The organism is Bradyrhizobium genosp. P (genome assembly GCF_049949265.1).
In the GTDB taxonomy this organism is placed as follows: Bacteria; Pseudomonadota; Alphaproteobacteria; order Rhizobiales; family Xanthobacteraceae; genus Bradyrhizobium.
The window spans coordinates 2,478,737-2,536,407 of sequence record NZ_CP188195.1; the positions used below are offsets into that span (position 1 = coordinate 2,478,737).

Below are 57,671 nucleotides of genomic sequence, written 5' to 3' on the forward strand. Positions count from 1 at the left end.
GTGATCAACGCGCCTCCTCGAATTGAATGTCCACGCTCCGGCCAATCGGCTTCTCAAAGGAAGTGCGAGCTTCGCATCGAAAGCCTAAAATGCCGAAGGGCGGCTGAGAGGACTTCCCTCTCGGCGTGGGGGGCTCGGACCGGCTCAGGGTTGCAAGCTCCGGCTCATCTCAGATCGATTGCAAGGAGGAGCCTCCTCCCTAAGCTGCCATCTGCACCGGGAGGGCAGAATAACCGTGCACGAAGTTAGATGCGACTCGTTCCGGCTCGCCGACGACCTTGATGTCCATGCGCCTATTCAGCATTTCCTCCCAAAGGATCTTCAGCTGCATTTCCGCAAGGTGTCTTCCGACGCAGCGGTGGATTCCGAATCCGAACGAGAGATGTTGCCGTGCGTTCTTCCGATCGATGACGAAGCTGTCGGCCTGGTTGATGACCTCATCGTCCCGGTTCCCAGAAATGTACCACATGACGACTTTATCGCCTTGTCTGATTTGCTTATTACCTATCACGATATCGACCACGGCGGTGCGGCGCATGTGTGCGATCGGCGTCTGGTAGCGTATGATCTCGGAGACGGCGCTCGACACTAGCATAGGATTCTCGCGCAGCTTCCATAGCTCGGACGGATTCTGGTTCATGAACAATACGCTTCCACTCATCGAATTGCGCGTTGTGTCGTTCCCCCCCACGATCAGCAGGATGAGGTTTCCTAGGAACTCACGCGGCTCCATATTCCGAGTCGCCGGTGAGTGCGCCATCATCGAAATCAAGTCGGCGCAGGGCTCGGCGTTTTTGCGCTCGTTCCAAAGTCGTGTGAAATAGTCCAAGCACCCGGACAGGACTGCCCGTCGCTTCTCCCAGGTGTCGATCTCGTGGCCCGTTCGCGGAGTTGTGGCGGCAATGTCCGACCAATATGTCAGCAGCCGCCGATCCTCAAATGGAAAATCAAACAGCGTAGCCAACATTTGCGTCGTCAACTCGATCGAGACCTTGTCGACCCAGTCGAAGGTTTCATTGCGCGGCAAGCCATCCAGAATGTTCTTGATCCGCCGACGGATCAAGCCCTCGAGCTTGGCCAGATTCTCCGGTGCCACTATCGGACTGATCGTGTTGCGCTGCTCGCCATGTTTCGGAGGGCTCATCTTAATGAAACTCGGAGTCCAATACTCCTCCGGCAAGTCGACGATCGTGACGCCTTGCTCTGACGAGAACCCTCCATGATTTATGTCAACTGCAATGATGTCGTGGTATTTTGTTATGGACCAATACGGACCGTAGGGGCTATCTCTACAGTAGTGGACGGGATCTTCCCTTCGTAGCCGCTCGAAGTAAGCCCATATGCTGTCATCCTGAAAGCGCTTGACCTCGCTGACGTCCAGATCGCTCAGCAGGACATCATATGCCCCCTCGCGCACGTGACCTGCCAATAATGTATTCATGGTCGCCCTCCGGCCTTAACCTCTCATTTTGCTTCGGCTCGCCTGGGCGAATTCCCACGACCGCTCTGACAGCTTCTCACCATTTTGTACCGACCGATCATTCCCCGCCTGCTGCAGCGCTTTCGGTTACGAGCGATTTCTCCGGTCGAATGGTCGAAGAATATCGCAAGCCGCAGCGCAGCTCCCCTATCAGGATTGGGAGGAGCGTGAGCTTGCGTTCACTTTCATAATCGTTCGTCGCACAACTAGCTCAGCTGGTTGCAGGTTCATCGCGAGCGACCGCTCAATTCTGGTGACGGCTTGGCCGCTCAGGTTGCGGCGCCTGTGGGCTGACTAACCTCGATCCCGTCGCTGATCGTCAGACCGAGTACGAGTTTTGACAACGGATTGTGGCCATCGAGGCGACGCCAGCTATTCTCCGCGGCCTCAAGCCGTTTGAGCACGAAGGTCGTTGGATCATCTTCCTCGATGGCGCAAGGATCGACTGGAAACCCGTGCCGCTGTACGAAGTTCCGAGCCCGGATTTTGTCGCCCATCAGTTCGATGCTTTCGGGGCAGGTCCGATGAACGTGATGCCGGCGCTCGTAACGGCCCTGGCGAACTCCGCGTTCTCCGACAGAAATCCATAACCTGGATGCCGTGCACCAGCGTTCGCTTTTCGGGCGGCGGCGATAATCTGCGGGATGTCGAGATAGGCAGCAATCGGCGTGCGTCCGCCGATCGCGATGGCCGCATCGGCCATGGAGACGGCAAGCGTGCCGGCATCAATGTCGTGGTAGACGATCGCAGAACGAAGCCCCAGCTTGCGAAGGGTCTTGATGATACGAACGGCGATCTCCCCCTATTGGCGATCAGAACGGTATCAAAAGGCAGTTCGTGCATTGGGATATCTTCAGCTGCTTGGTATGCCCGACCACAGACGTTTAGCTTGAGCGGGACGATCGTCCTGTCAGCCCCGCGTCACATATCACAACCGTTGATCGGATCGGTCTAAGGCGGCGCCACGCACACGTGTCGCGGCACGAATATGATCAAGCGAAACCAGCTGTCGCGCATACCTCACCTTGGGCCCCCATTTCCTGTGGCGGCATCCCGAACTGAGACGACTTGGCGACATTGCGCGCTCAAGCGCTGGATATTGGCTTTGAGACAGGCCGCGACGGCGTCCTCATCAGGTATGTGGGCGCCGCAGAGGCGAAGCGCATCCGGTGTGCACGCCTGCCGCGCCTCCGCTGGGACCGGCCGATCTCGCGCAGCTACACTTCCGCAGAACAGAGCAGGCGTCATCGCAACGCTAAAAAGAGCTATCGTATAGCGATGCGCTGTGGGGCGCGACCCGTTGGTTCGCTGCTTGTGGTTCACGGCTATCCTCTGTCGGTGTGATCTACGATATTGTTCATGCTGTTGGAAACGACACCAGCGCGCAAGAGACGCCGACGTCGTTCTTAACCGCACGAGCGGTTGGCGTGCTTTCGATGTCGCGTCCTTGCATCGGACGTCGTGCGATGGGCGAGCTTGCGTTCAAGCCCCGCTGTGATGCGAGAATGCCGCGGTCCGATCTCAGATGCCCGATTCACCCGAGCGGCCGCCGGACCGGCGGCCCGCGCATGGTGACCGCTTGGCCGCGTGGGGAGTGCACGGGCATCAAAACAGAATGTCGCGATGCAGGTTCGAATGTCTGTGAGGTTCACTATTCTCTTCATGCGTCAGGAAGCTACCGACGGTCGGACGTGGTCCGCCGCCTTACCTCTATGATGATACAAACTCACGTTACGTACGAATCAAGCCCCTTGAGAGCCGCTCGTGAGAATAGGTCGAGACCGTCACGCTGCCCAGAAGGGTCTGTGCCGAACAAAAGGTGCCCGCCCAATGCTCGAGGCGGTCCGCACTCGCCGTTACCGCGAGCTCATGGGATATGCAGAGCGAGAGCGCCCTTGCAGGCGACAGGCGAATTAAGGCGTCTTGGGTCGCGCCATACGCCTCAATGGCAAAATGTGCCCGGGATCACAGCGAGGCCTGGACAGGGTGCAGGCCAATCTCCTCGCGCGCTGCTCGATGCGCGCCTACCGCCCGGACCCGGTGCCGCCGTGCACGGTGGAAACGCTTGTCGCAGCCGCGCAGTCAGGCCTCATCATGCTCCAACCTCGAAAGGATGGGAGCATGATCCACTTCGGTGCGTCGTTCCGGGGGCGCACGCGCGGCTATCTTCGAAAACACGAACGTCTCACGGCTCCAGTGCGATCTGCAAACCCTCGTGACCTCCAACGTGAACGTAACGCGGTCCGATTGGCCGACCTCGACCGCTGGCGACGGTGACAATGTCTTCCAGCGGAGCGGCCCGTGCATCCGATTCAGGGCGGGACAAGATCAGATCGGCGTGGAACAGACCTTCCGATTCCAGTCCGGTCGCATCGACGCCAAGAGCTGCCAACGTGGCCAAACTCCTTTCAAATTCTTCAGCATCGCGAAATCGACGCTGAATAAATGTCGCGCCAGTAAGACGTTCTGTCACAAGACCACGCTTCGCGAACGTCGCAGCCAAGGAATCAAACGGAAACATCCGTAGCACGAAAGAGATGATCCATGGACGCTTCTCTATCGCATCGAGAATTGTGCTGAACGTCTTCTCGGTGACGTAGCCGATGCAGCCCGTTGACATGATGACATCGGTGGAGCAAAGAATACGCGCGCTTTCTGTCGAAAGCGGTTCCTTTTCAAGGTCGGCGACAATACCTTGCTCAAGGAGACCAACGCCCGTTGCATAGCTGACGGCCGGTGCTGATACATCGAGACCGATAAACCGCGCAAGTCCAACATCAGGCCAAGCCGAATAAAAATTGCGATCGAGACGCACCAGTGTTTCGGAACTGATCGCCCTCATCTCGCGTCGGGCATAGCGGTGACGCAAGCCGCCGAAGGTCAGTGGAAACCGATGCACCGCCGCGTTGATGCCATATGAACAGCCGACATCAAGCACGATCGGCTTAACGCTGGTTGCCGAGGCTTTCGCGGCCAGAATCTGACGCACGACCGGCTCAGCCACATCCGGGATCATGTAATCTAAGTCTCCCAGGACGGAGAAATACGCTCTTGGATCATCCGAAGCATAAATGTCATCGAAGACAGCTTTATCCTGATTGATACTCGAAAAATCTGTTCGCAACCCAACGTCTCCACATTTCGATTTGCACGCAAGCCCAAGGCTCCTGCCTCGACCAGTACTCTCTGATTGCAGATGTTGGCCGATATATGAACCTCACAGTGCTTTGCGCTCTGCCTAACCCAAATTTCTTGAAGGATGAGCCAGTCATTCTCCTTCCGTAAGGCCTGCAGCTTGTCGCATTGATGCTGACGCTGGACATTGAGGCGGGTTGAAGACGTAGAGCGACGGCCAATCCGTGCCGACACGCTTAGTAGTGAATGCGCTGGTTCATCAGTATCTTATTCCAGCCGTTCAGCTGGATTCCAAGATCCGCGCTGATGAGCAGGGGAGGGTGATCGATGCATTCAGTGCCATTCGACCTCTTCATCCAGGTGCGGGTTGCCTTTGGTGCAATCGGCTGATTGAGCCAACTCTCTTGGCCAAAGAGGCCAAGACAGATGCCGAGCGAAAGGCGCAGGCTTATGGCGTTGAGGAGCCGAACCCTGGCGTTATCAGTCTTAATGCGGTCTCCGCGGGGCACGCGGTGAATGATTTTCTAATGGATTATCTGGGTCTACGCGGTGATCGCTCCTTGCACTACCAGCACATCAATGCCCTGTGGGAGGCTGCAGTTGGTCGAACCGCGTAAAGACGCGGATTGTCCGGAATGTTCGAAAGGCGGGATGCGATTTGCGAGAAGCGATGGCGTAAATTTGCCATGTACAGAAGGCTAGCACCACCCGTTAACACCAATTGACGTCTTCCCGAATTGTAACGCGCGAATGGCTCGTATGCTTGAGTCACGTGGTGATCACCAACGAATTGGTGATCACCATGCGATTCTGTGCGTCCCGCGCTTGAGACAAGCCTTCAATTTCCGCGAGGTTCGAGCGGTTTCACTTGAACATACCCAACCGATACGACGCGCACGCTTAAAGTCGTGGCGCAACACCTGGCCTGCACGAGAAGGGAGGCGCGCAGCTCGGTGTGGGGGCAAAGAGCCCCGGCCTTGGGCCGGGGCTCTCGATCCGCCGCTCTAACGCGATGGAGTCAGTATTTGAAAACTACGGGGCCCCAGAACTTGTAGTTGAGCCGCGCGGTTAGCAGGTCGAAATCCTGGTGGACGCGATCGCTAGCGACCGCACCCGCGGGGCTGGCGAAGTTCACGTTACCGTCCTGCCGGAATAGATGGTCGTACTCGATGCCGACCGACCAATTCGGCGCGAAGCCGAATTCGATGCCCGTGCCGACGACGCCGCCCCAACGGATCTTGTCAGTGCTCGCTAGCTGCGCGCCGGCGAGGGAGTTGACCTGATAGGTGTTATCGGTCACCGCGGCACCGCCTTTGGCGTAGAGCAATACGTTGCTGATAGCGTAGCCGACTTGGCCTGTAAGCAGGCCGAACGATCCCGTCTTGGTCTGATTGATGTCGGCCGGGAAGGCGGCGCTGACGTTGGAACCGCTGAAATCGGCCCAGTTGCCTTGGCCTTCGACACCGAAAACCACCTGGCCCGTCTGCCAGCGATAGCCGAGCTGGCCACCAACGGTTCCGCCGCTCGCGTCATGAGAGCCCTCGGGCGTGACGCCTGCAAAATCCCAGGAGCTATGGGTCGAACCCCAGCCGCCATTGGCTCCAAGATAGAAACCGCTCCAGTCATAGATTGTGGCGGCGACCGGTGCTGGCGGTGCCTTGGTGTAGATGGGCTGCTGAGCGAGATCGGCGGCGAATACGGGCGCTGCCCCGATAAACGCGACGATGCTGGCAGTCACAAGCAACAACTTCTTCATTTCGAATACGCTCCTTCACATGTTCCCCTGCGCCGCACACGTCTTAACAGTGCTGTCCCGAATTGCTGTAGCTGTCGCGCAACATTCCCGCTTCCAGAAGCTCTTGAATCTAACGCCGCGTCAGGTTGCGCGCTCGCAAATCATGATCAAACCGGCACAACACGCATTGGTCAAACGTGTATCGAACCCAGGGGCGTGCGCGTCAATTCCAACATGCAAGTGAAGCAGCCGTTGAACGCGAACGAGGGCAATCGCGACAGGCGCGTGCACTGAAGCAGCGAGGATCGCAGGGAATCAAGCGAACGCTATCATGTCGTCCCATTTCCTCTGATCGTCACGACCCGGAAACCGGAAACACCCACCCTCTAGTCCCTCATGACGGATCACGTCACGGTCCGTGACTGGGCCGAAGGTTTAAACGATCAAGACCGCACTGGCATCAAACGCGGCACGCACGTCGCTGGTCTATCTCGTTCACAACATCATCAGGAAAGACCGCTTCGAACATAGTTGCCCAATAATGGCGGGTTCTCCACACTATGTTTCGTTCGAGACACAGTGTGCGCGCGACGACCACGCCGCCAAACATTCACGATGAGCCGTTGCCATCGAAGACGCAGCATGTTTGGCCCGTCTCTTGCTTCGATTGCGCTTAAAGGATTTGGCTCGACTTGATAGGAGGCGGTGAATGCCGGCCTGGTGGATCTTACAAGGGGTCGCGCTTTGATACTGCGCCGTCCTGATGTGCGACCAATCTTGATGAGGCGAACGCAACGGAGGTGGATCTGGTGCGAAGGAGGGAGCCGATTTCATTTAGAACAAGGAGGCGGCCTGCGAAGACTACTCGCGTCTATTAGGCCCATACGAACGGCACCTGGTGTCGTTCTCCACGACCAGGCCGACCACAATCTCAACAGAAAGAAGCAGTGAAGTACCTGGAGGACAGCAAGGACCGGGACATCGAGACCCGGCTTTCTCGTCTCGGCCGCGCGTCCGCCGATCATTCCGGGATGGTCAACATGCCCGTCTACCGGGGCTCCACAATTGTTTCGGAAATCCTGGAGGAATACGAATCGCGCAGGCAGAGCGATCCGACGGCCAACTACGGCCGCTTTGGCTCGCCTCTGTCCCGCGCACTCGAGCTTGCCGTTTGCGAACTGGAGGGCGGCTATCGCTCGCTCCTGTTTCCGTCGGGGGGGCTCTCTGCCTGCACGCATTCGCTTCTCGGCGTTCTGAGCGCGGGCGACCACGTTCTGATCAGCGACGGCGTCTAGGCTCGCGTACCTGGAAGTGAGCACGCGCGTCGCCCCGCCCATTCATGCCCGCGACGGATCTTCGCGGCAGCCTTCAGGGCGGCACGTGTTTGCTGAAGCCTTCTGAGGGGAAGGGCTCTCCAGTGGCTATGCCTCGCCGGCCCGACGCGCCTATTTTCCCCGGCAAGGGGCGTCGGGCTTTTTTGTGCTGCTCAGCCGAGAGACGCACAATGAGCTGTATCAACCAGCATGTGACATCCTTGGCCGTGTTGAACATCGACACACGTCGTGTTGGGTTCGTAGGATTTGGGACATTGTCAATGATCGTCGCGAAACCTCTCGGCCAATTTCCGTGGCACATCATTTGCAACAATCATCGTGGGCATGGACATAGGCTCCCCCAGCGCCACGTCGATGCCCCAACCTCGCCAGGTTGGGCCCGACGCACCTCCAGCCTGCCCCGAGGGCGTCGGGCTTTTTTATGTTGAGGCACTGCGATCGTTTTCATCCTTGCCATCGACCGCCCATATCGCTCTTAGGACCAGGGCGCGGCTCGCGCCGAGCAACGCGCAGCTCAGGATCTATCTTCCAATAGCGGGGCTGAATGTCTCAAGACGGTAGTCGTGGTCGCGGAGCGAAGATGAACGCCGACAAGCCCGAGGCGGGTGAGGCGGCCCATTCGACGATCGGGGTTCCGCAAAAGAGGTCGTGCGCAACTGTCGTCGGCAGATTTGCGTCATTCTCCGGGTACTTGACTAATCCAAGAGCCGGCACAGGCTTACCGCTGCAGCAAGACTCGCGGCGATGAACGCTTCCGGACCGTCAGCGCAGTAGGCGATAAGCATGGCCCACAAGCTCCCCGAAAACGCGATGCCCCAAATCATTTGTATCTGATCTTGACGCGGGCGAGCTCGGCGAGCCGCGTCGTCGGCGCATTGAACGCAGCACGCGCCCGTGGCCGCTTGAAGTCGCCCATCAAAGAGCTCCGGCAAGCCAGCAGATGCCCACCCAGAGAAGCGCGGCCAGGAAGATGGTAGAAAGCGACAAAAGTTGTTGGGTGGCCGACGCCAGGCGAAGATCACAACGCGCTGCTCGCATCGCGTCCTGCGCGTTGATCGGAGGTCGTCTTGGTTCGCGCCAGTGCATTATCAGTACTCATCTATGCCATAGTGGATCGAGGCGAGCGTCGGGACCCGCGCGAAATCGAATGTCATCATGAGCAGGCGAAACGGCCCCACGCCGCAAATTGATGATCGCAACGGCCAACGCACGGCCGACCTCATCGACAGCCGATTGGGACGTTAAGTCAGACCAAGCCCTGGGCGATCTCGGATTGGTCGAGGCAGGTATCGGTTCGATCGTGATTGCAACGACTGTCGAGTGCATCTCGGACGATTGCCAAGCCGCGATTCGTCGGCGTGTTGATCAGCGTAGGTCGAGCAAGTGTCATGATCGGCTGTGTGCGCGGTTGGCACCCGGCTCAACGCACTCAGACGCTGGACCTGGTCGGTCCACGTCTCCCGCGGTGCTTCAAGATGGAGAGAACTCGCCGACCGTACGGGTCGCCGACTCATCGCTTCGCCTCAAGATGAGCGCTCCGCATGAGCCTCAATTCGAGGTCTCGGAACAGGGTGTAATTCCGCCGAATCCATTGGTGCAGCTCCGCAGTCGAATCCTTCTCCTTGCGCAAATACCCGGTAAAGGAAAACGTCAGGCGATCGATATAGGCCTTCAGAAATTGGGGCAGTGCGAAGATGCGCAGCACGGGAGCGTGGTCCATTGCTTCGGGCAATTCGTTGCGCAGCACGAACTGATTATGGACGGTGATCAGCGCAGGTGCACGGACCTGGTGCCGTAACACCTCATAGCTGCGTGAGGAGACGCGATCGGCGCTCCCGACAAATAAGATGATTGGTGTGACATGGTTGCGTACCGCCTCCATCACGAACTCAATCTCCATGCACATTTTGAAGAACTCGTCGAATGCGTGGAAACCAAGATCAACCACCTTCGCGACCCCGTCGTCCAGGATAAGCCGGTCCATCAACTGCATCTTGCCCCAGGTGTCGGTCACATCTGCCGTCTCGGTAATGTTGGGCAGGTAATCGACCAGCGACGGCTCCCTCAAATTGATATCGAAGGAGAGCACGGATCCGTTCTTGAGCAGCAAGAACTCGCTCAAAAGCCGCGCGGTCAGGGTCTTGCCGACCTGTAGGCCGGGAGAGCAGATGATGTAGACCGGCGTAGGTGGCATCCCCAGCGACATCACACGAGCTTCGTATATTCGCCAAGGTGCATGCCAAAAGGACTACGTTTCACTGCTGCGGGGTACTGATGTGGCGCCAGTCAGATCGGTCAAGTCAATGCGGTCATACTCGGACCAGACATTGGCGAGCCAGTGCCGGACATAGCCCCGCAGCACAAAGGAGTAGTTCGCGATCTCATCGAGCGGTCCTTTGTTTGCGACGAAATTGACGAACGAAACAGAAGCGACCTCGACCTGCTCATAGGCCATCTCGTTGAGTTTCGGGATCGTCAGTTCGGTGGCGCCCTTGATGCGGTGAAAATACGAGTCGTAGGTCGACTGATCCCACTGAAAGAACTGGGTATCATTGATGAAATTCTTGACGAGGAAGTATTTCGCGCCGTTCATGAAATTGGCAGTTTCGGCGATCTCGTCCAGAGAGGCGATCGAAGGGCCGAGGATATGGAAGACGGCAAAGGTGATCTGGCCGGACTTTACTGAATCCAAGAACCCGATGTCGCGCAATGAGTTTAGAGCGACCGATAGCAAACCTGCGCGGACGTCGATCACGGTGACCGACAGCCCAGCGTTCAGGGTGTCGAAGATCCTCATCTGGTCTGTCGTCGTGGTCATATCGACGATCTCAGTGATGTTGGAGTGAAAGCGCTTCAGCGTACCTCGCGGTGACTCCGTGTCAAAGGCGCGGGTCTGCACCTTGTTCACGTTGAAATAGTCCAGAAGCGTCCGACATACGGTCGTCTTGCCGACCCCACCCTTGTCCGCGCCCACCACAATCACAACCGGCTTCGCCATGGAATTCCCTTTAAGACACGCGCTACGCCAACCGCGAGGCGCGATCGACAGTCTTTGCTTTGGACGTGAACATGGCAGAAAGAAGAGGCAGTCGAAGTTTTGCAAATTTATGCGAACGATGTCTGACGTGGCGGCGCTCTACGTCAGGTTTGCGGCCATCTAACAGCTCAGAGAATCCGGACTGCGGTCCGCATCTTCGACCTGACGTCGCGTCAGGTTTTTAGCTCCGAACGCCAAGCACATTCGGCGTCTATCGCGTATAGGCAATAACGAGCCGACGGTGCGGCGTCACACGCCGCCTGCTCGCTTGCAGGCGAGGGCGCGCCACGCAGAGACATCTTGGGCAAAACGTGAGCGGGCCTTGAAAGCCAGATAACTGGACCAGCGGCAGGACCAGCTTAGCCGAAAGACGGCATCGTGCGCTGTGCCTCGGTTGAATCAGGAGAGAGATTTTTCGATTGAGGTGTTGTCTTGATGGAAGTGTGGACAGCTTCGCGGTTGAGCGACATCGCGCAGCCAAGTGTGCAGCATGAGCGTCGACATAAGCCATCGGGCGGGTTATGCCGTGAGCGCACATCATGCTAGGGCCGTCGCGAGGCGGGCGTCGCCGCGGGACGGTTCGCTGTTTTGTCGGTCATAACTTGGCCGTCAATTCGCGAGATGACGTTTGCGTACGGGCCAAGATGAGAAAAGGAAGAGGGTGATCCAGGCTGAAATGGATGTAGTCGAGCACATGCTCGCCTCGCCAACCAGACGCGCGCTGCAAAGTCGGGTTGCGCCTAGTAACGAGCAGGTTGCGCATCATTTCGAACGCGCCTGCAAGAGAAATGGACTCCTCGTTACGCCGGCGTCCGACATTCGAATCTTCAAGCGCCTCGCGCACGAGGTTCCGAAGGCAGAGTCGATTCTGGAATTGATCGCTCCGCGTACCGGTGAGTTGCAATGAATGAGCCAATAGAGTTGATTTGATTTTGCGAGCGGAGTCACTTTCCGTGCACGCAAAAGCCCTCGGCGTACGTCGGATGTAAACGGCGCCGAGGGTGTTGTTCGCGGGTTGTGTTGTGGCGCACTCCCGTTTGGCGCGTCGTAGTGTTCCAGAACGACGGGACGCTGGGTCGTGCCACAATCCCCGTCGTCACACTTTGCGTGTCTGGTACAACGCGACCGAGCCTGGTGGCAGCAACCATGTGTCACGTTGGGTCCACCGCGTGGCACACGATCGCGCCTTGATAAGCCAATCGAGGAGTAGTGCCGCCCCAGGCAATTGGAAATGACGTCTTGCCCTCTCGTTTATTCCTGCTTGAGGAGATCGGGCAAGGCTCAGATCCTCGAGCGCATAAGACGTTGATTGTTGCGACCGTCAATAGCCAGCGCGTCACGCCAAATTGTCGAAAACCGCGCGGATCGGCGGCAGCTCGTTTCTCGAGCGGTGAGCACCGGTCTATCATACCGATCTTGAAGGAGGCGGCCATTCAGCCGCCCGGGGTCGTCCAGCATCCGTTCAAGGTGAGGTAGCCGACGATCCGCACGTCGACCAGCCAACGGACGAGTATACGGCGCCATCGAGGGAAAGCGTGTTCGCTGATCGCAACGCAGAGCGTTGGTGGCGGACGGGCATGTTCGATGGTTGTTGGCCGGAACTGAAACGGTGCCCGCTCTGACGGTCGGCCGCGCTCAGCAGCTCTCGACCATACGCTTCGCCACGCATGGCATTACAGGGGCGCCCCTTGCGCGCCTGCCTTGTGCCGCAGACGGGTGGCGGCAGTTTTGTTGATCTGCATCGCCAAATGTCGCTTCTGTAGCAAAGCGCATTGTCGCGTTCGGACGCATGTCGGATTTGCTTCGGTTCTCTGACCTGGCGAACGACCGACACGTGGCTCAACAGACTGTTTTCAGACGTGAATTCATGACCGGCGCGAATTGGTACGACAATTGCTGGTCCTCAGGCCAGCTCGGAAGTTCTGGAGGCCCGCATGAACGGTTTCGTCTGGATCAAGCAAATTTGCGACTTCGCACGGGTACGCGTCCGAGGTCCTGGCCCGGCGTACCACGGTGTTGCCGACCATTGTAGACCCTACGATTGGATCGCGGTGCGATCAGTGGCGGATGTAACGGAGCACGTGTGGCAACGAGCTGACACTATCGGCCATTGTCGCTCGAGACGCCGTAAAGTTCTTGGGCGAGGCTCGGATCTTCCGCAACGGCCATCGCGTGTAGCTTACCGACCGCGTCTTCGCCAGTACCAAACAGTGAGAGCGGAAGCGTGTCGCTCTACCAGGGATTCTGGTCTCCGAGACGCAAACAAGAATCTCGAAGCTCCGGCATCCCTGCGGCACCAGCTGTTACAGGGTCGCAATGACTTAGAAGGCAATCATGCTCAAGTCAGAACGGTGCGCTCCGACAGCGCGCTGGCGGCCGCTTTCCCTGCTCTCGATAGTCAGCCCCACGCGATGCGACGAGCCGCGGGAGGCCACCTCGTGCCGGACAGGATGCCGCACCGTGCGCCTCGTCAGCGCTCCGCCTCCAGCCACGTGAACAAGCTGTCCACACGACCGTCACGATGTGATCGCGCGCCTGCGGCGCCGATACATCTCCGCTGCCATATCGACGCATCCCTGCTTCGAGCTGCCCATTCCTTCTGAGCGCCCGCTCAAGGAGGTCAACGAATGCGGGAACTGCGTGCCGCAAGGGTCGAGCTCGCATTGCAAAGACGCGAAGCCTGGCGGTGAAGGCGATTGAACGACGCTCTGCCGTCAACAAGCTCCGCGCAACGACGCACGACGGCACTTGGGGCGCGCGGCCTGATGAGGCGCTACATGGATCTTTTCAGTTTCATCGAATCCGCCAGGGGAACGCACTCCATCGAGGCCGTTTTCGACCTTCTCGTAAGCTGTGCGAGCGAGGAAGGCTTCAGTGAGGTCGCTTATGGCGCCCTCACTTTCGCGGAGGCAAGTGGCCTACCGGAATATCTGCCCTCTGCGGTAACCGTGACCTTCCCGACCGACTGGTGCCGCCGGTATGTTGAGCGCAAGTACCGGATCATCGATCCGGTGGTACGGCGGGCACCAATGCTTTCGCGGCCCTTCCTGTGGGACCAACTTGCCAAGAAATGTCAATTGCAACCCGGCGAGCAGCGCGTACTCGCAGAGGCCAAAGAGGCAGGTCTGAAGCACGGGATGAGCGTGCCGTTGTACGGACCGTTGGGCCAAGTGGCTGTAGCGTCCTTTGCATCGCCGTTCGACGATGCCGATCCTCAGTGCCAGATGAGTCATCTCACCGTACTAGCCTGGCACTTCCACATCGCCTTGGCAGAGATCTCGCGCCCCTCGGATAGCGGCTGCAATAGCGACGTCGCACTGTCTGAGCGAGAAAAAGATTGCTTGCGATGGGTGGGCGAGGGCAAATCCTCTTGGGAAATAGGCAAGATACTCGAGGTGAGCGAGAATACCGTCAACTTCCATCTCAAGAACGCGATACGAAAGCTGGGGACGTCGAACCGGACCCATGGAATTGTCAAGGCTATCCGCCACAACCTCATTTGAATTCCCCGCCCGTCAGCGCTACACCGACCCGATCGCCTGGTGATGGACGATCGTTTCAGCCGCGATGTGGACCCTACGAAACAGGACGGTGTTTCGAGCCGGACGCAGTCGTGGAGAGCGTTGCCGGCAGACAGCCGCTTTGGCAGCATAGGGTACGAAGGGCGGCTAGACATCCACTGCCGCCCGCCAAAAACTGAGCGGACGCCAAGTGTTTCAGTCAGCACCGGCTTAAGTCCGCGGGTGCAGTCACGGATCGGCCCTGATCGTGCCGGCGCGGACAATGCGTCTGGGAGGCGGCGCACAATGCTGTCATTTCTGAGGTGGCGGCAAGGTCATTCCCACGTTGGTCCAGCTGCCAAAAATCGGTCCTGACAGATCCTTCTGCAGACCGGTCAGCACGGCAACGGGACCGGCGTAACCGTGGCGATAAACGATGACCACAGACCGGTCGTCGCTAGAGGTAAACCGGAAGCTCCCGGTAAAATGTCGGCTTAGCAACACCGCAATGTTTGTGCTCCGACACAATGGGCAGCTGATCGGTGGTGGACCTGCGGCATCGCGGTCAGAAATCGATGCAGTCGATTCGACGAGCCCAGATCGCTTGGAGTAATTGTCGAGTTCCTCCAGCTCGGGAGCGCTGATCGTCCCGACGTCGGCCTTCAAGTTGAGGTCATACATCCGATCGATCTCCGCGTCGCGCTGCTGACGCACCCGCATCCCCGCACAATGCGCAGCTTGTTCTTGCCGTTGCTGCTCGGTGAGCTGGGTCACGCGCGAGCTGTCGCCATTATCCGCGGCTCGCTTAATCTCATCTGTCAGAAGACCTTGACGGGAATTAATCCGCCGATCCCCATCCTGGCGTTGCATCATCTCTTCGAGCAACTCCGGAGCGAGATTGTTCATCTGCTGGACTTTGCTCTCGCTAACATACGTCTCGTTGCCTTGGGCATCGACATAGATGAGGCTGGAATAGACCGGTGACGCTTCAATCGTCCACACGGGAGGATACGGCCCGTCAACGAACCCGAACACGGTGTCATTTAGCGTCCCGCCGCCGACGTAATAGTGAGCCGGTGTCTCCCGATACTCGAGTTGGCGATGTGGTGCCAAGTCGTTCGAGCCACGATGATCGATGACGTCTTCAATGAACAGCACGCCAGGCGTACCCGGATGTGCGTCAATGTATCTTTTAGCTTGTTCATAACGAAAAGCGCGACGCTGCGTTGTTTGTGGCGCAGGTCCATATACGTCCGCAAGAAACGTGACGGTCGGGTCAATGGACCCTGACTCTGCAATATCAGTCGGAAGTGGGCTAGCTTCCTCTGGCGTTCCAAATGGCCTCCTTGCGGACGTTGCTGAGGGTGATCGATCAGCAGCCTCATTTGGCGCGGCATCTTTCTTCACCGCGGCAAGCAGGTGCGCCGAAGCCGCTCCCGAGAGGGCGCCAGAACTTGGTTGTTGAGCATTGGCTTGAGCTTGACCGAGAGCGAGCATGCTACAAGCTGCAAGTATCTTCCGCATTGGAGAGCCTCCGTTTTGGTGTGGTGCAGCCCAGGCCAACAAGCGCGCAAAACCGCACCAGTTGACCAGCTGGATCGATTGTCGAGAGTACCAAGCAAGTCCTGTTCGGGTACGAAAATCACGAGCGGTGCGCTCGTCCCCATGCCATGTGCATCACTGCTTGGAGCGGCTGAACGAACCCATCGAGCCGTGATTAGTTGCGGTCAATTCATTCGGCCTGTTCGACGACATTGTCTTGCCAACGGTAGACGATGAAGCCGGGAGCCGAATTGTCTCCCTTGGCGTCGAACCGGACGACCCCGATCACCGTGTCAATCGCCTGCGAACGAAGCGCAGCTGCCACTTTCGGTGAATCAAAAGTGCCGGCGCGCTTTGCGGCTTGCGCCCATGCCTGGACAGCTGCATAGGCGTAAAGCGAGTAACCTTCCGCAGACCGGTTGGACGCCCTGAGCCTTGCCACGACGCTCGCCGCGTCAGCATTCTTGGTCGGATCCGGCATAAAGGTGAACAGTGTTCCGTTTGCGGCGTTGCCCGCGATCGTCGAGAAATCGTGGGTCATCAGCGGATCATTGGCCATCACGGTTAGACCTGCACCTGCTTCTGAGGCCTGACGTACGATCAGCCCGATCTCATTGTAGTAGCCACCGATGTAAGCAAGTTTGATTCCGTCTGCTTTCATTCTCGAAACCAGAGCCATGTAATCCTTCTCCCCGGCCACATAACTTTGTCGCTTCACATCGCGCCTCCCGACCTCTCGAAGATGCGTCGCAACGACATCGGCAATGCCTTTGCCAGCGGTGCTCTTGTCGTCGAGTACGGCAATCTTGCTGTTGGGGAAATGCCGGCGGATATATTCGGCTGCTACGACACCTTGCTGGTCGTCGCGCCCACAGATGCGAAACACGGATTTGATGCCACGCTCGGTTAGCGCGGGATTGGTGGATCCGGGCGATATCTGAACAAGTTGCGCCTCGTCGTAAACATTAGAAGCCGGTATCGACGATGAAGAGCAAAAGTGGCCAACGACCAACTTGACCTGATCTGATGCAAGCCGATTGGCGACTACGACGGCCTGCTTGGGATCGCACGCGTCGTCGGCGACGCTCAACACGACCTTCATTCCTGGAAGGAGGCCTGACGCATTCAAATCATCGACGGCGGCAGCAGCACCGTCTCTCATCTGCGCTCCAAGCGCAGCATTGCTTCCGGTCATCGGTGCTGCCACAGCAATATTGATGTCGGCCGCAGATGCAGCGGACATCAAAGCAAGGAGTGGAATAGCAGCCAGAGAAATGGCGCCATGGATTGACATTTTGAGCTCCCCATGCGGGCTTGAGTTTGCGGCCGGTTTTGCCTGGATTTAGTTATTTTTGCTGAGGCGTCGCACAATGACAGCGGTGGGACCGGCGGCCCTTACTGTGAGCCGTGCTCCGCCCGGTGCTCGCGCGCGTGCCGTGAGCTCTTTTTCTTTGCCAGGCACTCGGGCAGGGTCAGAGGAAAGATGGCTCGGACCACATTCGCGGTCGGCGCAAACGAATTCGCGCTGATCAGACTCTGGTGGCGTCATAACGATCCTTCATTGCATGCCGAACGCCGAGAACGGGCACCATGGAAAACCAGGCGTGCGCGGCTAGGCAACCCTCGCTCGCGAGAGCGTTCCCCGCGTTGATCCGGCGTCATCCAGGTTCAATTATACAATCTGACGTCACGTCCGATTCAAGCCTGTTCGAGATACGCATCTCTCGAATGGTCGTGAGTGGTTCTCGTGGAAGGGACGACAGCGCTAGATTGGTGGGAAGGCGCGAAGAGCCCGAGCCAAAAAACGCAGCATTCGCGGCTTGCGGCCGCCGATCGCTTGAATGAACGGAGGCACCTAAATCGGCGGCTGCGTTAGTGCCTATCCTGCAATGCGGCCATGGCAAGATCGAGATACTGCATCAAGCCGTGGTTCCAGCCGGCCAGGTTGCGTGGCGTGCTCAGTCGCGCAAGAACCTTCAGCATGGTTGAGGCCGCCGGATCAGTCCCTGCAATTTCTGTGATGAGTGAGCGCGCCTTGAGTGCCACGGCAGCGGCCCGCTCGCTGCAAGGGTGCTCGCCGCGATCGAGACAATGGCGTAACTCATCCCGGATCTTTCGCCAGCGCTCTTCTCGATCAACGCCGAGCGCGCACGTGCATCGCGGAGCCTGGGGGCGTGCTTCAGCGCGCGAAGCCGCACTCAGAGCAGCAGGCAGCTCATGCACACTGACTTGCGTGTCAGAGTCCGTCGTCATGTTCCGCAAACGATCCCGCAACTGGGTCGTGCGCGTGACCTGAAGTTCAATTTGCACCAAGTGCTTGCGCAGGAGGTCAGTAAGTGAAGTCGTGCCTCCCATTGCTGTGCGAATATCATTCAGCGAGAAGCCAAGCTCGCGCAGCGCGCGAATTTGCGACACTCGTTGAATGCTTTCGCGTTCGTACATTCGGTGACCGCCGTCCGTGCGTTCGGACGCACTGAGCAGACCCGTATGCTCGTAGTGATGCAGAGTGCGTACCGTTACCCCGGTAGCCTCCGCGAGTTCTCCAATGCGCCATCGACGCCTTCGTGGTGTAGCTTTGATCATGATGTTCAATTGGCAAGCCTACAACCTGACGTCACGTGAGAATCAAGCTACTTGAATCAGCTGGTTGAACAGTCGTCCATTCTGACGCAAGCAGGCGGGCGCTCCTCAGATCGCCGCTCAACCGAGTGGGCAGATGGAAGGGCGTCGAGCAAGAGCATAAGGGACGCCAAACCGGATTGGCTTGCTGCTGTACGCTCCAGAACAAGTTTGGCAATTGCGATCCGGTTTTCAGGCGTTCGCATACATGCCGGCAGTGACGCGATGGCTCTATCAAAGGTCGCGCCGAGGACCGTGAGATCTTCCGGATCGTAGATACCACTATACTGCAGCAACATTCGGCTCCGTGTTTGTGATCGTGTTAGGTGGGCGAGGCGCTTGACTGCGCCGTTGGGCGAAAAGACGACAGATCGGCGGCGTTCATCGAGGGAGGCGCGATAAGCGCTCAAGTGACGCGGTTGTGCAACAGCGACCGACTTTGCGTTGCCTGAAATCCAGGCAGCCGAAGCCAAGCGAATCTGGACAATCGAATGCTCTGCGGAATCCACAGCTGACTGGTGCGCGAAACTGACGGCGAACTGTTTGAGACAGGGCATCGCGGCGCCTGAACGATCACCGCGAGGACCGGCGGAGATGCGGCAGGAATAGAGATGGCGCGGTGATGGCAAGTGAGAACGACGCATGAGAGCGGCTCGCTTGCGGTGCGTCATTGAGGGAGAGCAGGCGCTCTTTTGCGCGAGGGGCCAAGGACTTTCGAACTGTCATTCCCGTGCCCGTGCGGATACCGGAGCCGGATTACCGTCTGATATCTGCGCGGTGGTGAGTTCAGGGAGGACACCGGCTGGCGCAGGCGCGAGGCGGTTTCGCATGGTCTGGAACGAGTTCAACTTGCATGTTCGTGCACCCCTTGGCGTGTTCGACATGTGGATCGGCCGCAAATTGCGCCTTGCCCATCGCGTCAACTGATTCGCAATTTCGTCATCGATCGACACCGATCAGGACTGCCACAGACCAATGACATGTTGGCTCCATTACCAGGGACGATTGCAAGCGACACATTGCGTGTCGATGAATACGGCGGGATTGCGCGGCTATCACCAAAGTGAGGCGTCGTCAAATTTTCGCGGCGACAGAGTGATGATGATCCAACAGACTTGGCGCGGTCAGTAGCCCGGGTGTGTTGTATCTGCTCAGCCCTTCGCTCTTGGCTCGGCGTCCTACGCCGGCTCTGATGGCGGGGCCGAACATTGAACGCGAACATGCAACAAAAGAACGTTTGGTTCCGTCTGCCGCCATTCACTAGCAGGTCGCTTTCAGTTCACATCTGAATTTTGCAATAGTGTTCCATTCACTTGGAAGGCGAATACTCAACCAAGGCCTTGCGGGTTGCTGCAGTCGCGCGCGTCGTAGGCATGCGCGAGGCCTGCTCCAACATGATTGTCCGCATCCAGATGCTTGCCGGATCGGTATTGTGAAGGGCCGGCCATTGGACGGCCTCGATGAAGGACGAAATTGGCAGCGGAAGTTCGACGATCCGCAGGGGCATCGTCTTTCCGAAATGCCTGGCCAGCAACAGCGGCATCGTGCCTATACGATCAGTGCCCAAGAGCATGGGCGGAATCATGCTAAAGCTCTGCACGACAACCTCGAGGCGTCGCTTGAGACCGTGCTCAATCAAGAACCATTCCTCGATCGAAGGCCTTCGCGTACGCCCGAATTTGGCCGCTACGTGTCCCATCGACATGTATTTCTCGAACGTCAGCTTGCGTAAGAGCTGCTTGTTGCTCCGGCACCCCACGCATACAAGTTTCTCCTCGAACAGCGTCGCTCTCGGATGGGAGCGCGACATGTACATTTCCGGCAAGACAAGGAAGTCAATCTCACCGCGCTGGAGAAGCTCATCGGGGTCGTCGGCGAGGGGCAAAAATTCGAACGCGACGCCGGGAGCCTCTCGTGCGACCCTCTCCACGATGGCTTGAAAAAACACGACCATGACGAAGTCGGAAACGCCGATCCTGAACCGGCGATCCGATAGAGCTGGATTGAACTCTTCCCGCGAAATAATAGAGAGCTGGATGTGCAGCAGGGCCTCGCGAATTGGGCCGGCGAGCCCCTCTGCACGCGGCGTTGGGACAAGTTCCCGGCCCCTCATCGCAAATAAATCGTCGCGAAAGTAGGCGCGCAATCGGCCAACCGCCGCGCTCATGGCCGGCTGGCTCAAGTTGATTCTGCGCGCAGCCGCCGTGAGGGTACGCTCCGTCATCAGAGCGTCGAGCGCGACAAGAAGGTTCAGATCAAGCCCTTTGAAACGCATGGTGAGAAGTATCCAACCCGTGGATGTCTACCATAGAAACAATCGATTTTACCAATTTGGTGCGGTGCGAGATACCAAAAACGTCGGATCGGAGTCAGGCGTACCACAATGAATATTAATCGTTGCCCCATCCCCGAGCGGAATTCTCTGGCGTCCTGTAAGCGGCGCATGTCCATCGCGACCACGCCGCTCCTCGGTCCGGGTAAGCCGCATTGCGCCGGCACGAGGCGGCAAGTGCGCCTAGCCCGGCGCAGGCGCTTCGTGCCGACAAACCTTCGTATAGCTTTTCGAAACGTTACTCTATCGCCCAGCGACCTACTTACGGCTGCCGCGGGACGGCTCTCGTGCCTTGAGTTTTGGAGCAACCAGAAGTTGCCGAGCGCAGATGTCAAGCGCCTCGGCGACGCGTCGAAATGGATCGCGGCTCGAAGGCGATCTGCCCAAAGTGCCGCTGAAATATCTGCGCGATCTCATGCGAATGGCGTCGCGCCTCAATGTCATCTCCAAGTCGCCTTCATCGTGAACGCGGCTCCTCCGAACGGTGAGCACTGGATCCGGGAAATGCGCGCCGACGTGTCCCGCGGGCTCATGAATGCTCCCGGCGAGAATGAGTGACTCGCGTGCATAAAATGCCACATCAGATATCGAGCGTCGCAACGGGGGCCGCCATGAACATTGCCATACCCAACGATACAGGAGTGTTCTCCACGCACTCCAAAGTGCGGTGGAGGGTGTGCTGGGAAAACGAGTTGCAACTTGCTGAACACATCGAACTGTCCGAGTTCTTTCGCAAGACGTACGGGCCGACCGGTGAATTCAATGCAAAACCGTTCGAAGGCGGACGAAGCTGGGCCGGCGCGAGGCCTGAGATTCGTGCCATCGGCTACGATGCACACGGCATAGCAGCTCATATCAGCGCACTGCGCCGCTTCATCAAAGTCGGAGAGGTCGACCTGCTCGTGGCCGAGCTGGGATTGTACGGCGTACGTCCGGATCTGGAGGGGCTGGGGATCACGCACTCAATGCGGGTGATGTATCCGGTGCTGCAGCAGCTCGGGGTTCCGTTTGGTTTTGGTGCTGTTCGGCCGGCGTTGCAGAAGCATGTGACGAAGCTGCTCGGTCGTCAGGGGCTTGCCACTATTTTGCCGGGAGTGCGCGTGCGCTCAACACGGCCGGACGTGCATCTGGACTTGCCGCCGACCCGTACCGACGACGATTTGGTGGTTCTGGTCTTCCCAATCGGACGTCCGATGAGCGAATGGCCGGCCGGGACCATGATCGATCGGAACGGGCCAGAGCTGTGACCTACCTCGGCCGCTTGTCGGAAGCGCGAAGCGAGCACGTTAGCGCCACCGGAGATCGTAACGTTTACCTGACCTTTGACGATGGTCCGGATCCACGTTGGACAGCTTCTATCCTTGATGTTCTTGCGGAGCACGGGGTGCCGGCGACTTTCTTCGTCATCGGGGCGTGCGCGGCAGCACATCCGAAGCTGATCCAACGAATAATCGCAGAAGGGCATGAAGTCGGAAACCACACGATGACCCATCCCGATCTCTCCAGATGCGAACCAGCTGAGGTGCAATATGAGATTCATTCGGCGAGCGAGGTCATCAGGACGGTGTGTCCCGAGGCGTTACTGCGGCACATGCGTGCTCCGTATGGCATTTGGACCGACCAGGTACTCACGACGTCAACCAAAGCCGGACTGGTCCCCTTGCACTGGTCAGTAGACCCGAGAGACTGGTCTCGTCCCGGGATTGAGGCGATTGTTGACGCAGTGCTGGCGTCGGTCCGGCCGGGTGCTGTTGTGCTCTTGCACGACGGATGTTTTCCCGTCGAGCGCGAACAAGCCATCGATTGCGGTCGCGATCAGACCCTCGAGGCGCTTTCCCGGCTTATTCCAGCATTGGGCGAGCAAGGGTTCGCCATCCGCTCGCTTCCTCAATCTCATTGAAAAAGAGCCGCCCCCATGAATCTGCTTGCCACAACAAGCGTTGTCGCCGTGTCGTCCTACGCCCTGCTGTCCGCCATCTACAGGAGCGTGCAGACGCTCAATGCGCTCCGAACACAGGTCCCGTCCCCGACTGACTGTGCATCAGAAGCTGGCCCGTTGCCGAGCGTCGATGTGATTGTGCCCTGCTTCAACGAGGACCCGCGCACGCTTTCGGCGTGCCTGGAGTCGATCGCAAGCCAAGATTACGAAGGGCAAGTGCGGGTATACGTGGTTGATGACGGATCGGAAAATCGGAAATCACTGCGACCTGTACAGGACGCCTACACAGATGATCCGCGATTCAATTTCGTGTGGCTGGGAAAGAATGTCGGCAAGCGCAAAGCGCAAATTGCAGCGATGCACCGTTCATCCGGCGATTTGGTTCTCAACATCGATTCTGATACCACAATCGCCGTCGACGTGGTGACAAAGCTTGTACGGAAGATGCAAAATCCAGCGGTTGGCGCTGTTATGGGGCAGCTCACAGCCAGTAATCGAACCGGCACTTGGCTGACCAGGCTGATAGATATGGAGTACTGGCTGGCTTGTAATGAAGAGCGTTTGGCGGAATCTCGCTTCGGAGCCGTCTTGTGTTGCTGTGGCCCGTGCGCCATGTATCGCCGATCGGCGCTCGATTTGGTCCTCCACGAGTACGAGACGCAGTATTTTCGAGGAAAGCCAAGCGACTTCGGCGAGGATCGCCATCTCACGATCTTGATGCTCGCGGCCGGATTTCGAACTGAGTACGTTCCTGACGCGATGGCAGCAACAGTCGTTCCGGACAGGCTGGTGCCATACCTGCGGCAACAATTGCGGTGGGCACGGAGTACCTTCCGGGATACGGCGCTTGCGCTACCCCTCCTGGCAAGCCTCGACTTCTACATCACGCTGGACATTGTCGGGCAGAACCTCCTTCCGCTCCTGCTCGGCGTTTCAATACTGATGGCGCTTGCGCAAATCGCACTTACGAGCGATTTACCGTGGGCGACAGTACTGATCATCACGTCAATGACCATGGTTCGCTGCAGCTTGGCAGCACTTCGTGCCCGACAGCTTCGCTTTATCGCTTTCGCTCTACACAAACCTATCAGCATGTTTCTGTTACTTCCTGTGAAGGTATATGCGTTGTGTACATTGAGCAACAGCGACTGGTTGTCGCGCAAGTCCGCCAATATGCCGGATTCAGGTGACGGTCAGGCCAGCACGCCGAGGCAGAGCGCCAGGTTAGATGCCACAGGCCATTCGGGTATTGCACCGTCTATCGGCGAAACGGCTACACGTGCACATGCTTTTGATGTTGACGGTACCTGACAGGCCTGGAGGCGACGCGTAACTGCGCGCGTCAAAGAGGTGAGAAGCTCGTGAGCCTAGACAAGAACTATCAGTTGCTAGAGCGAGAATTGGTCGCCGATGACCCGTGGCGTCTGGACGCGAATCCGTTCGAGCGGGAGCGCTACACGCAAATGCTTCGGATGTCGCTCTCCCGCCAAAGCATCACAAGCGCGTTGGAAGTCGGGTGCGCTGCCGGCGCATTCACCGAGATGCTCGCGCCTCACTGCAAACGGCTCACGGTAGTCGGCGTCGTGCCGCAGACTATTAGCCGCGCACGTCGCCGGACGGAGAGATGGTCACACATAGGCTGGAAAGTCGCCGACCTCCAACACTTTTCACCGCCAGAGCGGTTCGACCTTATCGTTGTAGCAGAAGTTCTCTATTACCTCAGCGACACGCTGGAGATGCGCACAGCGGTCGACAACTTGGTAGGAATGCTCGCGCCAGACGGGCTTCTGGTTTTCGGATCGGCGCGCGACCACATCTGCCGACGCTGGGGGCACGTGGCCGGTGCAGAGACGGTCATCGCCATGTTGAACGAAGCGTTGATCGAAGTCGTGCGTGTCCACTGCCAAGGTGAATCGGTTAACGAAGATTGCTTGATCGCCGGCTTTCGGAGGCCGGCTGCATAAGCAATCCGTTGTGCAGGCTGACATATCACTATGTCAGAGTTGCCGTATCGCAGACGGATCGCATTGCGATTGTTGAAGGCGGGGTCAGCGAGCTGGTCCCACCGACAAGTTGTAGCAGAAGGAATAGAAAAAATGCTCGGCGGCGTCGAAGCAGCGCCAATCTCAAGGCGAACGATCGCGATGGAGCCGGCGCCGATCACGCCGGCTGACAGGGGGGCCGAGCGCGTGTCGAACGTGGCGATCGATTTCACGGCCGTGAAAAAATCCTATGGCGAGAAGGTGGTCGTCGACCAGCTGTCGTTCACGGTGGCGTCGGGAGAGTGCTTTGGCCTGTTGGGACCGAACGGTGCGGGCAAGAGCACGATTGCGCGTATGGTTCTCGGGATGTCCACGCCCGAGGCTGGCAAGATAACTGTGCTCGGCGAGAAAGTGCCGGCACGCGCTCGATTGGCGCGCAAGCGCATCGGCGTCGTTCCGCAATTTGACAATCTTGATCTCGAGTTCACCGTACGCGAAAACCTGCTGGTGTTCGGGCGCTATTTCGGGATGACAGCAAAGGATGTCGAGAAGATCACGCCGTCCCTTCTCGAGTTCGCCCGCCTTGAGAGCAAGGCAGATGCGCGGGTGACCGAACTGTCCGGTGGCATGAAGCGGCGTCTTACGCTGGCCCGGGCGCTCATCAACGATCCAGAGATCCTTATCTTGGATGAGCCGACCACCGGGCTCGATCCGCATGCGCGGCATTTGATTTGGGAGCGGCTGCGCGCGCTGCTGTCGCGCGGCAAGACCATCCTTTTGACGACGCACTTCATGGAGGAGGCGGAGAGATTGTGCGATCGCCTGTGCGTCCTCGAGGCAGGACGCAAGATCGCCGAAGGGCCGCCACACACATTGATCGACGAACAGATCGGTTGCCCGGTCATTGAGGTCTACGGTGGTGATACGAACGAGCTCTGCGCACTCATCAAGCCGCTCGCTCAACGCACCGAAATTAGCGGCGAGACGCTCTTTTGCTATGCGCCGGATCCAGAGCAGGTGCTCATGCGGCTGCGTGGGCGGACCGGCCTTCGTCTGCTTCAGCGGCCGCCGAACCTTGAGGATGTCTTCTTACGGTTGACCGGACGGGAGATGAGGGACTAGCGATGTGGGAGCAGTATGCCGCGGCTCTGCCCGCCAATGCGTGGAACTGGAGCGCCGTATGGCGCCGGAATTATATGGCTTGGCGCAAAGCGGCGCTGGCATCGCTTCTTGGAAACCTCGCTGAGCCCATGAGCGCCTTGTTCGGTCTCGGCTTCGGCTTGGGACTGATGATCGGCCAGGTCGATGGCATTTCATACGTCGCCTTTCTGGCAGCTGGAATGGCCGCGACAAGCGCGATGATTTCCGCGACCTTCGAAACCGTCTATGGGGCCTTCGCTCGGATGCACGCCCAGCGCACCTGGGATGCGATTCTCTGCACGGAGCTCACACTTGGCGACGTCGTTCTCGGTGAATTGGCGTGGGCAGCGACAAAAGCCGTTCTGGCAGGGACGGGAATTACGATTGTAGCCGCCGCGCTGGGCTATGCGGCGTGGCCGTCTATCCCTTATGCGCTGCCAGCCATTGCGCTCACAGGTGTTGCCTTCGCCAGCCTCGCCATGGTCGTGATAGCGCTCGCGCCCAGTTACGACTACTTCGTGTTTTATCAGACCCTCTTTCTCACACCCATGATGTACTTGTGCGGCGCGATCTTTCCCGTAGCTCAACTGCCCATCGCGCTGCAGCGCGTAGCAGAGGCGTTGCCGCTGGCACATTCGATTGACCTCATTCGGCCGGCAATGCTGGATCGGGACGCCAGCAGCGTCGGCCTGCATGTGGGCGTACTTTGCATATACACTGTAGTCGCGTTCGTCGCATCGGCTTTGCTGCTTCGCCGCCGGCTGATGCGTTGAACAAACAATGCCCAACATAGTGTGAATCAGTTCTGCGGAATAATTTACGGGTGTGAAGCCAGCGGCAAGGATGCTCGTATCACGCCGATATATCCGGCTTATGGAACGATAGTATCACGTGTGGGCTGATCTAGCCTCATTGGTTAGAGGCTGGACTGTTTCGACCGAGTCAATCAGGAGCTGTCACGATGTTGAAATCCGAACTATCGCCTGAGCCGTTCGTCATCCTCGCGATGCCGAGGAGCGGCACCCACTATCTGGAAGAATTGCTCAATGAACATCCGAACGTGGTGAGCAACGGGGAATTGCTCAATGAGTATGATCCAAATTGGCCCGACAAGGCGCGGCTCCTAGGTAATGATCGTGAGCTTCTGGAGTGTGCCTACCTGCGCAATCCAATGCCGAGCGACAAAATCGACGTGACCCATGTTGGGTGCAAGATCAATGAACCGCAGTTTCATGACCGCCCGGGGATGCTGGCCGAGCTGGCCCGTTGGCCCCGCCTTAAGGTCATCGTGTGTCGTAGAAATCCGCTGGAATCGCTCCGCTCACTTGTGCAGGCGAGGCAAACCGGTGAATGGCTGAAATACGGCTCTGATAGCGACGACAAGCGACCGCCGCTCGTCAGCCTAAGCCTCAACACATGCGAAACCTACTTCAAGACCACCGCTGAGTTCCACGACAGGATCGGGCACTCATTCGCTTCGACCAACATCCTTGAGCTGGAGTATGAGAGGCTTCTTCGCGAGCCGCACCTGTGCTTGGAATTGGTTTGGGAATTCCTCGGGCTTCCTGTGCGGCCTGTTTTCGGTCGCGCCAAACTTCAGCGCCAGGAAGTGCGACCGCTAGACCAAACCGTAGAGAATTTTGATGAGTTGCGTCGCAAATGCAAAGCGGGACCTTACGCCAGGTACTTTGAGTCTGTTGACGCTTGAGAATGGCCTTCTATACCGTGGCGCCTGCGCTCGAATGCCCCCTGGTGGAAGCTGCTGCAAGAGCAGCGGGATGAACCGCTGGGGTTGCCAGCGAGCGGGCGTCTCGAATTGGCACTGACTATGGGATGGATGGCCAGGTGAGTGCCGTCCCTCCTGTCGCTGATAGCTCCTCGAGGATCGGGACGGGCGGCGTGCGACGGCATTCAACATCGGTAGGACCTTCACGTGCGCTTTCAGCCCAGCCAGTTCCACTGAACGAAGTTTTGCGCAACTGTGCGCGAAAAGAGCGAAGTTAAGGTGGCGCGGTCCTCGCGTTGCTGCTGTCGGAAAGCAAACGGACGTGATGTCTGAAACCCGTCAAGCGCGTCGTGAACACAGGCTTAGCTCCGCGACGCGCGTGAGTTACCCTGTCGATAGAGGTGGCCCAATTCCTGCACCAAGACACCAAGTAGGATGAGCTTAACCTGACAGGAGGCGTGTTTGAGGGCCGATCTGCTGAACAAGGATGCGGTCGCCAGACGAATGTCGGTTGATAATGACGGCACTTCATTCAAGTCCGATAAGGCACGCGCCCGGCGGAGAGAACGAAAGACGCTGCTGCTGACCGGAGCATCGCGTGGCATAGGTTACGCCACCGGAAAGCTGTTTTCGGAAGCTGGCTGGCGCATCATTTCGTGCGCGCGCCAACCGATCGATGCCCGGCGATGCCCTTGGGAGGCCGCATCCGACAATCATGTCCAGCTCGACCTCAGCGAGCATCGGTTGCTGCCGCGCGCCCTCGCCGAAGTCAAGGAGCGCCTCGCGGGCGCGCCGTTGCACGCCCTGATCAACAATGCAGCGATGTCACCGAAGACGTCGAGCGGCACACGACTAACATCGTTGGCGACCTCGATCGAGACCTGGATGGATGTGTTTCATCTCAATTTGGTGGCTCCAATTCTGCTTGCGCAAGGGCTCTTTGGCGAATTGAAAGCGGCGTCTGGATCGATCGTCAACGTGACCTCAATTGCAGGCTCGCGGGTGCACCCCTTCGCCGGCAGCGCCTACGCGACTTCGAAAGCCGCTCTAGCGTGTCTCACGCGCGAAATGGCTCACGACTATGCGCCGCATGGAATTCGTGTGAATGCGATCGCCCCGGGCGAGATCAAGACGGACATTTTGTCACCGGATACGGAGGCTCGGGTCGTACCGAACATCCCGCTGCGCCGGGTGGGAACTCCTGAAGAGGTCGCTAAGGTCATCTTCTTCCTATGCTCGGATGACGCCAGTTATATCACCGGCGCTGAAGTGCCGATCAATGGTGGCCAACACCTCTGATCGACTGGACCTGGACTAATAAGTGTACCACACAAGTTTGTCTTTCCCGATACCTCCGAGCGTTGATCGAAACGTAAGGAAGGTCACATCAAGGAATTCGGCTTTACAACCTGGTTAGGGCGATCCGTTGCGCCGAATGAAAGTGCATGACGCATTGGCGCTTGCGCTCCTTGTGATCAGTCAGTCGCATCGTATACTGGCGTTGCAAAAAGGGGCGCCGTTTGCGATCGGGAGCTGCCCGAGCAAAGCTTGCGAGCTCGGATTGGAATTGGCTCGGGCCGTTCACCGCTAGCGGAAGCTTAGAGTAGCTGAAAGACTGTGATCGCCAGCGCTCACCCGATGCCAGTCTGGTAGAGACTTGCCGCTACTGCAAAGCCCGCCTGAGGGTTCTTGTAACTCAAATTCGGGACCCAAATGCGCAGAAGCGCTCCTTTCACAAAGCGCGCACAGATTTTGCTGGCCGTCGACGCCGGGGCGGGCGACGAGGAGATCGCCAGAAGCGTTGGTGTGGATGGCTCGACCGTGTACCGGACCAAGGGCCTGGCGGAAAATGACCTCAAGCCGTGGCGCAAAGACATGTGGTGCATTCCGCAGGTCGATGGCGAATACGTCGCCCGCATGGAGGACGTGCTCGATCTCTATGCCGAGGCGCCCGATCCCAAGCGGCCGGTCGTGTGCCTCGACGAAAGTCCGGTGCAACTCATCGGCGAGGTGCGTCAGCCAATCCCGGCCAAGCCGGGCCGGCTCGAACGCTACGATTACGAGTATCGTCGCAATGGGACGGTCACTCTTCGTCCTCCTCGACGTGCATCGTCCCTGGCGCAAGGTCAAGCTCACGGAACGGCGAACGGCGGAAGACTATGCCCGATGCATCCGTGACCTCGTCGACATCCACTATCCCGATGCCGAGACCATCCGGATCGTTCAGGACAATTTATCGACCCACTCCGCCGGCGCCCTCTACCAGACGTTCCTGCCCACCGAAGCCAGGCGGATCTTGCGGCGGGTCGAGTTCCACTACCCAAGCATGCAAGCTGGCTCAACATGGTTGAGATCGAGATCGGCGTCTTGCGGGGACAGTGCCTCGATCGCAGGATCGACGACCCCACGCGATTATGCCGCGAAATCACCGCTTGGGAACGGCAGAGAAATTCTGCACGCTCACGCATCAAATGGATGTTCACGACAGAAAAGGCCCGCGCCAAACTGGAGCGCGCCTACCCAGACACTTCCAAAGAGCCAAAATCACTGTGTAGAGGTACTAGTGTTGTCGGGTTGAAGACATTCGCTGCGTGGCACTCAAGAGCGACAGACAAAGAATTCCGCGAATATCGCGCCAAACACGCGGTCTTCTACACGTATCCACAGTGCTTTGGGAGCGGCACGCTGTTTGCTGAGAAGAGCAACGCGGCTGCTAGATCGCAGCGCGTGATTCAGTGTCGTTTTTAAGGAGCAAAGACAGTGGCAATTGGAACCGTGAGATGGTTCAACCCGACTAAAGCCTACGGCTAAATCGCGCCGGACGCCGGCGGCCGTGATGTGTTTGTTCATATCTCTGCGGTGCAGAAAGCTGGCTTGGCCTTACTCCCAGAAGGAGACAAGATCAGCTACGAAGCAAAGATTGGCCGCTCGGGGAAGATGTCAGCCGAAAACCTGCGCATCGTCTAGCATTTCTGCCTTGGCAAGCGAGCGACAGCGGCTCGTCAACGAGCTGCAGGCGTGCGGCGCTGACCTTAATGGCGATATCTGCGGAGCAATTTTAAGTTCGAACGAATCAACTTGAATCGGATGCCGCGTTAGGTTGTAGGCTCGGGGGTGTGACCAAACCAAATGGTGCAAGTCTCGATGGCGCATCGAAAGTGCGCGCCAATGCCAGCCCTGGGAGTAAACGGTGTCGAAAGCAAGCTCGACGACAAAGTCGCAGGCTGGAAGGCCAACGCTCTCCGCTCCCGATGACGATCCCTATCTCTGGCTGGAAGAGATAGAGGGCCGGCGCGCGCTAAATTTTGTCGAGCGGCAGAACGGCAGGACGTTGCGGGCTTTCGGCGGAGCGACCTTCGAGCGGGATCGAGACGCGCTGGCTTCGATCTATGATCGACCGGACAATATTCCCTATGTCGGGCGGCGTGGTGACTATCTCTACAATGTCTGGAAGGACGCGGGCAACCTGCGCGGCCTGTGGCGAGTGACCACGCTGGACGAATTTCGTAAGCCGAATCCTTCCTGGGAAATCTTGCTCGATATCGACCAGCTCGCGGCAAAGGAAGGCGATGACTGGCTTCTGAACTCAACGGCTTCGCTGCCAGGAGATCATCCACGCATCATTGTGAGTCTGTCGCGCGGCGGCAGCGATGCTGTCACCTTGCGCGAATTCGACCTTAATACGAAAAGCTTTGTGGCCGACGGCTTCACGTTGCCGGAAGCCAAGAGTGCCGCCACTTGGGTCGATCCCGACACGCTGCTGTTGTCCAGCGCACATGGCAACGGCATGGCAACGACATCGGGCTATTCGAGGACCGTGCGATTGTGGCGCCGCGGCGAGCCTGTGGAGCGCGCGGCCGTGGTGTTCGGGACCACGCCAGATCGCATGTGTGCCTGTTGCGAAGTCGATCGGACCGGACAATGGCCACGTGTCTGGTTCGTCGATCAGCTGGATTTCTTCAACTTCGACGTCTGGCTCGGAACCGAAAGCGGCGCGAGCGTGAAGCTCGACCTTCCCTCCGACATCCGGCTGCGAGCGCACCGAGACTGGTTTGTCGTCAAGCTGCGTTCAGCATGGAGTATTGCCGGCGTCACCCACGCGCCCGATACTGTGCTTGGGATGTCGTTGTCTGCCTTTCTGGCCGGCGATCGCAACTTCACGATCGTTTTCGCGCCGGGTCCGCGCCGGGCACTGCAGGGATTGTTCTGGGCCGGCGACAAACTCGTCCTTTCGATCCTCGACGGGCGACGCCCAGTATTCGAGACTTGCACGCCCTCGTCCGCCGGCTGGAGCCACGAGAATTTGCGCGGGCTGCCCGGCATCGGCGTCGTCGACGTCTGGCCCCTCGATCGCCATCCATCCGAAAGCAACGGCGACCTTCTCGCCACCGTCCAGGATCCACTCACGTCACCTTCGCTGGTGCTGATCGAGCGAAGCATCTCCAGCCCGATCGTGCTGAAGCGGGCGCCAAAGACGTATAGCGCCGAGGGCCTTGTGGTCACGCAGCACGAGGCGATCTCGATCGATGGTGAGCGGATTCCCTATGTGCAGACCGGTCCGGCCGCAGAGAGCGGCAACGCGCCGGTCCATATGAGCGGCTATGGCGGCTTTGGGCTCTCAGTGAGGCCGTACTACAATCCAGCCCTCGGCAGGCTTTGGTTGGAGCGTGGTGGCACCACCGTACAGGCGAACCTGCTTGGTGGGGGCGCGTTCGGCACACGTTGGCACGACGCCGGCCGGCTTGCCGGCAAGACACGATCGCATGATGACTTCGCGGCCGTGGCCGCCGATCTGGTGCGCCGTGGCGTGACTGAGCCGAGGCGGATAGCCGCCGAAAGTGGATCGAACGGCGACATCCTCATCAGCAACATGCTCACGCGCTACCCTGCGCGGTTCGGCGCATTGTTTTACACGATTCCTCTGATCGACATGCGTCGCTACACAAAGCTGCTTGCGGGTGCGAGCTGGATCGCGGAATTTGGTGACTCCGACAAGCCTGAGGAGTGGGAATGGCTCAAGACTTATTCCGCCTATCATGCGGCCAAACCGGGCCAAATCTATCCGTCGATTCTGATCGCCACCACGCGGCGGGACGATCGGGTTCATCCGGGGCACGCCCGCAAGATGGTAGCGAAACTGCAGGTGATGGGCTACGAGGCCTATTTCTACGAGGCAGCCGCGGACGGCCACGGCTATGGCAGGGACAACAAGGAGCATGCCAGCGTTCAGGTGCTTGGTTTTCGGTTCCTGAAGAGCAAGATCGGCTGGTTGGACGATGAGGCCTAAGCGAGCTTCACCCGTAACCTATGGCGAGTGCTGATCGAGCGGGACTGGGCGCAGACGAGGGAAGCAGTGCCGTCACCGCTCCACGCTCTGGCGAAGGTGAGAACGCGGTGAGAGTGGCGGAGGTAGCCGAAAGCGACAGCCGATACGACCGCAGCAAGGACACGCTCCGCCGCATACGCCTCGAGGACTGGGCCGAGGTGCCATTGGCGGAGCCAATCCAAAAAACACGGCGCAGCCCCTCAGAACGCGTTCGCGGTATTTTGGCGCAAGGCGTCGCGTCCTGCTTCGACAGTCCGAAAAGGAGCGCGAAAGCGGAGCGTCCGCATCATCGCCGCGCCTGCGCAGGCGTATGTGCTTCCTGCTCGGCAAATTTGCCGCCGATTTTCCCGAGATCGTCCGGCGCGACGCCGCCGCAGCCCTCACTATGGCGCGTCACAGCTGGTGGCCCTCGATGATGCTCGAGGATTAGCTTTGAGCAAGTCAAGCATGACTTCGACCGGAGAACCAGGATCGATGCGATGGCGCAAATTGGTGTCTCGACTAAGGCTCCCTCGGCACCTTCTTCAGCTTCCCCTCATTCGACGGACGCCTGCAGCCGCCAAGGATTAACTTGTTTGAGGTTCGATCAATATAGTGGCGCTGGTCAGGCACGTCGGTTGTGACAGGCGGTGATGTTTTCACGCGGCAACAAACGATCCGTTCGTCGCAAATATAAGAAAGCTGGTTTTCCAACCGCGACAAAAAAGAGTGCGTCGTCGACTCGCGCCGCGGTTCATTCTCTGAGACTATTGGCCAGCGGTTCGTTCATAGGGGTGCGCTGATGAGATCGAAGGACGTTTTCGACGAACTCGACAACTCCGATTCACACGGCACCATCCGACGTGCGCGTCGTTTTGTTGACCTAACTCACCCCGCGTCCACGTGCTGACACCGCCGATCGCGGAACACCTCTACGATTGTTTGGCGCCGCATTAAACAGCCGCGGGCCCGCTCGCATGGAGCAAAATGCTACCTGCGTCAATCGGTCGCCAGTCTGATCGAGCTCATCTAGCTCGCCAAGCAAGCAGGATACCACCGAACGACCCATAGGGTCGCCGAAAGGATGCGGAAGTGTCTGGTGGCCTTGTCGTTGCGTTGGTCGAACAACGCTTTAGCCATAGGCCGGCTACGATCGAAAGCTCGCCCAGATTGCCGAGAAAGCAGGTTTCGATTATCTCTTGAGCGAGAACCGTCAGCTAAGAGCCAAGCGAGGATCTAGCGACCTCTCAATGGTGTGAACAACGGCGTCATTGGACCTTCAATTTGTCGGCATATCTACTTTTGGTTGTTGGCTGCGGCAGCTTCCGTCTCCGTTGCTGCCGCTGAACAATGTGGTGGAGGATGTGACATGGTGACGACGTGTGAGGTGTCGGTCGATGATTCCGCAACGGTGACTCAGATGGTCAGTGCTCTGCTTGCCGAACTTGGGGCCGGTCACGTGCAGGCCGGAGTAGATACTCAACTGGTTGCCGAACTGCTGGCCATGAAAGAGCGCATCTCGGGGTTTCTTGCTTTTACGGAGCAACGCCCTATCGGCCTAATCATGCTATCGGAAAGCGCCGCCCTCTTTGCGCGCGGAACCTACGGCATTATCACTGAGCTCTACGTGGTGCCGGATCAGCGATCATCTGGTGTTGCGATGGCGCTCATCGACGCGGCCGTTACCCTTGGGACAACGAAAGGCTGGGGCCAACTTGAAGTGGGGGCACCAAGGCAGCCGATGTGGAGCCGCAGTCCCAACTCAGCATTGTACTTGAAGCTCGGCTTCTCAGAGATTGGCCCGCGCCTCAAATTGCCGTTGCACGGCCTAGCTAGCCCACGAGGGCAGGGTACCCCTGCGGCCAACCCTGCGGCCCCATCGGGGCTGGACCCTCGGCTGCGACGCGCACCGCGGCGCCGTGTCCCGAATTCATCCGCTGCAAGATTTGCATAAATTGTGTGTAGCAGATACGCGGTTGTGGAGGCTATGTGGCGCCGCCAGGCGGGCTTGATCTCTCGCGGGGCAAGGCCGACATGCCCATTGGCGTCTTGCGCGACCAGATCAGGTATAGGCCTAGCTGAGCCCTTTTAGGCTTTTAATTGCAGCCTGCGAACGTGGAGGGCCTCAGCCGAGCCATCCTCACAAGAGCCAGAACTCCGAAGCGACTTCTGTTTCTGACAACTCTATTTCGAATTGGGTCGGCCTAGACGATCAATCGCCATCGGATCGATCCCTGCGCTGGCGTATGCGTATGATCGCCACGTGCTGTAGTTAGCTAGGCCACGCGTTCGAGTTCAGGCGATCTCATGCTATGCGGGACGCCTCCTGCAAAAAAATGCTCCGCATCCAAATGCTGGCCGGATCAGCGTTGTGAAGTGCAGGCCACTGGACGGCCTCGGTGAACGCAAAAACCGGCAACGGAGCTTGGATCCTTCGCAAGGGCATTGTGTTCTCGAAATGCCTAAACATCCTCGTTGGCATTGTCGCTATACGATCAGTCCCCAATATCAGGGGGGGAATCAGGCTAAAGCCCGGCACAGCGACCTCAATGCGAATCTTGAGATCGTGCTCGACCAAGAGCCATTCATCGAACGAAGGTCTGATCGTCCGCCCGAATTTGGCGGCAACCTGTCCAATCGACAAGTATCTCTCTAATGTAAGCGGCTTAGCTAGCTGCTTGTTCATGCTGCAGCCGACGTATACGTATCTTTCGTCAAATAGCGGCATTTTTGGATGCGTGCGCGACATGAACAATTCCGGACAAACTAAGAAGTCAACCTCACCGCGCCGGAGAAGCTGATCGGGGTCCTCTTCAGGCGGCAGCAAGTCGAAGGAGACGGCGGGAGCTTCCTGCGCGACGCGGTCCACGACCTTTCGAAGAAACACGGTCATCATGAAATCGGAAAGGATGATCCTGAAGCGGCGATTCGATTGCGCCGGCTTAAATCCGTCGGGGGAAATAATGGAGAGTTGGATGTGCGACAGAGCCTCGCGAACTGGGGCAGCAAGCGCCTCGGCTCGAGGCGTGGGAACAAGCTGGCGACCCATCATCGTAAAAAGCTCGTCGTGGAAATAGGCGCGCAATCGCGCAACGGCCGCGCTCATGGCCGGCTGACTCAGATTGATTCGCCGCGCCGCCGCGGTGAGGTTCCGCTCGGTCATGAGAGCGTCGAGCGCGACGAGAAGATTTAGATCAAGGCCGTTGAAACGCATGGCGCGAAGTTATCCATCGTGTGGATGTGCTCCATCTAAACAATCGATTTTTCCAACTGACATGAGCCGCGGCAAACCTTAGATGGAGAGTTAGATTTAAGACATAGCGGGATGATGACGAACTGCTGCACCTGCTTCCGAAAGAAGTTCCAACTTTATGCGAGCGTCTACGTTAGCGCAGGGCCATCGCAGGCCCGTATCTCTACAGACTGCAGATGTGGACGGCCCCCACTTGTCAGGATTGTAGCAGACTTCTGGCCAGATCGCTTGCTATCAGATGTCCGGCCTGTTTGCGCGGACAAAGTCCGCTGGCCGAGATGGTGTTCGCTACGCACGCTCCGAGCACATTGCGACACTCGTGGTGCCAGTGTAATCTTCGGAAGCTCGCGCGTATCGACCGATCGGTCCCTCCATCTACTGCGTCATGCAAGTTCGTGGGCAATCCGCCGAGCAACCTCGCTCGCCGGCCGATTTCAGATCAAGTCGGCATGCCGGCTACCGGCCGGTTGTACACGCCGCCCGATATCATCAAGCGCCAGGCGATGCGAGCAAACTTATTGGCCAAGGCGACGGCGACCCAGCGCTTGGACGGTTGCGCAGGTTCGCAGTGGCGCGGCATGATAGAGATGAGCAGTGCACAGATAGATTGTCCTCTCATCGAAGCCAAAATTCGACGAAAACGCCTGCACGATTGTATCGCCAGGATTGGCACCTGTCGCTTCGGCAACGCATGCCTCATCCCTTTTGGCCTCCCGGTCGTGCCAGAAGAATACAACATGTGGGCGCCACGAGGTTGGGAAGAGGGCAGGGTGGCGCGAGCTGTCTTCAATGCCTGCTCGTACGTCTCGTAACCTGCCAGATCTCCCTCGAGACAAACACGACGCTCGAGCCGCTCATGCTCGTTGATGGTCCGTGCCGTCTTGAGTGCACCACGGCCCACGAACAGAGCGGCAGCGCCTGAATTACCGAGCATATAGTCGACTTCACCGTGGTCCAGCCGACAATTGGTCGGCATCAGGTACAAGCCGGAGCGCTGAGTAGCCCGGTAGATATCGAGAATCCAAGAGCTGTTGTCAGAGAGCACTACCACAACGTCGCCGGACCGTAAGCCGGCGTCGAAGAGCCAGTTTGCAGCCGGTCGAGACCGATTCTCCAATTCGGCGTACGTCACGACCTCGCCGGTTGCCGTCATGATGAGGGCAGGGTGGTCCGGATTACCTTCCCATCTGATGCTCTTTTGCGGCATGGCTCACGGCACATGGATCGAGAACATCCGATCAACCGTCTGCGCGCAGATCGTGCTGGCCCATCGGAATTTATGACGATCCGCGGAGTTTAATTAGGGGCTTCGACTACGACGGAAGTCGTCGGATATCGAGCGTCCGCAAACTGATCAAGGGCTTCGCCAGGAAACCGCAGAAAATCCATTTTGAGCAGTGACCCGATGTACCACGCCACATAGGAATGCTCAGCATTCTGCATGAACATGCGAGGCTGGCCGGCGAGGGACACTGTACGATCATCGCAATTAGCAGGCCGGTGCTGCACAACGCCTTGAGCGCAGCTCGCCATACCGGACCTGAAAACCTCCTTGACCAATTCGCCGGCCTCACCGAGCTCGTACAATAATGGAGGCGGGCGATCTCGAAACCGCGAACTCGCCAATGACAACGGGGGGTGAGAAGCATTTTGACAGCTATCCACGGTATAGATGCGGCCCATCAACACAATCGATTTTACCAATCCTATAAGATCCCGCATAAGAAAACGTCTCGGTCTGGAGAAAAGCCTTCGGCCAATCAGAATGGTGTTCGATCTTTGCCTAGGTTCGGGGGAATATTTTCAGTGCATGCCGAGCATCAACTCAAGCGCATTTTCAGTCCGGCTATGTGCTTGGGCGGTTACATCGCGCGGGTTGGAAGCGACAGGCGAAGCCCAAGGGGAAGCTCAAGGGGCTGCGTCGTTGTTTGCCAATTTCTCCTGTAGGCAGGGCGCTGGACGGCACCAAATTGCGTTCGAAACGGAGATCGACTCTCTGTGGTTAAGGTTCGCGGCGAATGCCCTCGCCGTTAATGGACTGTCGGTAAGCCCTCCCGCTGTCGACGGAAGCTGGCGGAATGTTTATCCAGCTATCCGCTTTACTAACCTCTTGGGAAGGGGCTTGGCGTTATACTTGGCTCTCAACGCATCCAACGATAATGAAGTTCATACCGGAAAATAGTGGGACACCTCGCACGTGGTCGATCTGCATCGGGTGTCATCGATCCCTGGCGAGAGGCAACTTGCGTGATGTGTCCACGCGGCGGCCCTACCGCGACTACGATGTTGTCTTCCGAAGAGTCAGCACATGGCTATCTGTCCGCCACGCGCTCGCGCCCTATTGTCTCCTGCTGCCGCCACATGCGGGGCTTCGATCGTGCTCGCCTGAGCCGCGCTTCGGCTGGGGGAGCTTGGACTGCCCTGCAGAATTCAAAGTACCCAAATCCGCAACAATCATTGAGCACCTTCAATCGAAGGTCTCAAGAAAAGTGTAGCGGCTTTAAAAGCATTATTCCTGAAATTGGGGGATGTTGATCCGCATGTGTGGGATTGTAGGCATTTTGGGGCGCGTACCCGTTGCGGAGCAATTGATCGAGGCGCTCAGGCGACTGCAATACCGCGGCTACGATTCCGCTGGAATCGCGACGCTCGAAGGCAATCAGCTTGAGCGCCGGCGCGCCGAGGGCAAGTTGAACAATCTAGAAGCCCGCCTACGCGGCAATCCGCTATCGGGTCGCGCCGGTATTGGTCATACCCGCTGGGCCACTCATGGCAAGCCCACGGAGTACAACGCGCATCCGCATACGACAGACAATGTCGCGGTCGTCCATAACGGGATCATCGAGAATTTTCGTGAGTTGCGCGCCGAACTTGAGCAGAATGGCGCCAGATTTGTTTCCGACACTGACACTGAGGTGGTGGCGCATCTGGTCGAATCCTATCTGAAGAAGTGCTACTCGCCCCAAAAAGCGGTGAAAGCATCCTTACCGCGACTGCGCGGTATGTTTGCCCTGGTATTCCTGTTCAAGGGGCACGACGATCTCATGATCGCCGCCCGGAAGGGATCCCCGCTCGCGCTCAGCCGTGGCAATGGCGAGGTGTATATCGGTTCGGATGCCATGGCGCTTGCCCCATTCACCGACGCCATCACTTATCTTGAAGATGGGGACTGGGCCGTGCTCACCCGCAAGGTCGGCGTCATCTACGATTCCAACGGGGCAGTCGCGCATCGCGAGACGCGGAAGTCGGGTGTGTCGTCGCTCTTGGTTGACAAGGCGAATTACCGACACTTTATGGCCAAGGAAATCCACGAGCAGCCGGAGGTGGTCGGGCAGACTCTGGCGCGCTATATCGACACAGCCTGCGAACGTGTTGCGCTGCCCATCAAGCTGCCGTTCGACTTCAGAGACGTCCAGCGCATCACGATCACCGCTTGCGGCACAGCGAGCTATGCTGGCAACGTCGCAAAATACTGGCTCGAGCGTTTTGCCCGCGTGCCGGTCGAAGTCGACGTCGCCTCCGAGTTCCGCTACCGCGAATCCGCCTTGCGCAAAGGCGATCTTGCGATCGTTGTTTCGCAGTCGGGCGAGACCGCGGATACGCTTGCTGCGCTCCGCTACGCCAAGGCGGAAGGCGCACACACACTTGCGGTCGTCAATGTACCAACGTCGACCATCGCTCGCGAGAGCGAAACCGTGCTGCCGACGCTGGCCGGCCCGGAGATCGGCGTTGCCTCGACCAAAGCCTTTACCTGCCAACTAATAGTGCTAGCCGCGCTTGGAGTCGCGGCCGCCAAGGCGCGCGGCGAACTGTCCGATGATGAGGAGATCGAGTTGGTCCGTGGCTTGGTTGAAATTCCTCGCCTGATGGCGGCAGCGCTTACCACCGAGCCGCAGATCGAGAGGCTTGCGCGCGACATCGCCAAAGCGCGCGACGTGCTCTATCTCGGTCGTGGCACGAGCTTCCCGATCGCGCTGGAGGGCGCATTGAAACTGAAGGAAATCTCCTACATCCATGCAGAGGGGTATGCTGCGGGCGAGCTCAAACACGGGCCGATCGCGCTGATCGACGAGACCGTGCCAGTAGTGGTGATCGCACCGCATGACCGTTTATTCGAGAAAACGGTCTCGAACATGCAGGAGGTGGCAGCGCGCGGCGGCAATATTGTCCTCATGACCGATGCCAAGGGCGCTGAAGAGGCGACACTGGATACGTTCGCCACCATCGTGCTGCCGGACATGCCAGCCGCCTTCACGCCGATGGTCTACGCGATCCCCGTGCAGCTGCTCGCCTACCATACGGCCGTCGTGATGGGCACCGATGTCGACCAGCCGCGGAATCTCGCCAAATCCGTGACCGTCGAATAGTGAGCCGGTCGGTCGCTTCTGGTCCTCAAACTGGCCTAGGCAATTATGTCTGGGCATCCACGACTGGCCAGCGCCGCCAAGGTTGGGCTGTCAAAGACGCCAGCGTCTCTCGCTCGCGCGTTGGAAGCTGCGGCGATGTCGAACAGGTCCTCGACACGCGCATTCAGGAGGCCGTCCGCATGCTGGCTTCGCTGGCATCCCGTTTTGAAAGTCCGCCCAGAAAGTTGGCGACCCGCCAAGTTACCACTTCGCTGGCGTCGCGCCAGTTCGGTCCGCAGGCGACGGTCGACCAGGCGCAGGCGGGTATCGCCAAGCTGGTGAATGTGCCGTTCTCCGGCGATCTCCGCGTGCGCCAGGCCGCGGTCGGCCAGTACCTCACCGCCGGCACCGCGATCGTCTCGCTGACCGATCTCTCGCAGCTGTCGGCCAACTTCACGGCGACGCGAAGGGATTCCGTCAACCTCGAGGTCGGCCAGGTGGTCCGGCTCAAGTTGGATGCTTATCCGGGCCGCGTCTTCGAGCGCAAGGTCACGACCACCGAGCCGCAGATCGCCAGCGAGACCCGCAACATCCGTGTGCAGGCGACGATCGCGAACCGGGACAAGATCCTGAAGCCCGGCATGTTCGTGACCGCAACGGTCGTGCTGCCCGGCAACCATGTTGAAGGAGGTGCCGAAGGGCCTGAAGCCGGGCGACAATGTCGTCGCCGTCGGCCAGCTCAAGCTGCAATCGGGTGCGGCCGTAGCGATTTCGTCCGATTCGGCGCCGTCCATTCCAGCCCAACCGGCGCGTTACCGATTAACGCGCGCTCGCGTGATCCGGCGTGAGGCCGGGTCACACCACTCAAGCAAACGAATTCGAGATCGCAGCGATGGTCTTTACCGATATCTTCATCAAGCGCCCGGTCCTGTCGGTGGTCGTCAGTCTACTGATCCTGCTGATCGGCCTGCGCGCAGCGATGGTACTGCCGATCCGGCAATATCCGAAGCTTTCGAACGCGGTCATCAACATCACGACCGTCTACCCCGGCGCGTCTGCGGACCTGGTCCAGGGCTTCATCACGACGCCGATCGAGCAGGCGGTCGCTTCCGCCGAGGGCGTCGACTACATTACCTCGTCCTCTGTGCTCGGCACCTCGACGATCCAGGTCTACATCAAGCTGAACTTCGACCCGAACCAGGGGCTCACCGAGGTGCTCGCCAAGGTGAATTCGGTCAAATATCTGATCCCGAAGGAATCCAACGATCCGGTCGTCACCAAGACCACCAGCCAGACCACGGCCGTGATGTATATCGGCTTCTCCTCTGAGGAGCTCTCGGGCTCGGCGATCTCGGACTATCTGACGCGCGTGGTGCAGCCGGTGCTGTCGACCGTCGATGATGTGGCATCCGCCGATATCCTGGGCGGCCAGACTTTTGCGATGCGGTTGTGGCTTGATCCGGTGAAGATGGCCGGCCACAACGTGTCGCCGTCTGATGTCGCGGCCGGGATCACCGCCAATAACTTTCAGTCCGCGCCCGGCCAGACCAAGGGCTACCTCATCCTCTCGAACATCACGACGAACACAGGCCTGACCGACGTCAACCAGTTCAAGAAGTTGATCGTCAAGGCCAAGGACGGCGGCTTTGTCCGGATGGAGGACATCGCAACCGTCGAACTCGCCGCCCAGAGCACGGATGCGAGCGTTGCCTTCAACGGCGAGCACGCGATCTTCATCGGCGTAAACGCAACGCCGCAGGGCAACCCGCTGACCCTTGTAAAGGGCGTGCGCGCGCAGTTCCCCGAGCTCGAGCGCAATCTGCCACCGTCGATGAAGATGAAGGTCGCCTACGATTCCACCAAGTTCATTCAGTCGTCGATCGATGAAGTCGAGAAGACGCTGGGCGAGGCCGTGATCATCGTGATCGTGGTGATCTTCCTGTTCCTGGCCTCGTTCCGGTCGATCATCATTCCGGTTGTCACGATCCCGCTCTCGATGATCGGCGTCTGCACGCTGATGCTGATGCTGGGCTTCAGCTTCAACCTGCTGACGCTGCTGGCGATGGTGCTGGCGATCGGCCTCGTCGTCGACGACGCCATCGTGGTGGTGGAGAACATCCACCGCCATCTGGAGGAGGGGAAGACTCCCGTACAGTCTGCGCTGGAAGGCGCGCGGGAAATCGTCGGCCCGGTCGTCTCGATGACGATCACCTTGGCTGCCGTATACGCTCCGATCGGCTTCCTCGGTGGATTGACCGGCTCGCTGTTCCGCGAATTCGCCTTCACACTGGCAGGGTCGGTGATCGTGTCGGGCGTCATCGCGCTGACGCTGTCGCCAATGATGTGTTCGGTGCTCCTAAAGAACACCGAACAGGGCCACTTCGCCAAGCTCGTGAACAAGGTGTTCGGCGCCTTGATGCGCTGGTACGGCCGCAAGCTCGACCGCTCGCTCGACTACAAGGCGGTGACGGGCCTGTTCGCGCTGACGATCCTCGGCCTCGTCGGGTTCCTCTACATGCACACATCGAAGGAGCTCGCGCCCGAGGAAGATCAAGGTATCGTGTTCGCGGTGATCAAGGCGCCGAAATATGCCAACATCGACTATCTCGATTTCTATGGCGACAAGCTCGACAAGAAATTGCAAAGCTTTCCTGAGACCGATCTGCGCTTCGCGCTGAACGGCATCAACGGTCCCCAGAACGGCATCGCCGGCATGCTGCTCAAGCCGTGGGATGAACGGAGGCGCTCCTCGATCCAATTGATTCCGCTGGTTCAGGGCGAGCTCAGCAAGATCGAGGGCGTGCAGGCCTTCGCGTTCAACCTGCCGCCGCTGCCGGGCGGGCCGGGCGGCCTGCCGGTGCAGATGGTGATCAATTCCACCGCCGGATACCAGGCCGTCTATGAGCAGATGGAGAAGCTGAAGGACGCTGCGCGCAAGAGCGGCATGTTCATCGTCTCTGACAGCGATCTCGCCTTCAACCAGCCGACCGTGAAGGTGAACGTCGACCGCGACAAGGCGCAGGACCTCGGCATCAACATGCAGAACATCGGCAGCGCGCTCGCGATCCTGGGCGGCGGCAATTACATCAATCGCTTCAACCTGGAGGGCCGTTCCTATCAGGTGATACCGCAGGTGCCACGCGCTCAGCGGCTCTCGCCGGAAGCGCTCGGCAACTACTACGTGACGACCAGCACCGGCCAGCATGTGCCGCTATCGACGGTAGTGTCGATCGAAACGTCAACCGCTCCGAATTCGCTGACCCACTACAACCAGCTCAACTCGGCGACCTTCTCGGCGGTGCCGATGCCCGGCGTGACCGTCGGCCAGGCCGTCGACTTCCTTGAAGGCGAGGCCAAGAAGCTGCCGCAGGGCTTCAGCCACGACTACCTTGCCGACAGCCGGCAGTATGTGCAGGAAGGCAATCAGCTCGCGATCACCTTCGGCTTCGCGCTGATCATCATCTTCCTGGTGCTGGCGGCGCAGTTCGAGAGCCTGCGCGACCCGCTGGTCATCATGATCTCCGTGCCGATGGCGATCGTCGGCGCGTTGATCCCGCTGTTCTTCGGCGCAGCGACCATGAACATCTACACCCAGGTGGGCCTGTTGACCCTGGTCGGGCTGATCACCAAGCACGGCATTCTGATGGTGGAGTTCGCCAACGAGCTCCAGCTCAACGAACGGCTCGACCGTCGCGCGGCGATCGAGATGGCGGCTCGCATCCGCCTCCGGCCGATCCTCATGACGACGGCCGCGATGGTCACCGGCCTGATCCCGCTTCTGACCGCGACCGGCGCCGGCGCGGCGAGCCGCTTCTCGATCGGGCTCGTGGTTGTCGCGGGCATGTCGATCGGCACGCTGTTCACGCTATTCGTGCTGCCGGCGGTCTATGTGGTGCTCGCGACCGACCACCGTGCCCAGGGCGGATCCGTGCGGAACAAGCAGATCGAAGAGCTGGAACTCGGCTCCAAGGCGGTGCGGCTGACCTGAGACCGCTCGATTGAAATTGCAAAGCGGCAATGGCCATTGCCAATGCCGCTTTTTCTTGTCCCGTGCTTGACTTGGGCGACGCGCTGTTGCGCCAGAGTAGGGAAGGGATGATGAGGCGCCGCGAATTCCTCGGTGGCTCCGCTGCGTTTCGCTGCTGTGGCCGGGCTCGCGGCGGCTCATCGCCATTCATTCGTCGCACGACGACATCGATCGCTTGTTCCAGTTTGCTCGCACGGTGGTGGCGCAGACGTCGACAATGCGCGTCCGTGGCCGTGTCCTTCAAATCGTCGGGACAATCATCCGTGCAATGGCACCTGGCGCCCGCTTAGGCGATCTGTGCACGCTCCGCAATCCCGAGAACAACTGCGAATTATCGGCGGAAGTTATCGGGTTTCAGCACGACATCACCATTCTGACACCGCTTGGCGAAGTACAAGGGCTTTCTACCCTTAGGGAGGTGATCCCGATGGGAGAGCCTCTGACGGTGCCCGCGGGTTGGAACCTGCTTAGCCGGGTGCTTGACGGTCTTGGCCGGCCTCTCGACACAACCACTCATGGGCCTCTGCTTCCAGACGCTCGAGTGCCAGTCCAAAGCGAGGCACCGGTCCCTTGACCCCCCGCATCATTGATCGCGTTCTTCCAGTCGGTATAGGGGCGATCGATGGTCTTTTGACGTGCGGGGAGGGACAGCGCATGGGAATCTTTGCCGCGGCCGGCGGCGGCAAGAGCACACTGCTGTCGATGCTGGTGCGTAGCGCGGCGGTTGACGTGACAGCGATAGCGCTAATTGACGAGCGTGGTCGAGAGGTGAAGGAGTTCATTGAACACGATCTTGGCTCGGAGGCGCGACGGAGATCGGTTCTCGTCGTTGCGACCTCAGATCGTTCCGAGATGGAGCGGGTGAAGGTGGCCTATGTGGCGACGACAATCGCAGAATGGTACAGAGATCAGAGACAACGTGTGCTGCGTTTCATGGATTCGGTAACGCGCTTTGCGCGCGCACAGAGGCAGATTGGTCTGGCGGCCGGCGAACCGGCCACTTTGCGTTTTCCCCCCTCGGTCTTTGCAACTTTGCCGCAGCTTGTGGAGCGCGCCAGAAACAACGACCGTGGATCGATAATCGCGTTTTACACCGTGCTCGTCCAGGGCGATGACGTCACCGAACCCCTGGTCGATGAAACCCGTTCCATCCTGGATGGCCACATTGTGCTCTCACGCACCTTGGCGGTGTCGAACCACTATCGATATTCTGGCAGGCGTCAGCCGTGTCATGAGCGCTATCGTGTCGTCGCGGCATGAGAAGTTAGCAGTTCAGCTGCGGGCGTTGATAGCTAAATACCAAGAGGTGGAACTGTTGATACGGGTCGGCGAGTACAAGGAAGGAGCCGATCCGCACACTGATTCCCTCAAGGAGTTTTAGTCGCAAGCCACCGAGGGCGCGTCGTCGTGCTTGAGGTGTCGCTTTCGGACATTATAACTTACCAGCCAGATCACGCCGACCGCGATCGGCACGAAGACTGCGGTTAGGAACGAGGGCTCTACTCGCAGTCCGACATCGTGCGCGCCCTTGGCCAGATAGCTAAACAGGCTGACCACGTAATATCCGATCGCGCCGACCGACAATCCTTCGACCGTGCACTGCAGCCGAAGTTGCTGCCTCGCGCGCTCGTTGATAGCGTGCAGGAGGTCACGATTCTGTCGTTCAATTTCGACGTCGACACGGGTTCGCAACAGATCGGCGACACGCGCCAGCTTGACCGACAGGCTTGCCTGACGATCCTCCACGGTCGCGCAGGTGCGCATCGCAGGCGCCATGCGGCGCGCCAGAAACGACGACCAGGTCGGATAGCCCGCCACATCGTTGTCTTCAATGATGGACAGCCGCGATTGGACCAGCTCGTTATAGGCCCTGCTGGCGCCGAAGCGAAACAGGCTACCGGTCGCGCCTCTTTCGAAGGAGGCGGCCAACGCCGTCAGCTCGGCAAGCAGATGGTTGTTGAATTTCAGTCCCTCTGCGCCTTGCATTTCTTCGAGCGTCTCAACAAGACGCCGATCGATACGATCGACAGACGGCGCAAGCTCGAGGGCCGCCGACAGACCAAGCAGCGCCAACGGTCGGTAGGTTTCGATTTCCAGGAGCCGTTGCACCAGCGCTCCGAGATCGTGCGACGTCAACCCGAGGTCGCAGACGAGGATTTTCGTGAAGCCGTTTTCGTCCACGCGGAAGTCTGAGGCGGCAACGCCTGCACCGCTCCTTGTTGCAACCATGGCCAGGCTATCCTTGTCAAAAATCTGTTCGGCGCGCTTGGTCGGCGAGGCGTCCTGCTCCACTTCTAACCTGATCGCGACCAGCAATTGTCCGGACTGCCGCAACGCGCGGATCAGCGATCGGACGGCATCATCAACTTTGTCGAATTGGTGAGCGGCGGGACCATTTGCGTTAGTCCAGAACCAGGTGAATGTTGTAAATTCCGAATGCTGCTCCCAGCGCAGCATAGCGGGCCCGATGACAATCTGATGATGTTTCGCCGATTGCCCAGGCGGCGGAAGATTGCGCTCCAGGCAGAAATCGATAAAACGGCAGCGATCGCTTGCCGCCGCCTCGCCCTGCGCAAGAAAAGCGAAGTGGATCACGCTGAATGGCGAAACAAGGCGAGTGAAAGGGCGCGCGTGCACTTCGCCGAGCACGGCGTCGCGTTGCGGATGTGGCTTGAAGGTTCGCAGATCCAGTTCATCGATCATGTATTGACGCCTCGCTTCAGAGTGAGCACGCAACCATCAGGCTTGACGCGGGAGGCATTGTCGGTGCTGGAAAGCGGGTGCGCGCGGCAAGGCGCCGATCAAGTCATGTTGGCGATCGATACTGAGGCCGCCTTCAGCTCTGGAAGGAGGTCTTGCGGGAGCAGGATCAGGCCGAGCGGATTGAGGCGGAACAGTCTCATGCAGCTTTCGACTGACGCCGTCAAAGACGTTTGCCTGGTACGGTCCGGTGTCTATCGCGGAATGCCGGCATTGTGGATCAATGCGTGTAGCGGTGGGCCAGCAAGCCGTTCCCCGACCTCGGGGGTGGCGTGCGGCACCGTCCGACGAATGCCCAGATCGACGTGGACATGGTTGTCTGTCCCCGAATCCCACGGACATCGCCCGCCACCGAAGGGTTGCCGCGTGCAAGTGAAGATACGCCGGCAATCTTCTGAAAACAGCTTTCCGGTGGCATGACCGATGCCGCGTGAGGCCGTGGCAAGCAGGAGCGTCTTCCGTTCTCCCAGCGCGGTGCAGACAGGCGACCTCCGGTGCGGCAACCGCATTGTCGATTGACTGATCGATGCCCAAACGCGACTCCCATCTTGTTGCTGCCGCCCAACTTCCTGGTGCGGAGAGCCGGTGCAGGATTTGGGCCAGCACTGTAGAAGGGGCACGCTCGCGTCTTTTTGGCGCAATGTGGTTTTCGAAGACAGTCGGGTTTCAGACATGAAGCGCGCTTGTATTCTGACAGAATGCGCACGTGAGGCAGGCCACAGGGAATTGGCTATTTCGGCAAGATGATGGCTCGCCCGGCCGCTGCCATTGTCTGAGCCGCCACGCTGTGGTCGGACTTGTCGATGCAGAGCCCGGAGAATGACCGCGCCCGGACCCGCGGGGCAAGGCTTGGCGATGGGCTCATAACGTCACATCGAGTGAGGTTGACTGGATCACGCACCCTGAGCGCTCGCCGCCCTTGTCTTTGAAGCGACACTCAGAGCAGCACACCTCCCGGGTTCTTGTGGCGTTTGCGCCATAATACCGGACTAACGTCTTAGTTTGGCCTAAGCAAACGCTCGCTGCCCGACAGAGACCCGGCCGATTGGTGCTCCCCGGTGACCACGTCCGCCGTTCAATAAACAAATGAAGGCAATCGACTTCGAATATGGAAACAGCAAGTTAGGTCATTCCTCTGAGCTCCCAAACGGGATCAGGACCTGAGGCGCTTCTGTCAACGCGACTAGCTTCACGCCGTTCAATGGGCGGACGGTCGCGCGATTGGCCGGATCGAATATCAACCGCACCTCATCCTGATAGCCATCTTCGAGGCCGCTGACCAAAGCCAGGATGAAGTCGTTGCCGCGTTCCTTGGCGCGCTCGTATTCGGCGTTGGACATCTCGATCGAACTCTGCGGCGCGCGGCCGGTCGCTTTCATTTCGACGAAGGTCGTCCAGTCGAACGCGCCGTCGGCACCCACTCCATGCCGGTTGCGGAAATCAACCAGCAGTTCCTCCGCCGAGGTTTCCAACGCCTGCGTCAGCAACTCCCAGCCGCGTTGTTCCAGATCGCGATCGGTATAGGCCGTCGGCGCCGTGCGCGATCCGGGATTGGACGGCTTAGGCGGAGGCGGCGTGTCGTGCAGCTTCGGTTTTGCCGGTGGTGGTGCCGGCTTCGGGTCGCTACCCGACACCACCGTGGCGCCTAGAATGGGACCAACACTATTCTTAAGGGTTCGGTGCTTCACGGCAGGGCCTTTCCAACCGGGTGTGCTCACCGAGATTTTTCTTTTCGGGGCGGCGTTGATCTTTGCGGCGCGGTCTTCCATCACCTCCGCGTGTTCCTCGTCCGATGCGAGACGAATGGCTTCAGCCGCGGTCTCGCGCGCTTCCTGCCAGGCCACCACCCATTCGGCCTCGATGCCGCGGAGCGAGGCATGCGGGAACAACGACGCGATCGCGTGGCCACCGTATTCGCGCTTGGGCAGGGCCTCGTCCCAGACATGCAATTCGAGCGGATCGCGCACGATCAATGCCTGAAGCTGGATCGGAATTTTCACCGCTGACAATTCCTCGTCCATTGCCCGGACCGAAATCGGACCGGAGTATACGAACAACGGAATCTCCCGCAGCGCGTCCCAACCGATCGCCATGCGTTTGCGCACCTCTGGGTCGTTGCGCGCTAGTTCATCGGAGAGGTGATCGACCGCCTGCCGGAAGTGCGCTCGCTTGCCATCACCACGATCCAGGGCCATCTCGCGATCGTCCGCAACGGCCAAGGTGGGCTCGCCGCGCGTCACCCCTGTGAAAGCCACCAGCGACGCCAGCTCGCGAAGGTCGCAAGGCGGCGTCCAGAATTTCTTGGCGGGCAAAGCCTTCGCCAATTGCGATCTAAGTTCGGATTTTTCGACCAGGAAAATGGGCCGCTCGGTCTCCCAACGATCGCCACAATACAGCGGGAGGGCTTTGGTGCGCTCGCGGTGACGCCGCTCCGCATGGGCCAGCAGGGGTTCCATATAGCGATATATGTCAATCAGGCGTGACGTGACCCCCACGTCATGCGCTTGCCCCGCCATTGACTTCAGAAACGTAAGGCAGTCATCGAGCGTAGGCTCACGTACATCCAAGGCCGACCAGAAGCTAGCCAAGGCCGGTCCACCCGGCACGAAGCGCGAGCGGTCATGAAAGATATCCTTGCCGCGCATTAGCTCGCTTGGCCTGCGCCAAACATTGCCGCCGACGTGGATAAGTCCCTGGTTCTCCGTGAAAGCCTTGCGCAAATCCTGGGCGGTCATGTCGCCGATGCGAGTGTTCCACACGACCGTGCCGGACAGATATTTCGCGATATTGCGATAGATTGCCATGACCTGCGCGTCATCGATGGCCTCGACCCCGTCGCGCGTGTCGCACAGCAGCTTGACGAGATCGCTGACACGCACCGAGGTTACCAGCCCAAGCGTCGTCGCGAAGTCCGCGCTAAAATCCCCCAAATCGATGCCGACCGCGAAGGCGGTGCTGGCGTAGAGCGTTTGCGTCTCTTGAGTCTTCACTACGGCTTCGTTCGGCGTCACCAATTCGCCCTTGCCGATCGCCACCCACGCCGCCTCACGGAATTGGATCAGCCATTGCGCGGTGACGGGTGCCCTCGGATAAACGTAGACGCGCGCCGCGTGCTGCGAGGCCACCTCCTTGCGATTGGCGTAAGACCGCCCCCAAGCGCGCGCCATGGCCTTAAATAAGGCGGGGCTTCTCTCGCGTAGGCCCTTCTTGGAGAGCTTTGGGAATGCGGCTAGAACGCGTTCGAGATCGGGACTGATCCAATCGGCCGGCACTTGCTCGGCCTGGGCCGCACCGAGCTCCCGCGTCCGCGTCGTGCCGCCCCAACGGACCAACCCGGTTTGTTTCAGTCGCGGCGCGTTCTCTACGCCAAGCAAAGCGAAAAACTTGCGCGGGCCCCGCGAGACGGTTCCATCAGCGCGCTTACGTTGCGCGCGAGTGGCGCCAGTCTTCAGTTTCTCATCGTACCCGGCGGAGATCCATTGAATGCCCGGTATGTTCCCGGCCGCCGTGGGCCAATTGGGGAAATCACTGTCCAATGTCTTGCACAGATAGGCTTCCGTCGGACGCACCTTTTGCCGGTGCATCTTGCCACTCTTATAGACGAAGCCATCCACCATCAGCGCCGCGCCCACGGCATGGCCGATCTCATCCGCGCGGCGGTCGCTCAGTTCATCGAAGCGATTGCGAAGCTCGCGCAAATCCGCGTCCTCGATCTCTAGCGGCGTCGCCGCGAATCGCTCCGCGAAGGCCGCGAGTTCGGTAAATGCATCGACACTTGTTCGGAACGCCGCGTGTTTATCTAGCCACTTAATCGCGACATCGCCATCCTTCTCGACACCATATACGGCATGCAGGCGATCGAGCAGGTTCCACCGTAAGGAAAACAATGAAAACGCTCCGCTCAGAACGAGCGGCTTGGCCGTGGCGCCTTTGGACTTGCAGACCACAGCGCCGCCTTCGTCAGTCAGCCAGAACGGAACATTGAACAGTTCCTCTTCGGCGTGGGTCTCCACCAACACGCGCGCGGCTTGCACCCACCAACTTGGTCCCTTCGACCGAAACAGCGAATGCTGGAAGCCCTTAAGCACCTCCTTGGTGCCAACAGTGGCGCAGACTCCAATTTGATCGAGCACCATGCGCCACCTGCCGCCCGCATCGCGAACACAGCGCGGCAGCGCCCGCCATCCTTCAGACAGCGCCTCGATATCGGCATCGGTCAGAAGATCGCTTAGATCGGCATGTTCATAGGCGATGTGCGGCAGAGCGGCGGCTGTGCCGCCAATAAGGATCGCTGCATGGTCGCCAAGCCAAGCACGAGCGGCCTCGAATGATTTTGCGAAGCCACTACGCAGCCAACGGTCCCCTTCGTTGCCGATGTACTCGGCAGCAACTGGCACAAAGCGCCAAGCTTCCTTGGGCGCCGCCAGCATCCGGCCATACGCGATCTCGCCAAGCACATCGCCGCATCGCTCGATCAGCCAGTTGTTCCACGTGCTTTCGATCAAGGCCTCGCGCGTGGTGCTGGGATCGAATTGCGCGTCGAGCGAAAATGACAGGTCCGCCGCGACGCGCGTCTTGAAGCCGATATAAAGACTTCCCGCGCCCGCCGCGCTCGGCACGGCGATGGAAATTTGCGTCACCTCGGCGCGAGCCTTGTGAGCCGGATGCAGATGACCTGGCACCGGCAAGGTCGCGCGCCACACAGTCCACGACGCGCTCGCGCTCTGCACTTCACGTCTCGATAGCGCGGTGATTGAGGCGCGCCCCCCAACTGGGGCGATGTTCTCCCACGCGTCGAAGCTCAGGGTGCGGCCTTCGAGGGTCACGCCGGTGAGATCACACCAGCGGAAACTCGAGACCCAGGTCAGGAAGATTAGGCCGTCGTCCTCCCACTCCGCGAACCAGGCTTTCAGTCCGTCCTCGCTGAAATCCGGTTTCAGGCGCAGGACGATCATCGTGTCGGTCGCGGGATCGTAGAAGTCGGGCAGCGGTCCTTCCTCTGGCACGACTCGGACCGAAAGCTGATCCCCGGAAAAATGATACGGCGCCGAATGGATCGCGAGATCATCCGCGATGCGCTTGAGCGTCTTCAGGCCAATGCCAAACCGCCCGCGCTGATCGGTTCTGTTAGTCTTGCTCGTCACGAATGGCAGCGCCATGCCCAGCACGTGCTGGCAGGCAACCGGCTGACCATTATGCACGATCAATAGCTCGCGGTTGGTATCCGTGTCGCGGAGGGCGAAGCGCACTTCCGAGGCGTGTAGATCATCCGCGTTTTGGATCACTTCCGTCAGCCCCTGAAACGGCTCGACGTTCAAATCCTCGGCGGCGGCCGCGGCGCCGCGCATCATCTTTTTCAGGGCACCAGGCGAGGATGCCAAAGCATTCGCCAATCCCGTGACCACAGCATCGGCAAATTGGGGAGTGCGCGTATCGATCAGATCATCGACACCCGGCTGATCGTCCCAGATCATCCTCGCGGCGCGAGCACCCAGGTCGGCGTCACTCTCGGCCGCAATCGGTGATGGAAGAACCGCCAATTCGTTCATATTTAAAAGCCTCTGAAAATATTGACATTCAAAGATTAGCACGAATAAAGCAACGTTCTAATTGTTGGGGGGCGAGGTTCAAGCTCGATAGCGACGGCGACCGGGGCGCAGACGTGCGACATCGCCTAGTCGCTGGGAGTCCGCTTCTGGGATGCGCCTATTGCCAGCTTGGCGACGAACATAAGGCGCATTGTAGTTCGCGGCCCACCGGGACGGTGAAGCCGCTCTAGGTCAAACCTCCGACGCCTCGGCTAACCTCAGACGAGCTGAGCACAAAGCGCCTGTCGCTTTGTGCCCATTTTGTGCCCCGGGGTGTTTGGTGAGGCGTGTAAACTTTCGGAAACGGGTAGTAATCTCGAGACCTTTCCCCGCCGAAGCTCTCTAGCAGCCGCCGCTAATCGCAGTCCAATTTGACAGAGAGATCGAAAGCCAAAACCTCAGCTGCAGCGGCGGGTAAGGGAATCCGATCAGCAGACTTTTCGGTGTGAGCTTCGTCGGTCCGATAATCTTCTCCCATCAAAACCTGGAACCAACGCTCTCGATCCATCACGACGCGGTACTGCTTCTCGTCTTGAGTCCCACCGATGTAAGGTAGAAAAACTCCTATGGCCTTCGAAACGGTTTCGGCTTTCGAACCGATCCGATCAACTCGCCCTGTCCGCTGCTCCAGAGTACTCGGGTTCCAACTGAGATCGTGATGAATGACGTGCCGGCAACTGAGGTGCAGATCGACGCCTTCAGCGAGAACGCTCGAAGCCACGAGCACTTCTGGAAAGAATGGCGTATTGAACGCGAGCATCAATCTTTGCCGCGTTTCTTGTTTGACCAGCCCATTGGCCAGCCGGATGTTCGGCATCAGGCTGGCCCCAGCCGCTTGACTTGAATCTTCATCCGGGTCGCGGTGTACTTCCCCGCGCCTGCCAGGCTGCATCCTGTTCAGCGCATCCAGATAGTCTTCACGCTCCCGAGGCGAACATCTCTTGGCGACAAATTTCAAGAATGCAGCGATCTTTTCGCTAAGCGAAGCGCCCGACATGTCGCGGGTATCGAGTGCCGCTTGGAGCGGCTGCTCACCAGAGCGGGCATGGATATCGAAATATCTGGCCACAAATAACGGCGTGCGGACAAAGCGCCGGACGACATCCTGGATCAGGTGTTGCTCTTCAGCGCTCAATTCTGGGTAAGGGGCGAGCCGTCGCTCCAGTTCCTTGTTGAGCGGATCGCGCATGCCGCCCTCCGTATCGAACCGGCCGCCAAAGTCCGTGACAGCTTTCTGAACGGCTTGAACATCCATTTCGAAACGCTGAGCAGCGTCATTCCATAGCTGGCGTTCGAGGGCGGCCGACAGATGCCTGACGAGTGCGCGTCCTGTTTCCCGGTAGTGGCAAAACACCACAACCTTCTCCCGGTGCCGCCATAAGTCCAATACCCGCGCGACTACGGGAGCGATCTTTGGATGCTGCGCATATGCCGCTTCGTCTGGCAGTGCTGCCGCCAACTTCTTGACGTACCTGTTCACGCGCTCGTCGGTATCCGATTGGCTAGCGACTTCCTCATCCTTGTCGGCGGATTTACGTGTCTCGAGGAACGCTTCGTAGCTCGAAGCCAATCCCTCTGCGAAGGTGGCGCGGCCCGCGTTTCCCTTGCCGGCGACGACAGCCTGTGCGCGTGCAGCAAGCAAAAAAGGAAGCAATGCGTCTTTCTCAACCGGAAGACCGCCATCACCGGTGTCTTCTAGCGCTATGGCTCGGCCAATTTGGCGTGATCGCCGAACAATATTAGTATCAGAGAACTTGGAATCACGGAGATGCCTAACTACCCATTTACGCAGCGGAATCTCCGCCTCTTTCATGGCTTGACGAGTTTGCTCGAAGGCCCTGATGAGGACTTGGACACGCTCCGATTGACTCTCCGGGCTACTCAAGGCGTACGGCCACCATTCTTCGACGGCAACGGGCACCCCATTTTGATCGACAAGATCGTCCTGGCGTAGAGATAGCCACCTCTTATCTAACTCTGCGGCGTGGTGCTGAGCGCGGTCCAGCGTCGAACCTAAAATCTTCAATTCCGCTTCGAAATCCGCTTTGGACGACTGAGGTAGGGTTTTCCAGGCAATCCCTTTGAACCTTCCGATTACGTTCAGTAATTCGCCATGTCCCAGCTGAAACGGCGTAGCCGTCAGGAACATCATTCGCTCAAACGCTCCGTCCAACGCACCCGTAATCGTGCCGCCATCCTCCCGTGCATCGTCGGCCACGAAAAGGGACGCCAAGCGAGTCGTGGGATTTTTCAGATGGTGAGCCTCATCGAGAATGAGAAGCGGCGAGCGAAATCTGGCTTTGGCGAGGATCGATGGCCACATCGTTTGTAGCGATCGGTTGATGACGCGACGAATGTTTTCCAGCCGCTGTTCGAGCGACGCTGACTCGCGCGCCGGCAACGCCCGCAGGCACTCCCGTAATTCGAGAATATCAATATCGCTGGAGTCGATTACCTTTTGGATCGCATCCGGTATTGGATCGTCTTTTAGTTGGTAATCTGGACGATCGGCATAGTAAGCATTGATGACGTCGCGCCATTCTCGATTTGGCATGCCCAATAGTTTGGCAAAAAGTTCAGGCACGTTGTAGGAGCTCTTCGTTCGTAAAAGCGCTGCCGCAAAACGGGGTAGCGCGCTACGTTTCTCGCCCAAATGCATGCCGAGCATGGCGCGCTTTATGAGCGCAAGCCGAATCCATTGATCGATATTCTGTACATGAAAGGCGCCATGCTTCAGAAAGATGATGTGAGGGCGGCTCTTAGCGTCATTGTCTATCAGCTTGAAGAATTCGAGCGCCGACGATGCCGGCTCCGCGCGCAGCGCCTTGTCTTGCGGGTGTTTGATGGCCAGATCTTTAAAGACGGCAAAATCTCGTGGCCATTTCTCGTGCACCGACGACGGGACCATGATGACTACAGGTCGTTTTCCTTTGTCGGCTAAGGCAGTCGCCATCGCAACCCCAAGCGCCACAAAAGTCTTACCCATCCCCACTTCGTCCGCGAGTACGATGCCAGGTTGGTCCGGCAGGCGGCGCAAAATCTCCCTTATCGTTCGCAACTGCCGAAGGGCATCTTGCTCACTGATGCGATCATTGTTGAGATCGAGACGTAATCCGAGATCGAAAATGTCTATCGGCCACGTCACGAGAGCAGTTCCTCGAACGAAGTCGTAACATAGGCGGCGAGGCTAGTCGGCGCATGCGCCTGACTTGCCAAGCTACGTAAGGCCAGCATTAGCTCCTTCACTTCCGGATTGATCTCGCGAGCGCGTAACGAACCTGACGCTTGCCAAGCAATATTGCGGAGCGTCGACGCGACTTCGGCAATCATAAAGGCAGCGCCTTCTGGATCCTCAGCAGCCAAACGTTTCGCCAAAGCGATGGGGCCGATAGGCCCATGCAGACGCCAACGTAGTGCCTCGAGAGACGCTGTCGGTTGCTGGAGGCGATTGCGCATACCTTCGAGGGCTTGAGCAACACGCCGCATACGGCGTAACAGAAACTGAGTCGTATCGACTTTCTTGTGCGGGTCGATTTCCAGATTTTTTTTAGGATCGGTCTTTTCTTCGCGGCGTTTGAGTATCCGACCCATAATTTCGTGCAGGGGACGTGCGGATGTCAAAATCTCTAGAAGTTCGGCGAGGGACAGGCTCCCTAGCTCTTCGGGCGGCGGCAAGGATGACGGATCCGCCACATTGACGATCCACGGCGCCCGGGATTCGCTACCGTCAGCATCCTGCCAACGGACTTCGAGCGAGCTGGGTGGTCGCTTTGACTCCCATGGGACGATGACAGTCTTTCGTTTTCCAAGGGCAAGGGCGGCACTGCTCAGGACGGGACTGCCATCTTTCAAATTGACGTCGAAAACCGGCGGGGCGTTCTCGTCGATTTCTAATTCTAACCGACCGCCAATTCCATCGAGGCAAAACAGCGCAAGGCCGAACGCGATGGGCAGAACAGGCGTATCGGATTCGTCAGCAGAACCATCCAGGCTGCCGAGAAATTGAACGCCATCGAGTTTTTTCAACACGACTTCTTTGGGCCACGACTGGGCACAGAGCTTGCCCAAACGCGAATTACCATCGGGGATCAAGTAGGCAACGTTCAGCTCGATATTGTGTCTGGGATGCAAGCCAAGCCCAGCTGCCGTAAAATTGCTGGATCCGAGCATATACAGCACGCGGCCATCACGTTCCAACCACACCGATTTCGCGTGGAGCGCCCGATCCTCAAATTTGTTATTGATTTCTTCATGCTGTTCGACGATCGAAAACTTGTGCTGAAGCGACGGATGTGAGGTCTCTTTGAGCGCAGCGGGCGCATCGATCTGCACTGTCCCGTCCGGCAACGTCCTTCCTGGGGCGACAACGGTCAATTGGCGATCGCCGCGCGTAGTTAAGAGGCCTACGAACGCCTGCGCCGTGACGACTGACTGTGCATCTTCATCGAAAAAGGGACTTAAGGCCCATGCCCTATCGGGCTTGGGACCAACCCAAAGACCGCTGAGCTGCTCCACAACGTTGCCACCGCCGCGAACGAGAGGGACAAGCACGCATTTCACGTCATCTGGCTTGACGGGAGGTAGCAAGCCGACGCGCTGTTCGATGGATGAAAGAAAGGCGCTTAGGGCAGCCTGGGGGCCGCCTTTCGTCCTATCAAGCCCTGGGGCAAAACTCCGCACGCTTCGGAGAAATGAAATACACCCCATGAGGAGATCTGGAGCCAAATTGCCTTCCGTCCCAAAATCGAGGACGGCCACAACCTCCTGATTACGGCGATAGGCCGGCTCGGTAAGATTGGCAGACCCTACCAATACGCGAATGCAGTTTTCCCAAGTCAGAATCGTCAGTTTCGCGTGCAAGACGCCACCCAGCGGGAGCGTTACAGGCAGC

Annotated in this window: 35 protein-coding genes and 6 pseudogenes (1 of these 41 cut by a window edge); 23 read left to right on the plus strand and 18 right to left on the minus strand. The window is 58.8% G+C overall.

What is annotated here, in order from left to right; all coding sequences use genetic code 11:
- Positions 1-199 precede the first annotated feature (199 nt).
- The 4 genes and pseudogenes from ACP2YO_RS12095 to ACP2YO_RS12110 all read right to left on the minus strand — a co-directional run bounded on the left by ACP2YO_RS12095 (position 200) and on the right by ACP2YO_RS12110 (position 4,604).
- A complete protein-coding gene (locus ACP2YO_RS12095) occupies positions 200-1,441 on the minus strand; it encodes a cytochrome P450 (protein ID WP_426441079.1) in 1,242 nt (413 codons plus the stop codon).
- Positions 1,442-1,749: 308 nt separating this feature from the next.
- Positions 1,750-1,884, minus strand: a pseudogene (locus tag ACP2YO_RS12100) (IS256 family transposase); the annotation flags it as partial.
- A gap of 92 nt (positions 1,885-1,976) precedes the next feature.
- A complete protein-coding gene (locus ACP2YO_RS12105) occupies positions 1,977-2,276 on the minus strand; it encodes a biotin carboxylase N-terminal domain-containing protein (protein ID WP_426443144.1) in 300 nt (99 codons plus the stop codon).
- Between the two features lie 1,389 nt (positions 2,277-3,665).
- Positions 3,666-4,604, minus strand: a complete 939-nt coding sequence (locus ACP2YO_RS12110; protein ID WP_426441080.1) for a class I SAM-dependent methyltransferase — start codon at positions 4,602-4,604, stop codon at positions 3,666-3,668.
- Positions 4,605-4,857: 253 nt separating this feature from the next.
- Between ACP2YO_RS12110 and ACP2YO_RS12115 the strand changes: the two genes are divergently transcribed.
- Positions 4,858-5,232: a hypothetical protein gene (locus ACP2YO_RS12115; protein ID WP_426441081.1), complete on the plus strand. Its 375-nt coding sequence runs from the start codon at positions 4,858-4,860 to the stop codon at positions 5,230-5,232.
- A 401-nt stretch (positions 5,233-5,633) separates the two neighbouring features.
- Here ACP2YO_RS12115 and ACP2YO_RS12120 read toward each other — a convergent pair whose 3' ends face one another.
- Positions 5,634-6,371: an outer membrane protein gene (locus tag ACP2YO_RS12120; RefSeq protein ID WP_426441082.1), complete on the minus strand. Its 738-nt coding sequence runs from the start codon at positions 6,369-6,371 to the stop codon at positions 5,634-5,636.
- Positions 6,372-7,297: 926 nt separating this feature from the next.
- On the opposite strand from ACP2YO_RS12120, the gene ACP2YO_RS12125 reads away from it, so the two are divergent.
- On the plus strand, positions 7,298-7,645 hold the full coding sequence (locus tag ACP2YO_RS12125; RefSeq protein WP_426441083.1) for a PLP-dependent transferase: 348 nt from the start codon (positions 7,298-7,300) through the stop codon (positions 7,643-7,645).
- 1,549 nt (positions 7,646-9,194) lie between these two features.
- Here the strand turns inward: ACP2YO_RS12125 and ACP2YO_RS12130 are convergent.
- Together ACP2YO_RS12130 and ACP2YO_RS12135 are read right to left on the minus strand one after the other, a co-directional pair.
- On the minus strand, positions 9,195-9,878 hold the full coding sequence (locus ACP2YO_RS12130) for a hypothetical protein (RefSeq protein ID WP_426443145.1): 684 nt from the start codon (positions 9,876-9,878) through the stop codon (positions 9,195-9,197).
- Positions 9,879-9,932: 54 nt separating this feature from the next.
- Positions 9,933-10,682 carry a hypothetical protein gene (locus ACP2YO_RS12135; RefSeq protein ID WP_426441084.1) on the minus strand — a complete coding sequence of 250 codons (750 nt, stop codon included), beginning with the start codon at positions 10,680-10,682 and terminating at the stop codon, positions 9,933-9,935.
- Positions 10,683-11,382: 700 nt separating this feature from the next.
- Here ACP2YO_RS12135 and ACP2YO_RS12140 point away from each other — a divergent pair.
- Both ACP2YO_RS12140 and ACP2YO_RS12145 read left to right on the plus strand, forming a co-directional pair.
- Positions 11,383-11,628, plus strand: coding sequence for a hypothetical protein (locus tag ACP2YO_RS12140; RefSeq protein ID WP_426441085.1), 246 nt, complete (start codon positions 11,383-11,385; stop codon positions 11,626-11,628).
- Between the two features lie 1,870 nt (positions 11,629-13,498).
- Positions 13,499-14,224 (plus strand): autoinducer binding domain-containing protein, encoded by a 726-nt coding sequence (locus ACP2YO_RS12145; RefSeq protein ID WP_426441086.1) that lies wholly within the window; start codon positions 13,499-13,501, stop codon positions 14,222-14,224.
- 309 nt (positions 14,225-14,533) lie between these two features.
- Here the strand turns inward: ACP2YO_RS12145 and ACP2YO_RS12150 are convergent, their stop codons facing one another.
- The 4 genes from ACP2YO_RS12150 to ACP2YO_RS12165 all read right to left on the minus strand — a co-directional run bounded on the left by ACP2YO_RS12150 (position 14,534) and on the right by ACP2YO_RS12165 (position 20,657).
- Complete coding sequence (locus ACP2YO_RS12150; protein ID WP_426441087.1) at positions 14,534-15,745, minus strand: hypothetical protein; 1,212 nt, start codon at positions 15,743-15,745, stop codon at positions 14,534-14,536.
- A gap of 208 nt (positions 15,746-15,953) precedes the next feature.
- Positions 15,954-17,057: a branched-chain amino acid ABC transporter substrate-binding protein gene (locus ACP2YO_RS12155; protein ID WP_426441088.1), complete on the minus strand. Its 1,104-nt coding sequence runs from the start codon at positions 17,055-17,057 to the stop codon at positions 15,954-15,956.
- 578 nt (positions 17,058-17,635) lie between these two features.
- The gene (locus ACP2YO_RS12160) at positions 17,636-18,346 is read right to left on the minus strand and encodes a MerR family transcriptional regulator (protein WP_426443146.1); all 711 of its coding nucleotides are present in this window, start codon (positions 18,344-18,346) and stop codon (positions 17,636-17,638) included.
- A gap of 1,345 nt (positions 18,347-19,691) precedes the next feature.
- Positions 19,692-20,657 (minus strand): LysR family transcriptional regulator, encoded by a 966-nt coding sequence (locus tag ACP2YO_RS12165; RefSeq protein WP_426441089.1) that lies wholly within the window; start codon positions 20,655-20,657, stop codon positions 19,692-19,694.
- A gap of 668 nt (positions 20,658-21,325) precedes the next feature.
- Between ACP2YO_RS12165 and ACP2YO_RS12170 the strand changes: the two genes are divergently transcribed.
- The 13 genes and pseudogenes from ACP2YO_RS12170 to ACP2YO_RS12230 all read left to right on the plus strand — a co-directional run bounded on the left by ACP2YO_RS12170 (position 21,326) and on the right by ACP2YO_RS12230 (position 34,760).
- The gene (locus tag ACP2YO_RS12170; protein ID WP_426441090.1) at positions 21,326-21,961 is read left to right on the plus strand and encodes a NodA family N-acyltransferase; all 636 of its coding nucleotides are present in this window, start codon (positions 21,326-21,328) and stop codon (positions 21,959-21,961) included.
- Positions 21,958-22,614, plus strand: coding sequence for a chitooligosaccharide deacetylase NodB (nodB, locus tag ACP2YO_RS12175; RefSeq protein WP_426441091.1), 657 nt, complete (start codon positions 21,958-21,960; stop codon positions 22,612-22,614). The genes ACP2YO_RS12170 and nodB overlap by 4 nt, the downstream gene beginning before the upstream one ends.
- 15 nt (positions 22,615-22,629) lie before the next feature.
- Positions 22,630-23,964, plus strand: coding sequence for a chitooligosaccharide synthase NodC (gene nodC / locus ACP2YO_RS12180; RefSeq protein ID WP_426441092.1), 1,335 nt, complete (start codon positions 22,630-22,632; stop codon positions 23,962-23,964).
- A 50-nt stretch (positions 23,965-24,014) separates the two neighbouring features.
- Complete coding sequence (gene nodS / locus ACP2YO_RS12185) at positions 24,015-24,617, plus strand: nodulation methyltransferase NodS (RefSeq protein ID WP_426441093.1); 603 nt, start codon at positions 24,015-24,017, stop codon at positions 24,615-24,617.
- A gap of 180 nt (positions 24,618-24,797) precedes the next feature.
- Positions 24,798-25,757 (plus strand): nodulation factor ABC transporter ATP-binding protein NodI, encoded by a 960-nt coding sequence (nodI, locus tag ACP2YO_RS12190; protein ID WP_426443147.1) that lies wholly within the window; start codon positions 24,798-24,800, stop codon positions 25,755-25,757.
- 2 nt (positions 25,758-25,759) lie between these two features.
- Entirely contained in the window at positions 25,760-26,548 is a 789-nt protein-coding gene (locus ACP2YO_RS12195) for an ABC transporter permease (RefSeq protein WP_426441094.1), read from the plus strand.
- A 188-nt stretch (positions 26,549-26,736) separates the two neighbouring features.
- The gene (locus tag ACP2YO_RS12200; protein ID WP_426441095.1) at positions 26,737-27,483 is read left to right on the plus strand and encodes a sulfotransferase; all 747 of its coding nucleotides are present in this window, start codon (positions 26,737-26,739) and stop codon (positions 27,481-27,483) included.
- A gap of 522 nt (positions 27,484-28,005) precedes the next feature.
- Positions 28,006-28,800, plus strand: coding sequence for an SDR family NAD(P)-dependent oxidoreductase (locus ACP2YO_RS12205; RefSeq protein ID WP_426443148.1), 795 nt, complete (start codon positions 28,006-28,008; stop codon positions 28,798-28,800).
- Between the two features lie 438 nt (positions 28,801-29,238).
- Positions 29,239-30,039 (plus strand): annotated as a pseudogene (locus ACP2YO_RS12210) (IS630 family transposase); the annotation flags it as partial.
- A gap of 273 nt (positions 30,040-30,312) precedes the next feature.
- Positions 30,313-30,468 (plus strand): cold-shock protein, encoded by a 156-nt coding sequence (locus tag ACP2YO_RS12215; RefSeq protein WP_426443149.1) that lies wholly within the window; start codon positions 30,313-30,315, stop codon positions 30,466-30,468.
- Positions 30,469-30,691: 223 nt separating this feature from the next.
- Positions 30,692-32,788, plus strand: coding sequence for a prolyl oligopeptidase family serine peptidase (locus ACP2YO_RS12220; RefSeq protein WP_426441096.1), 2,097 nt, complete (start codon positions 30,692-30,694; stop codon positions 32,786-32,788).
- A 1,110-nt stretch (positions 32,789-33,898) separates the two neighbouring features.
- A pseudogene (locus tag ACP2YO_RS12225) lies at positions 33,899-34,020 on the plus strand (dimethylsulfone monooxygenase SfnG); the annotation flags it as partial.
- 290 nt (positions 34,021-34,310) lie between these two features.
- Positions 34,311-34,760: a GNAT family N-acetyltransferase gene (locus tag ACP2YO_RS12230; protein WP_426443150.1), complete on the plus strand. Its 450-nt coding sequence runs from the start codon at positions 34,311-34,313 to the stop codon at positions 34,758-34,760.
- A gap of 351 nt (positions 34,761-35,111) precedes the next feature.
- On the opposite strand, the gene ACP2YO_RS12235 is transcribed toward ACP2YO_RS12230, so the two are convergent.
- The 3 genes and pseudogenes from ACP2YO_RS12235 to ACP2YO_RS12245 all read right to left on the minus strand — a co-directional run.
- Positions 35,112-36,020, minus strand: a complete 909-nt coding sequence (locus ACP2YO_RS12235) for a LysR family transcriptional regulator (protein ID WP_426441097.1) — start codon at positions 36,018-36,020, stop codon at positions 35,112-35,114.
- Positions 36,021-36,498: 478 nt separating this feature from the next.
- Positions 36,499-36,618 (minus strand): annotated as a pseudogene (locus ACP2YO_RS12240) (IS110 family transposase); the annotation flags it as partial.
- A gap of 198 nt (positions 36,619-36,816) precedes the next feature.
- Positions 36,817-37,266, minus strand: a pseudogene (locus tag ACP2YO_RS12245) (AMP-binding protein); the annotation flags it as partial.
- A gap of 1,333 nt (positions 37,267-38,599) precedes the next feature.
- On the opposite strand from ACP2YO_RS12245, the gene glmS reads away from it, so the two are divergent.
- From glmS to ACP2YO_RS12275, 6 genes and pseudogenes are all read left to right on the plus strand, one after another.
- On the plus strand, positions 38,600-40,426 hold the full coding sequence (gene glmS, locus ACP2YO_RS12250; protein ID WP_426441098.1) for a glutamine--fructose-6-phosphate transaminase (isomerizing): 1,827 nt from the start codon (positions 38,600-38,602) through the stop codon (positions 40,424-40,426).
- Between the two features lie 251 nt (positions 40,427-40,677).
- Positions 40,678-41,221, plus strand: a pseudogene (locus tag ACP2YO_RS12255) (efflux RND transporter periplasmic adaptor subunit); the annotation flags it as partial.
- Between the two features lie 76 nt (positions 41,222-41,297).
- Positions 41,298-44,393, plus strand: coding sequence for a multidrug efflux RND transporter permease subunit (locus ACP2YO_RS12260; RefSeq protein WP_426441099.1), 3,096 nt, complete (start codon positions 41,298-41,300; stop codon positions 44,391-44,393).
- A gap of 307 nt (positions 44,394-44,700) precedes the next feature.
- A complete protein-coding gene (locus tag ACP2YO_RS12265; RefSeq protein ID WP_426443151.1) occupies positions 44,701-45,006 on the plus strand; it encodes a hypothetical protein in 306 nt (101 codons plus the stop codon).
- A gap of 80 nt (positions 45,007-45,086) precedes the next feature.
- Positions 45,087-45,692: a hypothetical protein gene (locus ACP2YO_RS12270; protein WP_426441100.1), complete on the plus strand. Its 606-nt coding sequence runs from the start codon at positions 45,087-45,089 to the stop codon at positions 45,690-45,692.
- Positions 45,664-45,813: a hypothetical protein gene (locus tag ACP2YO_RS12275; RefSeq protein ID WP_426441101.1), complete on the plus strand. Its 150-nt coding sequence runs from the start codon at positions 45,664-45,666 to the stop codon at positions 45,811-45,813. The genes ACP2YO_RS12270 and ACP2YO_RS12275 overlap by 29 nt, the downstream gene beginning before the upstream one ends.
- On the opposite strand, the gene ACP2YO_RS12280 is transcribed toward ACP2YO_RS12275, so the two are convergent.
- From ACP2YO_RS12280 to ACP2YO_RS12295, 4 genes are all read right to left on the minus strand, one after another.
- Entirely contained in the window at positions 45,810-47,135 is a 1,326-nt protein-coding gene (locus ACP2YO_RS12280; protein WP_426441102.1) for a DUF3422 family protein, read from the minus strand. The two genes, ACP2YO_RS12275 and ACP2YO_RS12280, sit on opposite strands and share 4 nt — an antisense overlap.
- Positions 47,136-48,319: 1,184 nt before the next feature.
- Positions 48,320-52,741: a sacsin N-terminal ATP-binding-like domain-containing protein gene (locus ACP2YO_RS12285; RefSeq protein ID WP_426441103.1), complete on the minus strand. Its 4,422-nt coding sequence runs from the start codon at positions 52,739-52,741 to the stop codon at positions 48,320-48,322.
- 394 nt (positions 52,742-53,135) lie between these two features.
- On the minus strand, positions 53,136-55,925 hold the full coding sequence (locus ACP2YO_RS12290) for a helicase-related protein (protein WP_426441104.1): 2,790 nt from the start codon (positions 55,923-55,925) through the stop codon (positions 53,136-53,138).
- Positions 55,922-57,671: the 3' portion of a hypothetical protein gene (locus ACP2YO_RS12295; RefSeq protein WP_426441105.1), read on the minus strand. Its footprint extends 278 nt past the window's final position; the window shows 1,750 of its 2,028 coding nt (coding positions 279-2,028); its start codon lies off the right edge, out of view; the stop codon is at positions 55,922-55,924. Before ACP2YO_RS12295 ends, ACP2YO_RS12290 begins: the two co-directional genes overlap by 4 nt.

What these genes read in the sequence shown, in the direction of transcription:
- ACP2YO_RS12095 (WP_426441079.1), bottom strand. Translation starts at nt 1,441, where the DNA reads ATGAATACATTATTGGCAGGTCACGTGCGCGAGGGGGCATATGATGTC.
- ACP2YO_RS12120 (WP_426441082.1), bottom strand. Translation starts at nt 6,371, where the DNA reads ATGAAGAAGTTGTTGCTTGTGACTGCCAGCATCGTCGCGTTTATCGGG.
- ACP2YO_RS12130 (WP_426443145.1), bottom strand. Translation starts at nt 9,878, where the DNA reads ATGCCACCTACGCCGGTCTACATCATCTGCTCTCCCGGCCTACAGGTC.
- ACP2YO_RS12135 (WP_426441084.1), bottom strand. Translation starts at nt 10,682, where the DNA reads ATGGCGAAGCCGGTTGTGATTGTGGTGGGCGCGGACAAGGGTGGGGTC.
- ACP2YO_RS12145 (WP_426441086.1), top strand. Translation starts at nt 13,499, where the DNA reads ATGGATCTTTTCAGTTTCATCGAATCCGCCAGGGGAACGCACTCCATC.
- ACP2YO_RS12150 (WP_426441087.1), bottom strand. Translation starts at nt 15,745, where the DNA reads ATGCGGAAGATACTTGCAGCTTGTAGCATGCTCGCTCTCGGTCAAGCT.
- ACP2YO_RS12155 (WP_426441088.1), bottom strand. Translation starts at nt 17,057, where the DNA reads ATGTCAATCCATGGCGCCATTTCTCTGGCTGCTATTCCACTCCTTGCT.
- ACP2YO_RS12160 (WP_426443146.1), bottom strand. Translation starts at nt 18,346, where the DNA reads ATGATCAAAGCTACACCACGAAGGCGTCGATGGCGCATTGGAGAACTC.
- ACP2YO_RS12165 (WP_426441089.1), bottom strand. Translation starts at nt 20,657, where the DNA reads ATGCGTTTCAAAGGGCTTGATCTGAACCTTCTTGTCGCGCTCGACGCT.
- ACP2YO_RS12170 (WP_426441090.1), top strand. Translation starts at nt 21,326, where the DNA reads ATGAACATTGCCATACCCAACGATACAGGAGTGTTCTCCACGCACTCC.
- nodC (WP_426441092.1), top strand. Translation starts at nt 22,630, where the DNA reads ATGAATCTGCTTGCCACAACAAGCGTTGTCGCCGTGTCGTCCTACGCC.
- nodI (WP_426443147.1), top strand. Translation starts at nt 24,798, where the DNA reads ATGGAGCCGGCGCCGATCACGCCGGCTGACAGGGGGGCCGAGCGCGTG.
- ACP2YO_RS12195 (WP_426441094.1), top strand. Translation starts at nt 25,760, where the DNA reads ATGTGGGAGCAGTATGCCGCGGCTCTGCCCGCCAATGCGTGGAACTGG.
- ACP2YO_RS12200 (WP_426441095.1), top strand. Translation starts at nt 26,737, where the DNA reads ATGTTGAAATCCGAACTATCGCCTGAGCCGTTCGTCATCCTCGCGATG.
- ACP2YO_RS12205 (WP_426443148.1), top strand. Translation starts at nt 28,006, where the DNA reads ATGTCGGTTGATAATGACGGCACTTCATTCAAGTCCGATAAGGCACGC.
- ACP2YO_RS12230 (WP_426443150.1), top strand. Translation starts at nt 34,311, where the DNA reads ATGAAAGAGCGCATCTCGGGGTTTCTTGCTTTTACGGAGCAACGCCCT.
- ACP2YO_RS12235 (WP_426441097.1), bottom strand. Translation starts at nt 36,020, where the DNA reads ATGCGTTTCAACGGCCTTGATCTAAATCTTCTCGTCGCGCTCGACGCT.
- glmS (WP_426441098.1), top strand. Translation starts at nt 38,600, where the DNA reads ATGTGTGGGATTGTAGGCATTTTGGGGCGCGTACCCGTTGCGGAGCAA.
- ACP2YO_RS12260 (WP_426441099.1), top strand. Translation starts at nt 41,298, where the DNA reads ATGGTCTTTACCGATATCTTCATCAAGCGCCCGGTCCTGTCGGTGGTC.
- ACP2YO_RS12265 (WP_426443151.1), top strand. Translation starts at nt 44,701, where the DNA reads ATGGCACCTGGCGCCCGCTTAGGCGATCTGTGCACGCTCCGCAATCCC.
- ACP2YO_RS12270 (WP_426441100.1), top strand. Translation starts at nt 45,087, where the DNA reads ATGGGAATCTTTGCCGCGGCCGGCGGCGGCAAGAGCACACTGCTGTCG.
- ACP2YO_RS12275 (WP_426441101.1), top strand. Translation starts at nt 45,664, where the DNA reads ATGAGCGCTATCGTGTCGTCGCGGCATGAGAAGTTAGCAGTTCAGCTG.
- ACP2YO_RS12280 (WP_426441102.1), bottom strand. Translation starts at nt 47,135, where the DNA reads ATGATCGATGAACTGGATCTGCGAACCTTCAAGCCACATCCGCAACGC.
- ACP2YO_RS12285 (WP_426441103.1), bottom strand. Translation starts at nt 52,741, where the DNA reads ATGAACGAATTGGCGGTTCTTCCATCACCGATTGCGGCCGAGAGTGAC.